At 69.2% G+C, this 52,439-nt stretch carries 44 protein-coding genes (1 of these 44 only partly in view); 26 read left to right on the top strand and 18 right to left on the bottom strand.

The window, feature by feature from the left end:
- On the top strand, positions 1-317 hold the 3' portion of the coding sequence (locus K228_RS0103765) for a cytochrome c oxidase subunit 4 (protein WP_025617210.1). It extends 109 nt beyond the left edge of the window; the window shows 317 of its 426 coding nt (coding positions 110-426); the start codon falls outside the window, past its left edge; its stop codon occupies positions 315-317.
- A 221-nt stretch (positions 318-538) separates the two neighbouring features.
- On the opposite strand, the gene trpD is transcribed toward K228_RS0103765, so the two are convergent.
- From trpD to K228_RS0103780, 3 genes are all read right to left on the bottom strand, one after another.
- On the bottom strand, positions 539-1,600 hold the full coding sequence (trpD, locus tag K228_RS0103770) for an anthranilate phosphoribosyltransferase (protein WP_025617211.1): 1,062 nt from the start codon (positions 1,598-1,600) through the stop codon (positions 539-541).
- Positions 1,601-1,678: 78 nt separating this feature from the next.
- Entirely contained in the window at positions 1,679-2,074 is a 396-nt protein-coding gene (locus K228_RS0103775; protein ID WP_018742902.1) for a response regulator, read from the bottom strand.
- Positions 2,075-2,165: 91 nt separating this feature from the next.
- On the bottom strand, positions 2,166-3,134 hold the full coding sequence (locus K228_RS0103780) for a cytochrome c oxidase assembly protein (RefSeq protein WP_025617212.1): 969 nt from the start codon (positions 3,132-3,134) through the stop codon (positions 2,166-2,168).
- 107 nt (positions 3,135-3,241) lie between these two features.
- On the opposite strand from K228_RS0103780, the gene ctaE reads away from it, so the two are divergent.
- The 5 genes from ctaE to K228_RS0103805 all read left to right on the top strand — a co-directional run bounded on the left by ctaE (position 3,242) and on the right by K228_RS0103805 (position 8,324).
- Positions 3,242-3,841 (top strand): aa3-type cytochrome oxidase subunit III, encoded by a 600-nt coding sequence (gene ctaE / locus K228_RS0103785; RefSeq protein WP_012014506.1) that lies wholly within the window; start codon positions 3,242-3,244, stop codon positions 3,839-3,841.
- Positions 3,842-3,914: 73 nt separating this feature from the next.
- On the top strand, positions 3,915-4,748 hold the full coding sequence (qcrC, locus tag K228_RS0103790) for a cytochrome bc1 complex diheme cytochrome c subunit (protein ID WP_025617213.1): 834 nt from the start codon (positions 3,915-3,917) through the stop codon (positions 4,746-4,748).
- Positions 4,749-4,815: 67 nt separating this feature from the next.
- On the top strand, positions 4,816-5,901 hold the full coding sequence (qcrA, locus tag K228_RS0103795; protein WP_025617214.1) for a cytochrome bc1 complex Rieske iron-sulfur subunit: 1,086 nt from the start codon (positions 4,816-4,818) through the stop codon (positions 5,899-5,901).
- Positions 5,898-7,505: a cytochrome bc1 complex cytochrome b subunit gene (gene qcrB / locus K228_RS0103800; RefSeq protein WP_025617215.1), complete on the top strand. Its 1,608-nt coding sequence runs from the start codon at positions 5,898-5,900 to the stop codon at positions 7,503-7,505. Before qcrA ends, qcrB begins: the two co-directional genes overlap by 4 nt.
- A gap of 144 nt (positions 7,506-7,649) precedes the next feature.
- Positions 7,650-8,324 carry a DUF4142 domain-containing protein gene (locus tag K228_RS0103805; RefSeq protein WP_025617216.1) on the top strand — a complete coding sequence of 225 codons (675 nt, stop codon included), beginning with the start codon at positions 7,650-7,652 and terminating at the stop codon, positions 8,322-8,324.
- An 84-nt stretch (positions 8,325-8,408) separates the two neighbouring features.
- Here K228_RS0103805 and K228_RS0103810 read toward each other — a convergent pair whose 3' ends face one another.
- The 5 genes from K228_RS0103810 to K228_RS0103830 form a co-directional block, all read right to left on the bottom strand.
- The gene (locus K228_RS0103810) at positions 8,409-8,696 is read right to left on the bottom strand and encodes an Lrp/AsnC family transcriptional regulator (RefSeq protein WP_018223191.1); all 288 of its coding nucleotides are present in this window, start codon (positions 8,694-8,696) and stop codon (positions 8,409-8,411) included.
- A 36-nt stretch (positions 8,697-8,732) separates the two neighbouring features.
- Complete coding sequence (locus K228_RS0103815; RefSeq protein WP_025617217.1) at positions 8,733-9,602, bottom strand: nucleotidyltransferase family protein; 870 nt, start codon at positions 9,600-9,602, stop codon at positions 8,733-8,735.
- The gene (locus tag K228_RS0103820; RefSeq protein WP_025617218.1) at positions 9,599-10,141 is read right to left on the bottom strand and encodes an NUDIX hydrolase; all 543 of its coding nucleotides are present in this window, start codon (positions 10,139-10,141) and stop codon (positions 9,599-9,601) included. Before K228_RS0103820 ends, K228_RS0103815 begins: the two co-directional genes overlap by 4 nt.
- 53 nt (positions 10,142-10,194) lie before the next feature.
- The gene (locus K228_RS0103825; protein WP_025617219.1) at positions 10,195-11,985 is read right to left on the bottom strand and encodes a RelA/SpoT family protein; all 1,791 of its coding nucleotides are present in this window, start codon (positions 11,983-11,985) and stop codon (positions 10,195-10,197) included.
- A 127-nt stretch (positions 11,986-12,112) separates the two neighbouring features.
- Positions 12,113-13,870 carry a DEDD exonuclease domain-containing protein gene (locus tag K228_RS0103830; protein ID WP_025617220.1) on the bottom strand — a complete coding sequence of 586 codons (1,758 nt, stop codon included), beginning with the start codon at positions 13,868-13,870 and terminating at the stop codon, positions 12,113-12,115.
- Between the two features lie 179 nt (positions 13,871-14,049).
- Here K228_RS0103830 and K228_RS0103835 point away from each other — a divergent pair, with 179 nt between their 5' ends.
- The 4 genes from K228_RS0103835 to K228_RS0103855 all read left to right on the top strand — a co-directional run bounded on the left by K228_RS0103835 (position 14,050) and on the right by K228_RS0103855 (position 18,688).
- The gene (locus K228_RS0103835) at positions 14,050-15,612 is read left to right on the top strand and encodes an NYN domain-containing protein (protein ID WP_025617221.1); all 1,563 of its coding nucleotides are present in this window, start codon (positions 14,050-14,052) and stop codon (positions 15,610-15,612) included.
- A 215-nt stretch (positions 15,613-15,827) separates the two neighbouring features.
- A complete protein-coding gene (locus tag K228_RS0103840; protein ID WP_025617222.1) occupies positions 15,828-16,034 on the top strand; it encodes a hypothetical protein in 207 nt (68 codons plus the stop codon).
- Positions 16,035-16,301: 267 nt separating this feature from the next.
- Positions 16,302-17,561 (top strand): M48 family metallopeptidase, encoded by a 1,260-nt coding sequence (locus K228_RS0103850; protein WP_025617223.1) that lies wholly within the window; start codon positions 16,302-16,304, stop codon positions 17,559-17,561.
- Positions 17,558-18,688, top strand: coding sequence for a glycosyltransferase family 4 protein (locus K228_RS0103855; RefSeq protein ID WP_025617224.1), 1,131 nt, complete (start codon positions 17,558-17,560; stop codon positions 18,686-18,688). The genes K228_RS0103850 and K228_RS0103855 overlap by 4 nt, the downstream gene beginning before the upstream one ends.
- A 49-nt stretch (positions 18,689-18,737) precedes the next feature.
- On the opposite strand, the gene K228_RS0103860 is transcribed toward K228_RS0103855, so the two are convergent.
- The 5 genes from K228_RS0103860 to K228_RS0103880 all read right to left on the bottom strand — a co-directional run bounded on the left by K228_RS0103860 (position 18,738) and on the right by K228_RS0103880 (position 25,608).
- Positions 18,738-20,390 (bottom strand): putative bifunctional diguanylate cyclase/phosphodiesterase, encoded by a 1,653-nt coding sequence (locus K228_RS0103860; protein ID WP_188116162.1) that lies wholly within the window; start codon positions 20,388-20,390, stop codon positions 18,738-18,740.
- 97 nt (positions 20,391-20,487) lie between these two features.
- On the bottom strand, positions 20,488-21,297 hold the full coding sequence (locus K228_RS0103865) for an SAM-dependent methyltransferase (RefSeq protein ID WP_025617226.1): 810 nt from the start codon (positions 21,295-21,297) through the stop codon (positions 20,488-20,490).
- A gap of 132 nt (positions 21,298-21,429) precedes the next feature.
- Entirely contained in the window at positions 21,430-22,095 is a 666-nt protein-coding gene (locus tag K228_RS0103870) for a response regulator transcription factor (protein ID WP_012014490.1), read from the bottom strand.
- Between the two features lie 7 nt (positions 22,096-22,102).
- Positions 22,103-23,794: a GAF domain-containing sensor histidine kinase gene (locus K228_RS0103875; RefSeq protein ID WP_025617227.1), complete on the bottom strand. Its 1,692-nt coding sequence runs from the start codon at positions 23,792-23,794 to the stop codon at positions 22,103-22,105.
- 14 nt (positions 23,795-23,808) lie between these two features.
- On the bottom strand, positions 23,809-25,608 hold the full coding sequence (locus tag K228_RS0103880) for an AMP-dependent synthetase/ligase (protein ID WP_033776492.1): 1,800 nt from the start codon (positions 25,606-25,608) through the stop codon (positions 23,809-23,811).
- 126 nt (positions 25,609-25,734) lie between these two features.
- Here K228_RS0103880 and K228_RS0103885 point away from each other — a divergent pair, with 126 nt between their 5' ends.
- From K228_RS0103885 to K228_RS0103910, 5 genes are all read left to right on the top strand, one after another.
- Positions 25,735-26,178, top strand: coding sequence for an SRPBCC family protein (locus K228_RS0103885; RefSeq protein WP_025617229.1), 444 nt, complete (start codon positions 25,735-25,737; stop codon positions 26,176-26,178).
- Between the two features lie 41 nt (positions 26,179-26,219).
- On the top strand, positions 26,220-26,843 hold the full coding sequence (locus tag K228_RS0103890; RefSeq protein ID WP_025617230.1) for a hypothetical protein: 624 nt from the start codon (positions 26,220-26,222) through the stop codon (positions 26,841-26,843).
- A gap of 60 nt (positions 26,844-26,903) precedes the next feature.
- The gene (locus K228_RS0103895; protein ID WP_188116160.1) at positions 26,904-27,860 is read left to right on the top strand and encodes an ROK family glucokinase; all 957 of its coding nucleotides are present in this window, start codon (positions 26,904-26,906) and stop codon (positions 27,858-27,860) included.
- A 327-nt stretch (positions 27,861-28,187) separates the two neighbouring features.
- Entirely contained in the window at positions 28,188-29,594 is a 1,407-nt protein-coding gene (locus K228_RS0103905) for a flavin-containing monooxygenase (RefSeq protein WP_025617232.1), read from the top strand.
- A gap of 52 nt (positions 29,595-29,646) precedes the next feature.
- Positions 29,647-30,462, top strand: coding sequence for an alpha/beta hydrolase (locus K228_RS0103910; protein WP_025617233.1), 816 nt, complete (start codon positions 29,647-29,649; stop codon positions 30,460-30,462).
- A gap of 15 nt (positions 30,463-30,477) precedes the next feature.
- Here K228_RS0103910 and K228_RS0103915 read toward each other — a convergent pair whose 3' ends face one another.
- The 3 genes from K228_RS0103915 to K228_RS0103925 form a co-directional block, all read right to left on the bottom strand.
- Positions 30,478-31,896 (bottom strand): alpha,alpha-trehalose-phosphate synthase (UDP-forming), encoded by a 1,419-nt coding sequence (locus tag K228_RS0103915; RefSeq protein ID WP_025617234.1) that lies wholly within the window; start codon positions 31,894-31,896, stop codon positions 30,478-30,480.
- A gap of 150 nt (positions 31,897-32,046) precedes the next feature.
- Positions 32,047-32,847: a hypothetical protein gene (locus tag K228_RS0103920; RefSeq protein ID WP_025617235.1), complete on the bottom strand. Its 801-nt coding sequence runs from the start codon at positions 32,845-32,847 to the stop codon at positions 32,047-32,049.
- 192 nt (positions 32,848-33,039) lie between these two features.
- Positions 33,040-33,732: a Crp/Fnr family transcriptional regulator gene (locus K228_RS0103925; RefSeq protein WP_012014480.1), complete on the bottom strand. Its 693-nt coding sequence runs from the start codon at positions 33,730-33,732 to the stop codon at positions 33,040-33,042.
- A 261-nt stretch (positions 33,733-33,993) separates the two neighbouring features.
- Here K228_RS0103925 and K228_RS0103930 point away from each other — a divergent pair, with 261 nt between their 5' ends.
- From K228_RS0103930 to proC, 3 genes are all read left to right on the top strand, one after another.
- Positions 33,994-34,515: a polyadenylate-specific 3'-exoribonuclease AS gene (locus K228_RS0103930; RefSeq protein WP_025617236.1), complete on the top strand. Its 522-nt coding sequence runs from the start codon at positions 33,994-33,996 to the stop codon at positions 34,513-34,515.
- A 187-nt stretch (positions 34,516-34,702) separates the two neighbouring features.
- Positions 34,703-35,731, top strand: coding sequence for a 6-phosphofructokinase (locus K228_RS0103935; RefSeq protein ID WP_012014478.1), 1,029 nt, complete (start codon positions 34,703-34,705; stop codon positions 35,729-35,731).
- A gap of 66 nt (positions 35,732-35,797) precedes the next feature.
- A complete protein-coding gene (gene proC, locus K228_RS0103940) occupies positions 35,798-36,616 on the top strand; it encodes a pyrroline-5-carboxylate reductase (protein ID WP_025617237.1) in 819 nt (272 codons plus the stop codon).
- A gap of 140 nt (positions 36,617-36,756) precedes the next feature.
- On the opposite strand, the gene K228_RS0103945 is transcribed toward proC, so the two are convergent.
- Positions 36,757-41,040 carry a GH92 family glycosyl hydrolase gene (locus K228_RS0103945; protein WP_025617238.1) on the bottom strand — a complete coding sequence of 1,428 codons (4,284 nt, stop codon included), beginning with the start codon at positions 41,038-41,040 and terminating at the stop codon, positions 36,757-36,759.
- Between the two features lie 305 nt (positions 41,041-41,345).
- Here K228_RS0103945 and K228_RS0103950 point away from each other — a divergent pair, with 305 nt between their 5' ends.
- The 5 genes from K228_RS0103950 to K228_RS0103970 all read left to right on the top strand — a co-directional run bounded on the left by K228_RS0103950 (position 41,346) and on the right by K228_RS0103970 (position 46,716).
- Complete coding sequence (locus tag K228_RS0103950; protein WP_025617239.1) at positions 41,346-42,587, top strand: ABC transporter substrate-binding protein; 1,242 nt, start codon at positions 41,346-41,348, stop codon at positions 42,585-42,587.
- A gap of 104 nt (positions 42,588-42,691) precedes the next feature.
- Positions 42,692-43,588, top strand: coding sequence for a carbohydrate ABC transporter permease (locus tag K228_RS0103955; protein WP_025617240.1), 897 nt, complete (start codon positions 42,692-42,694; stop codon positions 43,586-43,588).
- On the top strand, positions 43,585-44,478 hold the full coding sequence (locus K228_RS0103960) for a carbohydrate ABC transporter permease (RefSeq protein WP_025617241.1): 894 nt from the start codon (positions 43,585-43,587) through the stop codon (positions 44,476-44,478). The genes K228_RS0103955 and K228_RS0103960 overlap by 4 nt, the downstream gene beginning before the upstream one ends.
- Before the next feature lies 1 nt (position 44,479).
- The gene (locus K228_RS0103965; protein ID WP_025617242.1) at positions 44,480-45,757 is read left to right on the top strand and encodes an AGE family epimerase/isomerase; all 1,278 of its coding nucleotides are present in this window, start codon (positions 44,480-44,482) and stop codon (positions 45,755-45,757) included.
- Positions 45,754-46,716, top strand: a complete 963-nt coding sequence (locus tag K228_RS0103970; protein ID WP_025617243.1) for a carbohydrate kinase family protein — start codon at positions 45,754-45,756, stop codon at positions 46,714-46,716. The genes K228_RS0103965 and K228_RS0103970 overlap by 4 nt, the downstream gene beginning before the upstream one ends.
- A gap of 77 nt (positions 46,717-46,793) precedes the next feature.
- Here K228_RS0103970 and K228_RS0103975 read toward each other — a convergent pair whose 3' ends face one another.
- The gene (locus K228_RS0103975) at positions 46,794-47,810 is read right to left on the bottom strand and encodes a LacI family DNA-binding transcriptional regulator (RefSeq protein WP_025617244.1); all 1,017 of its coding nucleotides are present in this window, start codon (positions 47,808-47,810) and stop codon (positions 46,794-46,796) included.
- 755 nt (positions 47,811-48,565) lie between these two features.
- Between K228_RS0103975 and K228_RS0103980 the strand changes: the two genes are divergently transcribed.
- From K228_RS0103980 to K228_RS0103990, 3 genes are all read left to right on the top strand, one after another.
- Positions 48,566-50,188 (top strand): glycosyl hydrolase family 18 protein, encoded by a 1,623-nt coding sequence (locus K228_RS0103980; protein ID WP_025617245.1) that lies wholly within the window; start codon positions 48,566-48,568, stop codon positions 50,186-50,188.
- Between the two features lie 143 nt (positions 50,189-50,331).
- The gene (locus tag K228_RS0103985) at positions 50,332-50,820 is read left to right on the top strand and encodes a hypothetical protein (protein ID WP_025617246.1); all 489 of its coding nucleotides are present in this window, start codon (positions 50,332-50,334) and stop codon (positions 50,818-50,820) included.
- Positions 50,821-50,945: 125 nt separating this feature from the next.
- Complete coding sequence (locus tag K228_RS0103990) at positions 50,946-52,352, top strand: class II 3-deoxy-7-phosphoheptulonate synthase (RefSeq protein ID WP_025617247.1); 1,407 nt, start codon at positions 50,946-50,948, stop codon at positions 52,350-52,352.
- The last annotated feature ends 87 nt before the right edge of the window (positions 52,353-52,439 follow it).

Here is a 52,439-nt window from a genome sequence, read left to right on the forward strand (position 1 = left end):
GCACCATCGCCCTGCTGTTGAGCTTCGCGCTCTGCCTGATGTGCGGTGGCTTCTTCTGGTTCGTCGCCCGGCGGATCGATCTGCGGCCCGAGGACCGGCCCGACGCGGAGATCGCTGATGGCGCGGGTGAGGTTGGCTTCTTCAGCCCGGGCAGCTACTGGCCGTTCGGTATCGCACTGGCGGCCACGATCGCCGGTCTCGGCCTCGTGTTCTGGCAGCTCTGGCTGCTGGCTGTCGGCCTGGTAGCGGTCGTCTTCGCCGCCTGTGGCCTGCTCTTCGAGTACTACAGCGGTACCCGGCGGACCGCCGAGCACTGATCACGACCAGTTGAACGGCCCGCTCCCTGCCGGGAGCGGGCCGTTCGCCGTGTGGATGCTGATCGCGATGTGGGCAGGAGACCGCCGCGACGGTTGATCGTTGCGGCCTGTCCGACATGCTCCGGTGGCCAGCGGACCCTTCCCGGCGGTCCGGCGTTGGCTGAGCCGGTTCGCCGTTGGCCGAGCCGGTCTGGCGTTGGCTCAGACCGGCTGGCGTTGGCTCAGACGGTCGCCGGCCGCACGGTCTGGGCGACCTCGATCCAGCGGTCCAGAGTCCGGGCCGCGGCGCCGGAGTCGATCGAATCGGCGGCGCGGAGTAGGCCGGCCCGCAGCGCCTCGGTCAGGTCCGTGTCCAGGGGCCCCTGGGTGGCGAGCGCCGCGGCGGCGTTGACCAGTACCGCGTCTCGCACCGGCCCGGTCTCCCCGGCCAGCAGGCGGCGTACCACGTCGGCGTTGTAGGCGACGTCACCGCCGCGTAGGTCGGCGAGGGTGGCCCGGGGTATCCCAAGGTCGGTCGCGTCGAGCAGCGCCTCGGAGACCGTGCCGCCCTGCGCCGCCCAGACGCGGGTGGGGGCGGCGGTGGTGAACTCGTCGAGTCCGTCCTCGCCGCGCAGGACGAGCGCCGAGTCACCGCGGGCGGCGAAGACCGCGGCCATGACCGGCGCCATCCGAGCGTCGAAGCAGCCGACTGCGCCGGCGCGGGGACGAGCCGGGTTGGTGAGCGGGCCGAGGAAGTTGAAGGCGGTTGGTACGCCCAGCTCCCGACGGACCGGGCCAGCGTGGCGCATCCCGGGGTGGAACCGGGCGGCGAAGCAGAAGCCGATTCCCGCCTCGGCGACGCAGGTCGCCACCGCCTCGGGGTCGAGGTCCAGCGGCAGACCGAGGAACTCCAGCACGTCCGCGGTGCCGCAGGACGAGGAGGCGGCTCGGTTGCCGTGCTTGACCACCCGTACGCCGGCGCCGGCGACCACCAGGGAGGCCATGGTGGAGATGTTCACGGTGTGCGCGAGATCGCCACCGGTGCCCACCACATCCACGGCGGTTGCGCGCAGCTCCGCGGGCAGGTCGACCGGAACGGCGTGGGTGAGCATCGCCTCGACCAGGCCGGATAGCTCGGCGGGGGTCTCACCCTTGGCCCGCAGCGCGACGGCGAAGCCGGCGACCTGCGCCGGGCCCGCCGATCCGGACATGATCTCACCCATCGCCCAGGCAGTGTCGGCGGTGGATAGTTCGTCCCCGCGCAGCAGCGCGGCTAGCAGGTGCGGCCAGGTCCGTTCGCCCATGGGGGCCTCCCGAGCGGTCCAGGGGTTAGGATCCGGCGCCGGCGGATCCGGCGCCGAGGCGGTGCCGGAGTGGGGACGTCAGGTCGGTGCGTGGGTCCGCAGCACTTCGGCAACGGTCGTGCCGGTGGTTACCGGATCGAGCGGATGCACCAGGGTGGCGTCAACCTCGGCGTAGGCGGCGAGCCATCGGTCGGCGGCGCGAGCGAGCACCACGCAGGTGGGCGGGGCGTCGGCCCGGTCGTCCTTGATCTGCCGGGCGATGCCGAGGCCGCCGCCGGGGTGGGCCTCGCCGTCCAGGAGTAGGAGATCAATTTCGTAGTCGTCAACCAGCCGGATGCACTCGGCGTAGTCGGACGCGTCGACGAACTCAACCTTGAGGCCGGGTGCGGGTCGGGTGCCGACGGCGAGTCGCATCCGATCCCGGACCTGTGGGTCGTCACTGTAGAGCAGGACAGTGCACCGACGATCGCTCATTGCTTAACTGGCTCCCACCTCGTAGCTATCTGCCGATCGTACCGGTTGTACCCGGTAGGGCTTCCGCGGGCGGTGCTCCCCAGCCCGGCAGTCAGCCCACCGCCGAGCTGGCCCGCTGTTCGGCCTCCTGGCGGTCCAGCTCGCGGTCGATCCGGCGGGCCTCCCGTTCGGCCTGGCGCATCCATCGCGCGACCAGCACCGCCAGCATGGTGACGCTGACGAGCTCACCGCCGCCCCAGAGGATGCCACCGGCGATCACCTGGTCCTCCCACGGGTCGGCCCAGGTCAGACCCAGCGAGGAGTGCCAGTCGCCACCAAAGAGGGCGGTCGACTGCATGATGGTGAGCCCGAGCACGGTGTAGAACGGCACGGAGAGCAGCATCAGCAGCGCCCGGCCCGGGTAGGGCCAGCGGTGGGGCTGCGGGTCGAGCCCGAGCAGCGGCCAGAAGAAGACACACCCGACCAGGAGGACGTGTGCGTGGACCAACTCGTGTGCCCACGCGTGTTCGAGCGTGTAGCGGTAGAGGTCGGTGAAGTAGAGGGCGAACGGGGTGACCATGAAGACCGCGAAGGCGCCCAGGGGATAGCTGCCGAGCCGGACAACCCGGCTGTGTACGAGCGTCCGCAGCCGCTCGCCAGGGCGTTGTGGCAATGCCTGTAGCGCCAGCGTGATCGGGGCGCCCAGGGCCAGGAAGATCGGTGCCACCATGGAGAGCACCAGGTGCTGCGTCAGGTAGACCGACAGCAGCGTCGTGTCGTAGGCCGCCAGCCCGCTGAGGGTCACCATGGCGATGCCGCCGAGGCCGGGGCCGAGGAAGAGCAGCGTTCGGGCCGCCGGCCAACGGTCGCCGCGCACCCGGAGCCGGCGGACGCCGTAGAGGTAGAGTCCAGCTGCGAGCACCAAGCCGACGGCGATCCAGCTGACTGGCTGCACCTCGGTGAAGATCGACGTGAGGGTGAATGGCGGTGGGATAGCCGCGGGTGCCGCCGGTGCGGCGACCGAGGTCGCGGCCGGTGCGGCGACTTCGGTAGCAATGGAGACTGGATCGACGCGCTGCACGTTTTCACCCTAGGTGAGGCTAATCGGACCCCCCCGATCGGGCTGCCCGGAGCACCGGTTTGGGCCCCCGCTGATCGCCGGCCTCGCTTAACGGCAATAATGACCGCGTGACTGCGGCCCCAGCGATTGACAAGAGCCGGATCCACTCCCTGACGCGACCCAACATGGTCAGCGTCGGGACGATCGTGTGGCTCTCCAGTGAACTCATGTTCTTCGCGGCGCTGTTCGCGATGTACTTCTCGATCCGTGCTGCGGCGCCGGAGCAGTGGGCGGAGCACACTCCGCACCTGAATGTTCCGTACGCGACGACGTTCACGGTGATTTTGGTGCTCTCGTCGGTGACCTGCCAGATCGGCGTGTTCGCCGCGGAGAAGGGGGACGTGCACGCCCTGCGGCGCTGGTTCACGATCACCTTCGTGATGGGACTGATCTTCGTACTCGGCCAGCTGAACGAGTACCGGGAGCTGATCCACGAGGGCATCAAGATCAACGAAGACGGCTATGGGTCGATGTTCTACCTCACCACCGGCTTCCACGGCCTCCACGTGGCAGGCGGTCTGGTCGCCTTCGTCATCTTCATGATTCGTACCACCATGGGTCGGTTCACGCCGGCGCAGGCGACATCGGCGATCGTGGTTTCGTACTACTGGCACTTCGTCGATGTGGTGTGGATCGCGCTCTACGCCATGATCTACTGGCTTCAGTGATCTTGGCGCGGCCCCGAATCGCGCCGCTGCTTCGTCCCCTCAGGCAAGGTCCAACCGGTTAAGGACACAGGTCATGACTTCTGACAACGACCGCCGACGCGGTCTGCTCGCGCGGCTGCGCGGGCGGCCCGCGGCGCGCAGCAGGGGCCGCCGCCGGCTGGGTGCCGCGGTCCGGCTGCTGGCAGCGCTGATGCTGGCTGGCGGTGCCTACACGGCTTTCGCCCCCAGCGTGCAGGCGCAGGACACACCGATGTCCAGCGCCGCCACGGACGGCAAGGCGCTGTTCAACCAAAGCTGTGTGAGCTGCCACGGTCGCAACGCGCAGGGCGTCGAGGGGCGTGGCCCGAGCCTGGTCGGCGTTGGCTCCGCCTCGGTCGAGTTCCAGGTGGGCACCGGTCGCATGCCGATGGTCCGGCAGGAGGCCCAGGCGCCCCGCAAGCCTCCGGTCTTCAACGACGATGAGATCCGTCAGCTCGGGCAGTACATCCAGGAGCTTGGCGGCGGCCCGGAGGTGCCGGCCGGCGAGGATCTCCACAAGGACGGCAACCTCGCCGCCGGTGGTGAGCTGTTCCGGATCAACTGCTCGCAGTGCCACGCCTTCGGCGGTGGCGGTGGCGCCCTCTCCTCGGGTAAGTACGCGCCGACCCTGAAGCCCGCCACCGATCGGCAGATCTACGCCGCGATGCTCAGTGGTCCGCAGAACATGCCGGTGTTCGGGGACAACCAGATCACGCCCGAGCAGAAGGCGGACATCATCGCCTACATCCAGGAGACCCTGAACCACAACCAGGATCCGGGCGGCTTCAACCTCGGCCGCTACGGTCCCTCGACCGAGGGGCTGGCGATCTTCCTGGTCGGCATCGTCGCGCTGGTCTTTACCACCCTGTGGATTGCGGGTAAGTCGTGACCGGGCGGTTCCAGACCAACATTGCGCCGGTGTCGCGGGTCGGCACCGCCCACAGCGAGGTGACGGCATGACCACCACCCACCCTGGAAACGCGGGCGGCGACCAGCCGGTCGACCTGGACGATCCGGATCTCAGTCGGTTCGACATCGTCCGTGCGGGCGCCCGTGAGGACGACATCCAGATCGTCCACTACGAGCCGCAGGTCGTGCCGGGTAGCAAGGCCGAGCGACGCCTGAGCCGTACGGTCGCCCTGTTCTTCCTGCTGACCGGCGCCTCCGCGACCGCCTTCCTGGCGATCTACATCTGGTGGCCCTGGGAGTACGAGCTGGGCTACGGCGGCGACAAGTGGTACACGCCGCTGCTCGGTGTCACCCTGGGTATCTCCCTGCTCGGTATCGGCTTCGGCATTCTCACCTGGGGCAAGAAGCTGCTGCCCAAGGAGGTCTCGGTCCAGGACCGGCATGAGGGCGAGGTCAACGAGCGGGACCGCACCGTCACCGCGCAGACGATGCTCTACATGGCCGACGAGCTGGGCGTGAAGCGCCGGCCGTTGCTGGGCGTCTCGCTGCTGGCCGGTCTCGCGCCGGTCGGCGCGGTGGCCGCGGCGCCGCTGGTGGGAGGGCTGATCTCGCAGCCGCACAAGAACAACCAGATGTTCACCACGGGTTTCGCGCCCACCGAGGGCGGGCAGAAGGTCCGGCTGGTCCGTGAGGACGGCCGTCCGATCCGCCCGGCGGACATCAGCGCTGGTGGCCAGATCACCGTCTTCCCCGGCATCGACCACGGGGTGAGTAACAAGTACGCAGACTCGCCGGCGTTGTTGATCCACCTTCGGGACGCGGATGCGCAGGAGGCCCGCGAGGCCAACGTGCGGATCGGCCACGACGACTTCATGTGGGGCAACTTCGCCGCCTACTCGAAGATCTGCACGCACGCTGGCTGCCCGGCCAGCCTCTACGAACAGCAGACCAACCGGCTGCTCTGCCCGTGTCACCAGTCGCAGTTCCTGATCACCGACAACGCGAAGCCCATCTTCGGTCCCGCCAGCCGTCGGCTGCCGCAGTTGCCGATCGTCGTTGACGACGAGGGTTACTTCGTGGCCACGTCCGACTACACCGAGACCGTCGGGCCCGACTTCTGGGAGCGGCCGTGAAGCGGCGCAAGTTTGAGATGGCAGCCGTCCCGGGGAATGTGGCCCGGGGAGTAGACGACCGCTTTCAGGTGGCCACCCCGCTCCGTCGGCTGCTGAACAAGGTCTTCCCGGACCACTGGTCCTTCCTGCTGGGTGAGATCGCGCTCTTCTCGTTCATCGTCCTGCTGCTCACCGGGGTCTTCTTGACCTTCTTCTTCGAGCCGGCGATGACCGAGGTGATCTACAACGGCAGCTACGCCCCGCTGCGGGGCACGCCGATGTCCGCCGCGTACGCCTCCAGTCTGGACATTACGTTCGACGTCCGGGGCGGCCTGATCATGCGGCAGATGCACCACTGGGCGGCCCTGCTGTTTATGGCCGCGATCGTGGTGCACATGCTGCGGGTCTTCTTCACCGGCGCGTTCCGCAAGCCGCGCGAGGCCAACTGGATCATCGGCTCGCTGCTGTTCTGGGTCGGCTTCCTGGCCGGTTTCACCGGCTACTCCCTGCCGGACGACGGCCTCTCCGGCACCGGGCTCCGGATCGCCTCCGGCATCATGTTGTCGATTCCGGTGATCGGCTCCTGGCTCACGTCCTCGATCTTCGACGGCGAGTTCCCCGGAACGATCATCATCAGCCGGTTCTACATCGCGCACGTACTGCTCATCCCCGGCCTGCTGCTCGCCCTGATCGGCGCCCACCTGGGGCTGGTCTTCAAGCAGAAGCACACCCAGTGGCCCGGCCCCGGTCGGACCAACGACAACGTGGTCGGCGAGCGGATGTTCCCGCGGTACGCGTTGAAGCAGGGCGGCTTCTTCATGGTCGTCTTCGGTGTGATCGCGCTGATGGCCGGCCTGTTCCAGATCAACCCGATCTGGTTGTTCGGGCCGTACGAGGCGTGGGTGGTGTCGGCCGCCAGCCAGCCCGACTGGTACGTCATGTTCCTCGACGGCTCCACCCGGCTGATGCCCGCCTGGGAGATCTACATTCCGATCGGCGACGGGTACGTCATCCCGCCGCTGTTCTGGCCAACGGTCGTGTTGCCCGGGGTGCTGGTGGGTATGTCCGTGCTCTATCCGTTCATTGAGGCCCGGCGCCTCAAGGACTACCGCCACCACAACCTGCTCCAGCGGCCGCGGGACGTTCCGGCGCGTAGCGGGCTGGGCGCCATGGCCGTCACCTTCTACCTGGTGCTGGCGCTCTCCGGGGCGAACGACGTCATCGCCGACAAGTTCAACATCAGCCTGAACGCGATGACCTGGGGTGGTCGGATCGGTCTGCTGCTCCTTCCGCCGCTGGCGTACTTCGTCACCTACCGGATCTGTCTGGGTCTGCAGCAGCACGACCGGGAGGTTTTGGCGCACGGGGTCGAGACCGGCATCATCCGGCGGCTGCCGGACGGCCGGTTCGTCGAGGTGCACCAGCCGCTCCACCGTGAGGATGGCGAACTGGAGTACGTCGGCTGGGTGGTGCCGAAGAAGATGAACCGGCTCGGTGCGCTCGGCCCGGCGATCCGCGGCTTCTTCTACCCGATCGAGAAGCCCGCCGAGGCGCCGGTGTCGCCGGCACCCTCGGTCGATTCGGACACCGAGCGTTCGGAGATCGCCAGCGGCGAGCGCCGCTGACCTCACCCGCGACGTAACCGCACGTGGCGCCCGCCGGAGAACTCCGGCGGGCGCCACGCCTGTTGGGCATACCTGGCTGAGACAGAGGAATAACCCCGGCCAGCCGGGTATCCGTGCGGTCCAACGTCTCTAGGGGGAGGACGAATGTTGGGATTCAAACGCCTGGGCCTGCTGGCCGCGCTGGTACTGGTGGGTATCGCACCCGCCGCGGCCGCCCAGGCCGCGGTGCAGCCGTCACAGCAGGACACCCAGTACCTTCAGGCCATTCACCAGGTGAATCAGTTTGAGATCGGCAAGGGGGAGTTGGCCGGGCAGAAGGCCCAGGACCAGGGGGTCAAGGACCTGGGCCAACAGATCGCGACTGACCACACCCAACTGGACGAGACGGTCCAACAGGTCGCCAGTCAGCTCGGTGTCGAGCTGTCGAGTGAGCTGACGGCCGACCAGCAGGACGCCACCGACCAGATGAACAGCGCTAGTGGCGAGGAGTTCGACCAGCTCTGGGTGACCAGTAACCTGACCGCCCACGTCCAGGCCATCCAGGCCACCCAGACGGAGATCTCGCAGGGCTCTGACTCGTCGGTGATCGAGCTGGCGCAGACCGCGCTGCCGACCCTGCAGACCCACTATGACGAGTTGGTCGAGCTGGCCAACCAGCTGGGTGTCCCGGTCCCGCAGAGCACCGGCACCCCGAGCCCCGGCATGACCACTCCGGGCCCCGGCACCACCACCGAGAGCCCGGCTCCGGGTAGCACCACCGAGTCGCCGGCTCCGGGCGGCGGCACCGGCACCGAGACCCCGGCTCCGGGCGTTAGTTGACCCTGATGAGCCAGTTCGACGGCCGGTCCACCCCATCCGGGGTGGACCGGCCGTCGAACTGGCGGTGGCCGCGCCGGCCGCCCGTCAGTCGGCGGTGCCGAGGCCGATCGCGAAAGTCTGCTCGAGGTCGTGCTGCGAGTACGCGCGGAACGCGATGTGGGAGTCGGTGTTCAGCACCCCCGACACCTTGGAGATCCGCCCCGCGATCACCTCGGCGATCTGTTCGAACTCGCGGACCCGGACTATCGCAACCAGGTCAACCTGCCCGGCCACCGAGTAGACCTCGCTGACACCGGGCAGTGCGGCGAGTGCCTCGGCCACCTCGGGGATCGAGTCGGTGGCGCAGTCGATCAGCACAATCGCGGTGATCACGGGAGTTCGCTCCGTTCGTTGGCTTCGTCGCTCATGCTAGACGTTCCCGGCAGTGGTGGGTTCGCTGACTACGACGGTGAGATCGGTCCCCGCGCGGATCGCATTCCGCACGTGCTCCTCCGCCCCCACGGTAGCGCCCGGCCAGACCACGGCCCCGGTGACAGCACCGTGCACTCGCGCACCCGCTCCGATCACCGCCGACCGGCACGGGCCGGTCACCCGCGCCGTGGGGTCAATCAGGGTGTCGCCGCCTGCGGCGTGCAGGTTGGCGGTGAGGTAGTCGGCGGGTGTGCCGGTGTCGTAGAACGTGCCGGGATAGGGGACCACCGTCAGCTCGCCGACTGCCTCCGCCGGACGCCAGGCCGTTCGGACCAGATCGCCGAACTCCAGCGGCAGGTTCCGAACTCGCCGCCACGGCAGCAGGGAGAACCCGGTGAAGGCGTGGCCGTCGAAGGTGCCGGGTGCCGTGGGGTTCACGGCGGGCTGGCCCAGCAGCCGTACCGTCTCGCCGTCCCAGTCCTGCAGTAGTGCGGCGATGTCCGGCCCCGGCGGGCGGTCCGGGTCGGCGAGGTAGGCGTCGGCGTTCCCGACCAGGACGCCCCGCCCGTCGATCCAGTCGCGTAGCTTCGCCAGGCCGCCGGCGGTGCCGAGCGGGCCGTCGGGTTCCACCGATCGGTGAGCCCGGTCCCCGACGTGCGCAACCACCTGCTCGGCGAGGTAGCTGGCGTTGACCGCCACCCGGCTCGCCCCGGTCAGGCCGATCCCGGCGAGCCGCATGAGCACCCGGTCGAGCAGTGGGACGTTCCCGACCGGACAGAGCGCCTTTGGCACCCGCTCCGTCAGCGGACGTAGCCGGCTGCCCTCACCGGCGGCGAGGACCACCGCGCAGACCTCGGCGGCGGTCACTGCTGGGATTCGGGTAGCGCTGGTGGGAACTTCCCCGCCAACGGTCCGATGTCGAAGTAGCCGAGCAGGCGGGCCGTGGGCCAGGTCAGTTTGGGTAGGGCGTCCAGCGGGTGCCAGGCGGCCTCGAAGACCTCCGCACCGTCCACCCGCAGAGTGGTCGTTGACGCCGGCACCTCGGCGGTGAACACCACGTCCACCCAACCCTTGTCGTGAACGATCGCGTTCGGTACTGCCGGGGTCAGCTCGCGGGGGGAGAGCCGGATGCCCGTCTCCTCGTACAGTTCGCGGCACGCCCCGACCACCGGTGCCTCTCGCTTCTGCAGCAGCCCCGCTGGCAGCGTCCACCCCCGACCGGGCGGTTGGCGCAGCAGGAGCAGCCGGCCGGCCCCCTCGGCCTCGGTGTCGCGAACGAGGGTGACCGCACCGACGATGTACTTCGGCACGGTCAGCCGGACCAGGCGACGCCGCACGGGCAGCGGGAGCCGGTAGAAGACCTGGTATGCGATGGCACGTCCGGATATCCGCGAGCGGCAGATCATGGGTCCAGGCTAATGCCGTCGGGTGAATCCCGGCCGGCCTGGGGCCCGCCGGGTCACCGTCGCCGGTGGTCGACCAGGTCGATGAGCTGCTTTACCACCGTGTCCGGTTCGATTGCCCGGTCGAAGACCGCGACGAGCATCGTCTCCAGGTCGGGGTAGCCGAGTTCCTCGGAGAGTCGGAGCAGGGGCAGGTCGCTGGCGAGACCTCGGTTGTGCTTGCGTAGGGCCAGCCCGACGGCGGCCCGACCGAGGCGGACCTTGTCGGCGATGGAGATTCCGGGTTCGGTGTGGTCGGCAAACCAGCGGTTGATCTGCATCTGGGCTTGTGGGGACTTGACGAAGCCGAGCCACTCCCGGCGAGGACCGCGTGGGGCCGCGTCGAAGGCGCCGGGCGTCCGTTCCGTCTCGGTGAAGATCTCCACGACATCGCCGTCCTCGAGGCAGGAGGAGAGCGGGGCGAGTCGACCGTTGATCCGGGCCGCCAGGCAGTGGTCGCCGCGCTCGGTGCCGAGTTCGTACGCGAGGTCGACCGGGGTGGCTCCGGCGGGCAGTACCACCTGTCGCCCGTCGGCGAAGACCTGGATCTGCGCCTCGGCGAGGTCGCTGCGCAGCGACTCCAGGAACTGCGCCGGGTCGGCGGTCTCCTGTTCCCAGTTCAGTACGCGTCGCAGCCAGTCCAGCTGTTCGTCCCGGACGGACTGGTCCACGCGGGCGTGGGGGAAGCGGTAGCTGGCGGCGATGCCGTACTCCGCACAGCGGTGCATCTCCTCGGTGCGGATCAACACCTCCACAGTGCGATCCCTCAGCCCACGAACGCTGGTGTGGAGGGAGCGGTAGAGGTTGTTCTTCGGGGAGGCGATGTAGTCCTTGAACCGGCCGGGCACCGGGGGCCACGTGCCGTGGATGGCGCCCAGAGCCGCGTAGCAGTCGGTGGCCGGGCCGTTCACGACGATTACCACCCGGGGTAGGTCACACGGGGTGGAGTGGTCGCTGGCCAGGGTGTCCTTCCAGATTGAGTAGAGGTGGCGCGGACGGGGGGTCACTTCGGCGTTGACCCGGCTGCGGCGGAGCGCTGTCTTCGCCCGGGAGACGACCTCCGCCAGGTACGCGTCCCAGCCGGGCCGCTCGTGCAGGTGTTGGGAGATGCGGTCGTGCTCCTCCGGCTCCAGGTGCATCAGCACGATGTCATCCAGCTCTCGTTTGAGCTTCTGGATGCCCAGCCGGTCGCAGAGCGGGACGAGCACCTCCTGGGTCTTACGGGCGATGCGTTCCCGGGACGCGGCGGAGCGAACCCCGAGCGTGCGCATGTTGTGCAGCCGGTCCGCCAGTTTGATGATCAACACCCGGACGTCCTTGCCGGCCGCGATGATCATCTTCCGGATCGTCTCGGCCTCGGCGGCCTTACCGTAGAACGCCTTGTCGAACTTGGTCACTCCGTCAACCAGGTGGGCGACCTCGGGCCCGAAGTCGTCGGCGAGGGCTTGGAGGGTGTAGCGGGTGTCCTCGACGGTGTCGTGCAGCAGCGCCGCGACCAGGGTGGTCGCGTCCATGCCGAGCCCGGCGCAGATCTGGGCGACCGCGAGCGGGTGGGTGATGTAGGGCTCGCCGCTCTTCCGGAACTGCCCGCGGTGCATCGTCTCGGCGATCGTGTACGCCCGACGTAGCACCGACGGGTCCGTTCCGGAGTGGATGTTCCGGTGTGTGCGGACCAGCTCACCAACCGGTTCGGTCTCGGCGGTGGACCACGCCAACAGCGTCCGCAGCCGGCGGGTCAGCGGCAGCTCCGCCGGCTGGGGCGGATGCGCGCCCTCCAAGGCGGCGCCGTGTCCGGCGTCGACATCCACGAGGGATACCTCCTCACCCCGACCCCCAGGTCACCGTCTCCGGCGCCGGGAGCAGGCCCAGAAAAACGGGCAGGACTGCACTTGTTAACAGCTTATGCGAGTCAGTGTCATCCGATCAGCTGGTTGGTCATGGGCTTTCGGTCGAGAATTGGTGGGAAGCGGCCTTTGTCGCCTTCGTTAGCAGGGCTCGGAACCGGCCAGCACCGGCAGTCGGGGAGGCCCAGGCGGACGACATCTCCACCAACCGGGTCTCCGAACGCTCCAACCAGGACAGAATGCGTTCGGTCTCCTCGGCGCTGGTGGCCGGAGTAGGTCCGTGACCCGGGACGACGGTCTCCGCGGTTGCCCGGATCGTGGCGATCGTCGGTCGTGGGTGGATCCCGGGCGGCGACACGCCGGCACCGGCCAGCCGTCCGTGCCGCACCAGCGCCAACTCCCAGCCTCCGTTTGGTGCCGGCCGGGCAGCCACCACCTCGGCGATCCCGGTGAGCGCAGCGAGTCGCTGCATCCGGGTAATCGCGCGGAGTGCGGCGGTCAGCCGGGACCGCACCACCGCGGCCTCCTCGTAGCGTTGTCCCGCCGAGAGCGTCTCGATCCGGTCAAGCAGGGCATCCACCACGCCCTGCGGGTCGCCGCCACACGCCGTACGGAAGGGCGTTGTCGCGCGGTCCGCGTACTCCGTCGGGGTGATCCGGTGCTCGCAGGGCGCCGGGCACCGACCCAGCTCGGCCACGGCGCAGGCTGGTGTGACCTTCCGTAGCGACAGTCGGTGCGTGCACTGCCGCAGCGGCATCGCGTCGTGGAAGCCGGCCGCGGCGAGCTCGGCGGCGCGGCGGGAGGTGAAGGGGCCGAGGTAGGCCTCGTCCTCCGGGGTCAGGTTCCGCACCACCGACAACCGTGGGTACGCCTCGTCGGTCAGCTTCAGCCAGACGACCCGCTCGGGGAACTTCGACCGTCGGTTGTACGGCGGAGCGTGCGTCCCGATCAGGCGCAGTTCCCGCACCTCCGCCTCGAGCGAGTGGGCGCATTCCACCGCCTCCACCCGCTCGGCGGCGGCGAGCATCTCCGAGATGCGGGCCCGCTTCTCCCCGGCCGTGAAGTAGCTGCGGACCCGGTTGGCGATGTCGACCGAGGTGCCGACGTAGAGCGGTCGGTCGTCGGTGCCCCGGAACAGGTAGACCCCGGGTGAGTGGGGCAGGCCCTCGGCGAGGTGTCGCTTGCGACGCTGCGTCGGGGTGACCGCCCGGGCGAACTCGATCGCCTCGCCGATGGTGTGTACCCGGTGGCCACCGAGCCGCGCGATCAACCCGTGCAGCACGTCAACGGTGGCCAACGCGTCGTCCAACGCCCGGTGGGTGGGCCGGGTGGCGGTGCGGAAGTATGCCGCGAGGGTGCCGAGTCGACGGTTGGGCACCTCGTCGCGGGTCAACACCCGTCGGGCCAGCGCCACCGTGTCCAGCACCCGCGGGTTCGGCCAGCGATAGCCGTGCGCCGCGCAGGCCGCCTTGAGAAACCCCACGTCGTACGGGGCGTTGTGGGCGACCAGGACCGCGTCGGTGGAGAGGAACTCGAGGAAGCTCGGCAGGACCTCGGTGATCGGTGGGGCGGGCAGCAGCATCGCCTGGGTGATACCGGTGAGCACGGTGACGAAGGGCGGGACCGGTGTGCCGGGATTGACCAGGGTGGCGAGCGCGCCGAGCTGCTCACCGCCGCGGACCTTCACCGCGCCGATCTCGGTGATGCCGCCGCCGTCCGGTGCGCCGCCCGTGGTCTCGAGGTCGACCACGACGAAGGTGGTCGCGTGGAGGGGTAGCGCCGGGTCAACGCCGCCGACAGCGGGGTCGAGGCCGGCTAACAACTCCTGGACATATTTCTGCGGTGCCATCGGCGGGCACGCTAACGGCCCGGTCCGACACGGCATCCCCCGGGCTGGACAGCATTCGCCATCGCATCGCCCTGAAGCCGCCGATTCCAGCTGGCGGCGGAGCGTTGACAACAGTCCTGCGATGAGATATTGACTCACTCGCTCGGCGGTGGGCCGGGCGACAGTGGGAGACTTGCCACATGCCCCTCGCCGAGCCGTACGACGACGACCACCGCCCCGCGGAGGAGTCGGTCGCCGCTGCGCCGGAGCCGGGCATCGAGGGTACGGGGGGCACTCTCGATGATCCGGTTGCCGCTGGCGCCACCGCGTCTACCGCCAACCCGGCTGTCACTGGCACCGCCGGTGCGTCCGGTTCCGGGCCCCGCAGCGGGCCCGACCCCGTGTCGTCCGCCGACGGCCCCGTGTCGTCCGCCGACGACTCCGCCGCGGAGGGCGGTCCGGAACCGGTGCTGCCGGAGCCGGTCCGGCAGCGGATCGTGGTGCTGGCCGCAGCGGTGTTGCCCGGCCTGCCCGCGGACGAGGTGCCGGTTCCGCTGCGCCGAATAGCCAAGTTCGCGCCCAATCGGCGGGCGCGGCTCGGCGCGCCGATGATCGCGGCCCAGTTGACCGGGGACCCACTGTTTCGCCAGCGGGTGGCCACACGGGTGCTGGCCGACGCCGGTGACCTCGGCGCGGCGGTGGTCGGTGGCACCGCGCCGGCGGCCGCCGATCCGGTGGAGGTCGCGGCACTGGCGTACCTGGCGCGCCCGCGGGGGTGGCGGGATCTCATCGAGTCCAGCGGCGCGGCGGTCCGGGCCGAGGCGGACAGCGCAGTCGTCGCCGAGTTGGTCCGAGAGGCCGAGCAGCGGGCTACCCGGGCAGAACACGACCGTGCGGTGGCCCGGGTCGAGGCAGACAAGCTCCGCGATGAGCTGGCCCGGGTTCGCGATGAGCTCGGCCAGCTCCGGGAGGAGTCGCGGCAGCTTGGCCGGTCGTTGCGTGAGACGCAGGCCCGAGAGCGTCGGGCGAGCGAGCTGCTCGCCACTGAGCGGGGCCGGGCGGCGCGCGCGACGGCGGACGCCGAGGCGGAGCTGCGTCGGGTCCGGGCCCGGCTGGCCGAGGCGGAGGCGGCGGCCGTGGTAACCCGGGCCAGCGCCAAGGAGTCCAGGTCGGTCGACGACGCCCGGTTGTGGCTGCTGCTGGAGACGATCGGTCAGGCCGCGGTGGGCCTGCGGCGGGAGCTGGCGTTGGATCCGGCGGACCGGTTGCCGGCCGACTTCGTCGCCGATACCTTCGCCGACCAGTCCGGCGCTCCCGTGGCGGGTGTCGCCACCCGAGCCCGCAACTCCGACGATCCGGCCCGGTTGGACCAGCTGCTCGCGCTGCCCCGGGCGCATCTGGTGGTGGATGGCTACAACGTCACCAAACGGGGCTTCGGCGAGATGTCACTGGAGCAGCAGCGCAAGCGGTTGATCACCGGGCTGGGCGGGATCGCCGCGCAGACCGGCGACGAGGTGACCGTCGTCTTCGACGGCGCCGAGCGGATGCACGGCCTGCCACCGAGTCCACGCGGCGTCCGCGTGCTCTTCTCTCGTAAGGGCGAGACGGCCGACGAGCTGATCCGGCGTCTGGTCCGGGCCGAGCCGACAGGTCGGCCGGTGGTGGTGGTCTCGGCGGACCGGGAGGTGGCCGACGGCGTGCGCCGGCACGGCGCCTACCCGTTGGGCGCCGACGCGCTGCTGCGCCGGCTGGCCCGTTCCTGACCGGCCGGCGGTCCCAGCCTGGGCGGGACGCGACCGGTCGGCTTGTCCCGGGGGAGTCTCGGCGTGAGTTGATCGAGTTGTCCGGGTTTTGTCGTACGCTGTGTCTAGCGTCGATGTGACCGATGGTGCTGGGCAGACCTCGCAGCGGCGGGGCGGAGCGTGACCAGGGAGCGCGACCTGCTGGCCCGATCACCGTCGGTGCGGCGGGAGGCGTGATGTTGATCGACTGTGACGGATGCGCGGGTCGGGTAGACGGCTGTTCGGGTTGCCTGGTGACCGCTCTGCTCGAGGAGCCGGTGGCGTTCGGCGCCGCCGAGGCGAGGGCGATCGAGGTGTTCGCTCGGGCCGGGTTCGACGTGCAGGTGCTGCCGGAGCCCCGGCCTCCGGTGCGCCGGCCCGGCCGCCACCATCGGGTGGCCTGACCCGCCCGTGGGAGCGGGACGGGCCGCGTGGTGCCCGCAGGGCGGGAGCCGCGTGGTACCCGCGGAGCTCGACTCACCCGCCGCGGCCGGCGGCGGCTCCTCCCGCCGCGATCGTCCGTTGTCCGTCGATGGTGTGCACCCCGCCCGTCACGACCGGGCGGCCACTACGATGGGCGCGCACAGTGGGAGGAGTGGCATGACGCGGGAATGGCGCGCTGCGGGCGGGTCCGTCGTGACCGCCGGCATCGTGGGTCGGGAGACGCTCCGGTGAGCCCGCGCGGCTGGGCCCTGCTCACGCTGGTCGGGCTGGTCGCTGCGCTGGCCGTCACCGCCGCCGTGCTGATCCCGTGGCAGCGCCCGCCGGCCCCGCGGGCCGACCAACTCGCCGCCCTGGACGAACTGCCAGGAGAGCAGGTGCGTAGGGGGCGGGAGTTCCGGGCGGCACTGCGGCCCGGCGGCTGGGCGGGGCTCGGCGTCGGCCTGCTGGTGGCGCTCGCGCTTGGGCTCACCCCGCTGGGCAGCCGCCTGGTTGAGTTGGTCGGCCGCCCATTCGGTGGGCACTGGGCCGCGCAGGCGGTGCTCGGCGGGCTCACCGTGGTGCTCGTCGCCGACCTGATGACCCTGCCCTTCGCCGCCTGGCGACACACCGTGCTCACCCGCTACGGGCTGACCACCAACAGCTGGGGTGGCTGGACCGTTGACCTGCTCAGGTCGTACGCGGTCAGCGCGGTCATCGGGGCAGTGGCCCTGGGTGGCTTCTACACCGTGATCCGGCTGGCGCCGCGCTGGTGGTGGGCGCTCGGGGCGGCCGGGGCAGCCGGCCTGGTGATGCTCCTGTCGTTCGTCTTCCCGGTGCTGGTGGAGCCGGTGTTCAACCGGTTCACCCCGTTGGAGCCGAGCCCACTGCGGACAGAATTGATGGCGCTGGCGGCCCGTGACGGCGTCCCGGTCCGGGACGTGTTGGTGGCGGACGCCTCCCGTCGCACCCGTGCCGTCAACGCCTACGTCTCCGGGCTGGGGCCGACCCGCCGGATCGTCGTCTACGACACCCTGCTGCGCGAGGCCACGTCGGAGGAGGTGACCGCGGTGGTGGCCCACGAGTTGGGGCACGCCAAGGACCGGGACGTGGTGGTCGGCACGCTGACCGCCGCGCTGGGCGCGGCGGTGCTGGTGGTGGCGCTCTACCTGCTCGGGTTCGTTGCTCCGTTGCTGCGGATGGCCGGCGTCGACTCGATCGACCAACCGCGGGCCTTCCCATTGCTGTTGGCGTTGGTGACAGTGGCCGGCCTGGTTGCCACGCCGGCACAAGCGTTGATCTCCCGTCGGATCGAGGCGCGGGCCGACGCACACGCGCTGGCGCTGACCAAGGACCCGGCCGCCTTTGTGGCGATGCAGCGCCGACTCGCCGGCATCAACCTCGCCGACCCCGACCCACCCCGGCTGGGCTACCTCTACTCCGCCAGTCACCCGTCCACCGTGGAGCGGATCGCTGCCGCCCGCGCCTACGCCAGAAAGACCAGTCGATGAGCGAGAGCCGGACGCTGCTTGTCACGAACGACTTCCCGCCCCGGCCCGGGGGGATTCAGTCCTTCGTGCACGGCCTCGCGGTGCGCCAGCCCGCCGGCTCGGTGGTGGTCTACGCCTCGAGCTGGCGCGGTGCCGAGAAGTTCGACGCCGACCAGCCCTTCGAGGTGGTGCGGGAAGACACCAAGGTGCTGCTGCCCACCCCACCGGTGGCCCGGCGGGTAGCCCAGCTTGCCCGGGCACACGACTGCGACACGGTCTGGTTCGGTGCAGCGGCACCACTCGGGCTGCTCGCCGCCGGCCTGCGACGTCGGGCCGGAGTCCGGCGGGTGGTGGCGCAGACCCACGGGCATGAGGTTGGCTGGGCAGCGCTGCCCGGTGCCCGTTCGGCGCTACGCCGGATCGGCCGGGACGTTGACGTGACCACGTACCTGGGGGAGTACACCCGGCTCCGGCTGGACCGGACATTGCGTGGGGTGACCGAGCTGCGTCGACTCGCGCCCGGCGTTGACCTCGACACCTACCACCCGGCCGTCCGCGGCGATTCGGTGCGGGCGCGGCTGGGGTTGGTCGACCGACCGGTCGTGGTCTGTGTGTCCCGGCTAGTGCCGCGAAAGGGGCAGGACGCGCTGATCCGGGCGTTGCCGGAGATCCGCCGCCGGGTCCCGGACGCGGCACTGCTGATCGTCGGGGGCGGGCCGTACCGGAACGGGCTGGGGAAGCTGGCCCGACAGGTCGGCGTCGAGCGGGACGTGGTCTTCACCGGCACGGTGCCGGCGGCGGAGTTGCCCGCGCACTACGCGGCCGGTGACGTGTACGCGATGCCGTGCCGCACCCGGAACCGGGGCCTGGACGTGGAGGGGCTGGGCATCGTCTACCTGGAGGCCTCCGCGACCGGGCTGCCCGTGGTGGCCGGCGACTCGGGCGGTGCACCGGATGCGGTGCGCGACGGTGAGACGGGCTTCGTGGTGCGGGGGCGGGACGTGGCCCAGCTCGCCGACCGGGTGGCGACCCTACTCGCCGACCGGGACCTGGCCCGCCAGTTCGGTGCCGCCGGTCGGGCCTGGGTCGAACGCGAGTGGCGGTGGGAGACCCAGGCCGCCCGGATGACCGCTCTCCTGCAGCCCTGAGGGACGCGGTGGGCTGGCCGACCGGGTGCAGACCCGGGTCGGTGCTCGGTCAGCCCAGTCGGGCCAGGATCCGGTCAGCGGGTTCTGGACGGCCGAAGTGCCAGCCCTGGCCGGCATCGCAGCCGATTGCCCGCAACCGTTCGGCCTGCCCGGCTGTCTCCACTCCCTCGGCGGTGACCGTCAGGTCGAGCGCGTGGGCCAGCGAGACCAACGACGCGACGATTCGTTCGTCTGCCTGAGGCTCCTGGGCACGCAGCCCGGCCACGAACTCCCCAGCCACCTTCAACTCGGTTACCGGTAGGTCGCGTAGGTACGCCAGGTTGCTGTAGCCGGTGCCGAAGTCGTCGATGGCGATGCGGACACCGAGGTCGGCGAGGCGGCGCAGTGCCCGCACCGGCTCCTCGGCGGGGCTCATCATGGCGCTCTCGGTGATCTCCAGCTGGAGACGTTCCGGTGGCAGCCCGGTGTGCCGCAGTATGTTTCGCACCTCCTGCACCAGGCCCGGCCGGTGCACCTGCCGGACGGCCAGGTTGACGCTGACGAACGGTGTCCCGCCGGTCACCGACCAGCTGCCCGCCGCCCGGCAGGCTTCGGCGAGCACCCACCGACCGAGCGGGACGATCAATCCGGTCTCCTCGGCGAGGCCGATGAACCGGTCCGGACGTAGCACGCCCAGCTCCGGATGCCGCCAGCGCACCAATGCCTCCACGCCCAGCAGACGGCCGTCGCGGAGGGAGGCAAGTGGTTGGTAGTCGAGGTAGAATTCGCCCCGGTCCAGTCCGGCCGGGATCGCCGCGGTCAGCGCCTGGCGGGTCAGCTCTCGGCGGTCGCGCTCGGCATCGTAGAGCGTCCAGCGACCGCCACCGGCTGCCTTGGCCCAGTGCAGGGTGCAGTCGGCGGCCCGCATCAGCTCGTTCGCGGAGGCGCCCGCGACCTGCCGTTCCACGATGCCGATGCTGGTCTGCACCGTCACCTCGTGGCCCGCCACCGCGGCCGGTTCGTGTACGGCAGCCAGGGCCGCCTCCGCCGCCGCGATCACGTCCCGGGTACCACCGGTGCGTTCGATCAGGATGACGAACGCGTCGCCGCCGAGCCGGGCGACCAGATGCCCGGTGAGGGCCTGCCGAAGCCGGTTGGCCACTTCGGTGAGCACCCGGTCACCGGCCTGGTGCCCGTGCTGGTCGTTGACTCGCTTGAACTGGTCCAGGTCGAGGAAGCAGAGGCCGATCCGGTCCGTGTCCCGCTGTGGCGTCTCCAGCGCCGCGGTGAGCCGCTCGGTGAAGAGATTCCGGTTTGGCAGGTCAGTGAGGGCGTCGTGGGTGGCCTGGTGCCGAAAGCGGGCCTCACTGGCCCGGAGCGCCCGTTCGGCCTTCGTCCGCTGCGCCATCGCGGCCCGCCGGATCGACTCCTGCTCGTCCAGCGTGCGGTCGCGCATCGCCCGGGTGTACCCGGTGGTCACGGCGGCGAGCAGCCGGGCCAGCCGGTCCGTCACATCCTCGGCGACCAGGCCCAGGTCACGCACCAGGCGGAGCTGAACGACCTCAACCGTACGCCCCAGCGCCTCGGCGGAGGCGATGTGTGCGGCGACCAGCTCGGTGCCGACGCGCTGACCGGCTCGCAGGTCGAACGGCTCGGCGAGCAGGGCCGCCGCCAGCTGCCGGGCGAGGCGGTTGAGTAGCTGCCTGAGCTGCGCCTGGGTCATCGGCAGGTAGCTCGTCCCGGTGAGCGCGTTCGCCCATTCCTGAGTGAAGGCGGCTATGCCGGAGTTGGCGCCGCTGGGCTGAGCCGCGGTGGCTGAGCTAGTCACCGATCCGCCCCACGCCACCGAGGAACACCGATGCCTCGGCGTTCACGGTGCTCTCCGGTGTCTCCGGGCGCCACTGCGGAACCCACACCACCCCGGGCTCAACCAGCTCGAAACCGTCGAAGAGCGTGGTCAGTTCGGACCGGTCGCGGAACCACAGTGGACTACCGGTGCGTCGGTATACCGCCTCGGCATCGCTCCGCTCGGTCTCCGGCCGCCCCTCGTCGCTGGCCTGCGACAGCACGAGCCAGCTGCCGGGAGCGAGGGCGTCTCGCAGGGTCCCCAGCAACTCGGCGGGGCGGTCGTCGTCGGGGACGAAGTGCAGCACGGCGACGATGAGTACCGCGGTCGGCTCATTGAGGTTGAGCAGTCGACGAAGCTCGGGGTGGCCAAGGATACGGTCGGGGTGCCGCAGGTCCTCCTGGAGGACGGTTGTCTGCTCGTTGCCAGCGAGAATCTCCTGGCTGTGTGCCACCGCCACCGGGTCGGTGTCGACGTAGACGACCCGGGAGTCGGGCGCGACCTGCTGGACGATCTCGTGCACGTTGCCGACAGTGGGGATTCCGGAGCCGATGTCGAGGAACTGCCGGACCCCGGCATCGGCCAGGAAGTGCACCGCCCGGCGCAGGAAAGCGCGGTTCGCCTGGGCCATCAGCGGGGCCTCGGGAACGGCAGCGACCATGGCCTGCGCTGCTGCTCGGTCCGCCGCGAAGTTGTGGGAGCCGCCGAGGTAGTAGTCGTACATGCGGGCGACGCTGGGACGCTCGATGTCGATTTCGTCGGGTGCCCAGTCCGGCCGTCGCATGCCTCACCTCTTCGTGCGCACGGGGCACGCCCCTGCAGACCACCCCTCCGCCGGGGGAGACCTTAGCGCGACATCGCGCCGGCCGACACTGTCGTCGATGAGAAGTTGTCCGCTCGTTAGCTGAGCGGCAGATCAGAATTTGGGTGCGTCGGGTGCCTCGAGGAGACCGAGCCGGAGCGCGGTCATCAAAGCCTGGGCGCGGTTGGCGGCGCCAAGCTTCTCGTAGAGTTTGGAAATGTGGGTTTTGGCAGTGGACTCACTGACGAAGAGCTGCTTGGCGATGCCGGCCACGCTCATTCCGTCGGCGAGCAGGCGTAGCACCTGTCCCTCGCGTGGGGAGAGTTGCGGCCCGGACGGGGCCAGCCGGCGCTTCATCGCCTCGGCCAGGTCGGCGGCGGTGAACGCGCTGGGCGAGGAGGCGGCGTGCCGGGCGGCGGCAACCACCTCATCCGCCGGGGCGGTCTTCGGGACGAAGGCGCTCGCACCCGCCTCGAGCGCGCCGAAGAGCTGGTCGTCGCCCGCATACATGGTCAGCACGACGATGCCCATCGTGGCGCTGGACTTGCGCAGTGCGCGGGTGGCCTCAAGGCCACTGCCGTCGGGCAGCCGCAGGTCCATGATGACCACGTCTGGTTGGAGGGCACCGGCTTGGCGGACCCCCTCGGCTGCGGTGGCAGCCTCGCCGACCACCTCGAACTGCCGGTCGCGCTCGAAGGCGTGCCGCAGCCCCTTTCGAATCAGGTCGTGATCGTCCACAAGGAGGACCTTGGTGCGAGTGGCTGGTGTCGGTGTGGTCATCCTCGGGTTACTCCCCTTCTGCTGCGGTACTGCCACGCACGTTATCGCGCTGGGGTGACGAACCAACCACCACGGCCACCGTTGTGCCGCTCGGCTGCCGCGGCCGGATCTCCAGTCGACCTCGGATACGTTCCGCCCTCTCCGCCATGATTGCAAGGCCGTAATGCCCGTCCGTACGCTGGTCGGAGATTCCGTGACCGTCATCCGACACTTCGATCTGGGCGTACGGCGGGTCCACCGCACAGGTGACCCAGAGGTTCGAGGCGCCAGCGTGCTTGCGGGCGTTGGCCACCGCCTCCTGGGCGATCCGCAGGAGCTCGGCCTCGGTGGCAGCGGGCAGGCGGGCGGTCGACTCGTCCAGCGACAGGTGTACCCGCAGGCCGCCGGAGACCCCGACCGTGCGGGCGTACTCGGCGATGGCGGCGGCGAGGCCGCCGTGCCGGTCCACCTCGCTGCGCAGCTCGAAGAGGCTGAGCCGCAGCTCGGTGATGACCCGGGTGACCTCCTGCCGTAGCCCACGCAGCGACTCAGCGGTCTCCTCGGTGTCCTCGTGCACCGTGGCCAGGGCGTTGTCGATGCCGTAGCCGACCATCACCAGCTCCTGGGCCACCCCGTCGTGGATCTCCCGGGCGAGTCGTTGCCGCTCCTCGTTGGTGGCCAGGGAGTGCACCTCGTCGAAGAGCAGGGCCGCCTCCAGGCGCAGCGCGGCGGGGGAGGTCAGCCCGGTCGCCCGGGCCACGACCGTGGGCGGGTACGCGTTCGCGACGTCCGCCTCCAGCACCACCAACCCGACCGTACGCACCCCGGCGACCAGCGGAACGATCAGCGCGGAGACCTCCCCACCGACGGGTGAGCGGGCTTGCGAGTGCGCGGCGGTCTGTGGCTGTTGGCTGGCCCACGCGTCGGCGATCGCCGAGTCCGCGTCCAGTGTGGTCTCCCAGTCCACCCGGTCGGTTCCGCACTGGGCCAGGACCACCAGCCGTCCACCACCGCTGGCCGACAGGACGGCCGCCCGATCCGCCCGGGCCAGCGTCCGCAGCTCCTCCAACAGGTGTTCGGAGATGCCGCCCGGGTCCAGTGTGGCGCCAGGTAGCTGTCGAGCCACTGTGCGTAGCTGGGTAAGGAGGCGGGTCGCCTCCGCGTACGGCTGGGGCTTGCTGTCGCTGCGCGCCCGGATCACTCGGTGCAGGGTTCGCGCCGCATAGAGCCCGAGGCCGGAGAGGGTTAGCCACTGGGCGCTGACCGCCAGGTAGCCAACCTGGAAGAGCTGCCGCTGGCCGTCGACCTCGGTCAGCGCCCCGGCCAGCAGCAGGGTGAGACCGATGATCGCCAGCAGCCCCGAGCCCTCGCGGAAGCGTCGGCGCAGGGCTGTGACGGTGATCGGGACGGTCAGGTATGGCAGCACCGCGGAGGCGCCCAACCCGGCGTTCTGCATGCCGACCGTCGCCACCGAGGCGACGTGGCTGGTGGCGAGCCCCAGCACCACCACCTCGGCACCTCGGCTCAGCGGCCCGAGTCGGTCGTGTGTCGGTGCGAGTAGCGCCGGCAGGCCCGCCGCCGCCAGGAGCGCGATCCACCACAGTTGGGCGAGGTCATGCGTGGCGAGCAGGCTCAGTACCGCCACCAGGGCCAGCATCACTACGCGCGCGGCAGCGGCGAGGGGATGCGGTCGGGGCAGTCTCGGAGTGGAGGCGGGCACGTGACGGATGGTAGTCAGCTTCGGTAGATATCAGCGATTTCAGCAGCGTACGACTTGTGCACTATTTGTCGTTTTACTTTGAGGGACGGGGTCAGCTCGCCGGTCGTCTCGGTGAAGTCCCGGGGAAGGATCCGGAAGACTCTGATGGCCTCGGCCCGGGACACGGCGCGGTTGGCCGTGTCGATCGCGGACTGGATCTCGGACCGCAGCCCCTCATGTTCGCGTAGCTGCTCGACCGGGGTGTTCGCGGGCAGGCCCGCCTCCGCCAGCCATGCTGGCAGCGCCTCCTCATCCACGGTGACCAACGCCGCGACGAAGGGCTGCCGGTCGCCGACCACCACACACTGGCTGACCAGCGGGTGCGCCCGGACCTGATCCTCAAGGACCGCCGGAGCGACGTTCTTGCCGCCCGCGGTGACGATGATCTCCTTCTTCCGGCCGGTGATCCGCAGGTAGCCGTCGTTGTCGAGCTGGCCCAGATCGCCGGTGCGGAACCAGCCGTCGGTGGTGAGCACGTCCGCGCTGGCGGCCTCGTTACGCCAGTAGCCCTTGAAGATCAGATCTCCGGCGATGAGGACCTCGCCGTCGTCGTCGATCCGGATGGTCGCTCCGGGCAGCGGGCGGCCGACACTGCCGATCCGGATGGCGTCGGGCAGGTTGGCGGAGGCGGCGGGGGAGGTTTCGGTCAGCCCGTACCCCTCGTAGATGGTCACCCCCACGCCACGGAAGAAGTGTCCGAGCCGCGCGCCGAGTGGCGCACCACCGGAGATCGCGTCGCTGCACCGTCCGCCGAGCGCGCCCCGCAGCTTGCGGTAGGCCAGTCGGTCGAAGAGCGCGTGCTGCACCCGGAGCGCCAAACCGGGCCCGGTCGAGGTCTCCAGCGCCTCGCTGTAGGCGATGGCGACGGCCTCGGCGCGGGCGAAGATGCGGCCCTTGCCGGCCGCCTCTGCCTTCTGCTTGGCGCTGTTGTAGACCTTCTCGAAGACCCGGGGGACGGAGAGCACGAACGTGGGGCGAACCGTCTGCAACCGGGGGAGCAGGTCGTTGGTGTCCGGGCAGTGGGCCATCGTGGCGCGCGCCTGCACCACACCGACCTGGATCAGCCGGGCGAAGGCGTGTGCGAGCGGCAGGAACAGCAGGGTGGAGGCGCCCGGGCCGAACAGGTTGGGCAGCACCGGCACGGCGTTGGCCACGTCGGCGAACATGCTGCGGTGGGTCAGCATGCACCCCTTGGGGCGGCCGGTGGTGCCGCTGGTGTACACGATGGTGGCGAGGTCGTCGGCGCGTACGGCCGCGCGCCGCTGCTCGATCTCGGTCGGGTCAACCGACTCGCCGTCGGTGACCAACTCGTCTATCGCACCGAGGTCGATCTGCCACACGTTTGCCAGCTCGGGGACCCGGTCCCGGATGCCGGCGACCAGCTCGGCGTGCGCGTCCGTCTCCACCAGGATGGCGACCGCCCCCGAGTCGGACAGGATCCAGGCGGCCTGCTCGGCGCTGGAGGTTTCGTAGATCGGCACGGTGATCGCGCCGGCGGCCCAGATCGCGTAGTCGAACAGCGTCCACTCGTACCGGGTGCGGCTCATCAGCCCGACCCGGTCGCCGGGCTGTACCCCGGCTGCTACCAGGCCGCGTGCCACCGCGACCACCTCGTCGCGGAACTGCCGGCAGGTAACGTCGACCCAGGTGTCGTCGGCACCCGCACGGATGAACTGCACCACGTCTGGGGCCACCTCAGCGTTTTCCCAGACCGGATCGGTTAGATTGGCCGAGTCGCCGACGGTGACGATCGGTGGGACGGAGAACTCGCGCACCTGCACTCTCCTCGTGTTCACGCTGGCCGGGCAGGCCGCCCTCACGGTCGGCTCTGTCGCAACCTACCCGTCCAACGCGGCGGGTGGTGCAGACAGGTTCGTCACATGGCCAGGTAGCCTCCCCCCATGGCGGACTCCTCCATCCAGTCGATCACGATCGGTGCGGCACCGGAAAGGGTGGCGGCGGTCATCTGCGACTTGCCCCGCTACCCCGAATGGACCGACGCGTTGCGGCAGGTGGAGGTTCTCGAAGAGTACGCCGACGGCCACGCCCGCCAGGTGCGGTTCACCCTCGACGCCGGCGTTCTGGCGGACGAGTATGTGCTGGTCTACGAGTACGCAGACGACCTCAGCCGGATCGGGTGGCACCTGGCGGCGCCCTCCCGAATGCAGCGCACCCAGCGTGGTTCGTACGAACTGGTGGGCAACGCCGACGGCACGACCACGGTGACCTACACGCTGGAGGTCGAGCTGTCGGTCGGGATGCTTGGGATGTTCCGCCGCAAGGCTGAGAGAATGATCATGGAAGCCGCGTTGAAGCAGCTCAAGCGCCGGGTAGAAAGCACCTGACGTGCCGCAGTAACGCGGCCGTTTCGATAGAGGAGCCGACCATGGGGGCAACGGATCCGGGTTCGGCCCGGGAAGAGGCGGAACGACTGGTCGCGACTCTGTTGGCCGCGGCGCGGCTCTCCGCAGCTGGCGCGGAGGGTGGCACCTCATGGGATCCGCTCGGTGGGATTGTCTCGAGTGTTCTTGGTCACGCCGGGAGTTCGACCGGTGCCGGTCTGTCGACCGGTACGGCGGAATGCTGCATCTGCCCGCTCTGCCGGGCGATTGTCGCCTTACGGGACCCGAGTCCGGAATTCGCCGAGCGGCTCGCCACCGGAGCCGGTGATCTGGCTGCCGGAGTGGCGAGCTTGCTCCGGGCATTCGCCTCGGCGCAGTCGGCCCCCGCCTCGGCGGCGGACCCCACCGCGGAAACCGCGGCACCGGAGATGCCAACCCCGGTGTGGCAGGCAGCCACCCGGAGCAGGCATGATTCTCCGTCGGCGCCCGAGGGGGATGCCTGGTCCGCCGCGACTCGGGCGGAGGAGGCCCCCAGCCCGGCCGCCGCACCGCCCGTCAACGTCGCCGGGTCGGCCGCGACAGAGAAGGTACCGGCGACGGCTGACCGTCCCGTGGTGCCCGCCGCCCGGGCACCCGGCGACATGGGCGAGAGCGCCCGAGGGGCCTGACCCAGCACCCCCGACCCGACCGGGGTAAAGCCCGCGGGCCGGGCAGTACAGCAGAGGGGAGTGGCAGCGGTGACGCTGACCATCGGAGTGGACGTCGGCGGGACGAAGGTCGCAGCCGGCGTCGTGGACGACACGGGCACGGTGCTCGTGCAGACCCGACGGGACACTCCCGCGGATGATGTCGGCAAGACCTGTGACGTCATCGTCGAGGTGACTCGAGAGCTGGCCGAGGGCCGGGCGATCGAGGGGGTCGGCATCGGCGCGGCCGGCTGGATCGACGCCAGTCGTTCAACTGTGCTCTTCGCCCCGAACCTCGCCTGGCGGGACGAGCCGCTGCGCGAGTTCGTCAACGGAGCCACCAACCTGCCGGTGATCGTGGAGAACGACGCCAACGTGGCCGCCTGGGCGGAGTTCCGCTACGGCGCGGCCCGCGATGCCGAGGACTCGATGGTCATGTTCACCATCGGCACCGGGGTTGGCGGCGGCATCGTGCTCGGCGGCGAGTTGGTGCGGGGCGCGCATGGCATCGCTGCCGAGCTGGGACACATGCTCACCGTGCCGGACGGGCACCAGTGCGGCTGCGGCCGGCTGGGCTGCATCGAGCAGTACGCCAGCGGGAGCGCCCTGGTGCGCTTCGCCCGAGCCGCAGCCCGCCAGGAACCGCACCGCGCTGCCGCCCTGTTGACGTGTGCCGGTGGCGACGTTGACGCGATCACCGGCCGGATGATCACCACCGCGGCACAGGACGGCGACCTGGTCTCCACCGAGGCCTTCGCCCAGGTCGGCCACTGGCTCGGCAGCGGCCTCGCCGACCTGGCGCAGATCCTGGACCCGCAGGTGTTGGTGGTCGGCGGTGGCGTCGTCGAAGCCGGTGAACTGCTGCTGGGACCGGCCCGCTCCTCCTATACCGAGGCGCTCGCGCAGCGGGGCCGGCTGCCGGTGGCGCAGATTTGTCCCGCCAAGCTCGGCAACAACGCCGGTCTTATCGGCGCTGCCGATCTCGCCCGTCAGATCTAGGACGCAGGCCGACACCAGCGCCGGGCGACCCAGCGCCGCCGCAGGTCGGGGTTGTACAGCATCCACGGTCGGCGGGACGACCCGGCGGCGGTGATCCAGATCACGGCGCGACGGGTGACTCCCGGTCGGCGCGGGGCGGATCTGAACGAGGGGCCGGATGGGTCGGCGCGGGCGGTGGTGGCGGCCGGTGCACCCGCCTGGTCCTGGCCGACCTGCTACTGCCCGCGCCCGACTGACAGCCGGGCGGATGGGCTGGACATTGGGCATCCGATGTGGGCAGGATGCTGCGCGACCCGGCATCCGTGCCGCACCTAAGGAGATGCCTCGGTGACCACCTCCACCGATCACGGCCGGCCCGACCCGGAGTCGAGCACTCTTGACCTTAACCGTGACGGCCGCTCCGTCTCCGACCGTGGTGAGACTGTCTGCGTGATCGGGGCGGGCCCGAGCGGGCTGACCGCGATCAAGAATTTGACCGAGCACGGGTTCGGTGTCGACTGCTACGAGCGGGAGACCGGAGTCGGCGGGGTGTGGAATTGGCGGCACGACCGCAGCCCGGTCTACGCCAGCACGCACCTGATCTCGTCGCGTCCGTTAACCCAGTTCCCCGACTTCCCGATGCCCGACGACTGGCCGGACTACCCGCATCACAGTCAACTGCTCTCCTATCTCGAGCGGTACGCGGACCACTTCGATCTGCGCCGGCACGTCTGGTTCGGCACGGAGGTGGTGCGGGTCGAGCCGGTTGACGGCGACCGGTGGGACGTCACGACCCGCAGCACCGGTGGCTACGGCCCGGAGCGGACCTCCCGATACGCCGCGGTCGTGGTCGCCAACGGCCACAACTGGTCACCGAAGCTGCCCGACTACGAGGGCCTTGCCGAGTTCCGCGGTGATGTCATGCACGCCGCGGCCTACCAGGATCCGGCGCAGCTGCGGGGCAGACGCGTGCTCGTGGTCGGTGCCGGCAACACCGGCTGCGACATCGCTGCCGAGGCCGCCCAGCAGGCCGCTCACTGCTGGCACTCCACGCGCCGTGGCTACTGGTACGCGCCGAAGTATCTCCTCGGCCGTCCGGCCGACCAGCTCAACGATGTGCTGCTGGCGCTGCGGTTGCCCCGGCGGCTCCGCCAGTGGCTCTTTCACCGCCTCCTCCGGGCGAGTGTGGGGGACCTGACCCGTTTCGGTCTCCCGCGGCCCGACCACCGGATGCTGGAGACGCATCCGATCGTGAACAGTCAACTTGTCTACTACCTGAGCCATGGCCGGGTCACTCCGGTGCCGGACGCCGTCCGCTTCCACCCAGACTCCGTCGAGTTGGCGGACGGCCGACAGGTCGACCCGGAGCTAGTCGTGTTCGCCACCGGCTACCTGCCCCGGTTCGAGTTTCTCGACCCGAAGATTCTTGGCGACGATGGCATGACCGGGCGTCCGGCGCTGTGGCTCAACGCCTTTGTGCCGAATCATCCGACGCTCGCCGTGGCTGGCCTGGTACAGCCGGATTCCGGCGTCTTCCCGCTGTCCCACTGGCAGAGTGTGCTCTTCGCCCGGTTGCTGCGACTGCGGGAGACCCGGCCCAGCAAGGCGGCAGCCTTCGCCGCCACGGTGACCGCGCGGGCGGGGGAGCGCTACGCCGGGCCGGTCAAGGAGAGCAGCCGGCACTGGTTCGAGGTCGGTCACGCCGACTACCTGCGCGCCCTGCAGCGCGCCCTGCACAACCTGGAGGCCAAGTGAGTGCGAGGAGTGAGCTTGCGAGCCCCGCAGTCGCGAGCGGAGGGTTTATCCGGTGAGCCAGCAGGTACGGGTCATCCGGGGGCGGGAGTGGGCTCGCCCGGTCCGTCCGGTTCGGCGCGAGGTGCTCGAGGCCGTCCCCGGGCTAGATGAGGGCCGACCGCCGCTGTTGTTCGTCCCTGGCTTCGGTCACGGCGCGTGGGCGTTCGCCGAGCACTGGTTGGGGCATGCCGTCGAGCGCGGCTTTTCCGGGTACGCGTTGAGTCTGCGTGGGCAGTCTGGCAGCGGGCCGGCACCGGAGGCCACGCTGCGGGCGTACGCCCACGACGTGGTGCAGGCGGCCGCGGGGCTGCCCCGCCAGGCGGTGCTGGTCGGGCATGGTGCCGGGGCGCTGGTGGTTGCGCACGCCCTGGCCCGCTACCCGGCCCGCGCCGCTGTGTTGGTGGCCCCGGTCCTCGGTGGTTGGGCAACGGCGGTAGCGGCGCTGCGCCGTAACCCCCTGGGTACGCTGCCCGCGCTCGTTGGTGGCCGGCTGCGGTACAGCCGCGCCCAGTTGTTCGGTCCGGAACTGTCCCCGGATGAGGCGCGGCGGCACCTATCCCGGCTGGGCCGTCCCGCCCGACGTGCCCAGTGGCAGCTGCTGTTCGGGCGGGAGCCCGAGCCGGCTGTGGGCGACCCACCGGTGTTGGTGCTCGGCAGCCCGGAGGACCGGGTGGTGCCGCGTTCGGCGCTCACCCGGGCTGCCCGACGGTACGCCTCGGCGCCGCTGTTCTTTCCCGGCATGGGCCACGACCTGATGCTGGACGCCGGGTGGCGGGAACCGATCGACGCGATCCTCGACTGGCTGGAGAAGGAGCCGTCCGGCGGCTGAGCCCGGGTGGGTCGGTCAGCGGGTTGTGCCGAGTCGGCTGAGCAGGGCGCTGTCCTGGTCAAGAGCGGCCAGGTAGGAGCGAGCCCAGGCGTGGATGTCGTGCTGGTGTAGGTGCGTCCGCATCTCTCGCATCCGCGCGCGGACCTGATCCGGCTGGGCCCGGAGCGCCGCGAGCAGGCCCTGCTTGAGGCCTTCCAGGTCGTGCGGGTTTACCAGGTACGCCTGGGGTAGCTCGGCGGCGGCGCCGGCGAACTCACTGAGCAGCAGCGCGCCGGTGTCGTCTACCCGGGCGGCTACGTACTCTTTGGCGACCAGGTTCATGCCGTCCCGCAGCGGGGTCACCGCCATCACGTCCGCGATCCGGTAGAGCGCGGCCAACTCGGCGCGGTCGAAGGGCTGGGTCAGGTAGTGGATGGCCGGCTCGCCGACGCGGCCGAACTCGCCGTTGATTCGGCCGACCTCGCGCTCCACCCGTTTGCGCAGGATCTGGTACTGCCCCACCCGCTCGCGGCTGGGCACCGCCACCTGAACCAGGACAGTGTCCTGTACCTTGACGTGCCCGTCGGCGATCAGCTCGCTGTACGCCTTCAGGCGCTGCTCGATGCCCTTGGTGTAGTCCATCCGGTCGACGCTGAGGATCACGTGTTCCGGGCTGCCCAGGTCACGGCGAAGCCGGCTGGCGTGGTCGGCGACGTCGGGCCGATCGGCCAGGGCGGCCATCTCGGCGGTGTCGATGGAGACCGGGAACGAACCGATGCGCACGATCCGGCCGTCAACGGCGATTCGGTGGTCGGTGGCCGGCAGCCCGAGCACCCGGTCGGCGAGTTGGGCGAAGTTGTGTGCCGCCTGCGCCCGCTGGAAGCCGACGAGGTCGGCACCGAGCATTCCCCGCAGGAGCTCGGCTCGCCGGGGGAGCTGCATGAACAGCTCCGGCGGCGGGAACGCCACGTGGAGGAAGAAGCCGATTCGTAGGTCCGGACGGAGCGCCCGGAGCAGGCCGGGCACGAGTTGTAGGTGGTAGTCCTGCACCCAGACCACGGCACCGGGCTCGGCCACCTCGGCGGCGGCCGCCGCAAACCGTTGGTTGACGCGCTGGTAGGCCTCCCACCAGCGGCGGTGGTGCTCCGGCTGTTCGACGGCGTCGTGGTAGAGCGGCCAGAGCGTGGCGTTGGCGAAGCCCTCGTAGTGGTCACGCAGGTCGTCAGCGGTGAGCGGCACCGTGCGCATCCGGACACCGTCAACGTCGGGCAGCGCCGGTGCCGGCCCGGTGCCGCCCACCCACCCCACCCAGGTGGCGGGTGTCTGCCGTAGCGGGGAGTGTAGGGCGCTCACCAGACCGCCGGGGCGGCGGCGCCATTCGCAGGCACCGTCGGGCGCCGTACTGTCGTCGATGGGGAGGCGGTTGGCGACCACCACCAGGGAACTCTGTCGCACCTCGGACGTTTCCGATCTGCCGGAGACCGCCGCAACAGGGGGGTAGGGCCGGCAGCCGGCGGAGGGGGAATGACGGACAGCAGTATTCCTACTAACCGTAAGTTACACCAATGTTACGTACCAGCTTCGGGGTGGGTTCCCTGGATCAGCTCAGACGACGGCGCCGTCGTCCGGGTCGTGTTCGTCCCGGTCGCCGGGGCGGAGCCGGCAGACCAGGGTGACGAAGCCGGCCAGGATGCCGGTGAAGCCGAGCAGGGTGACAATCCCCGGGTCTACCGGAAGTAGCGGCGGGTAGAGGAAGAGCAGGAAGCCGACCAGGATGGCCAGGATGCCGAGCGCGGCGTACTTGGAGATGCGGGGCAACGGTGGGGGCGGGGGCGGCGTGTACCGCTCTGCGTCCTCGTCGTCGTCGGGCAGGTCCGCGCCGAAGGTGTCCAACCCGTCGAGGAGTGACGGCTCCTCCTCCCGCTCCTGGCTGACGGAGACGCCGGAGACGTCCGCTGCGTAGGGCAGTCGCCGGGTGTCGGTGGAGGTCCGGCCGGCCCGGTCGTCGTCCACGTCTTCTGCGGCGGGCCACCGGTTGTCACCACCGCTGGCGGAGGTGGTGTGGAACCCGGCGACTATCCGGGCCCATTCGGCCTCGATGTCGGGTTCGTTGTCCCGGGCTCGGTCGGTGGCGCCCTCGTCGGCGAGTTGGGTCAGATAGTCCCGGGCGGTTCGCAGGTGGGAGCGGTCCACGTACAGCCGGTCGATCGGCCGGGGTGGGACTGTGGTGGTGCGGGTGACCGGGTTGAGGTCGGCCGAGGGCTGTAGGTAGGCGGCGATGCCACCGGCGGCGAGCACGTCCAAAAGGTGCTCACCGACCCGGGGATCCACATCACCGGCGACCGCGTACTCGCTTGCGTCGATCCCGTTGTCCCGCCGTCCCCGGCGGGCCCCACCCGCTGACACCGGACAACCTCCTCATCGCGCGCCGGGGCGCGCTCCCGAAGCCTCTCGGCGTCTGTGCCCGCCGTGTCTTGAATCGTGACACGCCGGGGACCGGTTGCGGGAGTGCGTTCGGTCGCGTCTTGCGATCGGAGCGGTCGCCGGGCGAGCCCGACCGGGGCCGATCGCCCGCCCCGGACCCGATCGTACGTGCCGTCAGCGCTCGCTCATGCCGGCGCGGCGGCGTAGCGACGCCACGTCGGTCACCACGATCCGGCGCCCCTCGGTGCGCAGCCAGCCCCGACTGGCGAAGGAGCCGATCGCCTGGTTGACGCTTTGCCGGGAGCCGCCGGCCATCTCGGCGAGCTGGCTCTGGTTGAGCTCAATGGTGATCATGGGGGCCTGGCTCTCACCGGCCAGGCGGACCAGCGTCTTGGCCACCCTTCCGGGCAGATCGAGGAAGACATGGTCGGCGTTCTGCTCGGTCAGCCGGCGGATCAGGCTGCCCAGGGAGCGCATCACCGCGTCAAGGATGCGCGGGTTCGAGTGCACCAACTCCATGAAGGCGCCCCGGGACAGGGCGAGGGCCGCGCAGTCCTCGATTGCCTCGGCGGATGCCGACCGGGTGGAGGCGTCCAGCAGTGAGACCTCGCCCAGCACCTCTGGCGGCCGGATCACCGACAGCACTGCCCGCTCACCGGTGGGAGCCGTGCGGAAGACGGCCACCGCACCGCGGCGTAGCACGATCAGGGACTCGCCCGGGTCGTTCTCCACGAAGAGCAGCTGCCCCTTGCGGTAGGTGCGTGGCACCGCCGCCGCGATTACTCGTTGTCGGGCTTCTGGCTCGAGGCCGGCGAACATCTCGACGCCCGTGAGCGCGTCACCCGGCTCCGGTAGGCGCACCTCCACGGCCCAACCCCTCCCCCGGTCAAGGACCCCTGACTCGCTCACCGGGTGAACCTGACAGGGACTGCCAAGGTGCTCCGACGCCTCCGGTAGCGGTACACATCAGATCATGACGGCCTGGTCGCTTGCTGTACACCCCTCAATTCGTTTGCGTGACCTTCGAGACCTTTCCGATACCAGTTCTGACCTGCGAGGACGCGGAGCGCTCCGGCGGGCGGCACCCACCCTGGTCCGGTCCTGGCGGCGTACGCCAGGATGGCGGTGATGGTTTATCGCTACTTCTATGACTGCGAGTTCATCGAGGATGGCCGCACCATCGACCTGGTGTCGATCGGCGTCGTCGATGAGTACGGCCGTGACTTCTACGCTGTCTCCACCGAGTTCGACGACTCCCGGGCGGTGTCCTGGGTGCGTCGCAACGTGCTGAGTCAGTTGCCGTCGCCGGCGGATCGGGCCTGGCGGTCCCGCGCGCGGATCCGGGACGAACTGGAGGAGTTCCTGTTGGAGCCGGTCCGGGGCCGCCCCGGCGAGCAGCTGGAGCTGTGGGCGTGGTACGCGGCGTACGATCACGTGTCGCTGGCGCAGCTGTGGGGGGCGATGACGGCACTGCCTCGTCAGATCCCGCGCTTCACCAAGGACCTGCGCCAGCTCTGGGATGACCGGGGTCGTCCGCCGCTGCCGGACGCGGACGCGGCTCGGCACGACGCGCTGGTGGACGCGCGACACAACCTGGCTCGGTGGCAGGCCATGACCGGACCGGGTCGGACCGGATCGGGTCGACGTTGATCAGATACCGCTCCGGGGACTGGCTACCGCCTGGTAGCCGGGGTGCGGTGTCGGCGCATAGCGGACGGGACTACAGTTCGCAATGACGGCCCGCCCCGGGCCGGCAATGGCGCCGATGGTCTGTTTCGACACATATCCTGGGGCTTAACCGGGCTTTACCCAATGTTCCCAGGAGGATGAGCAGATCATGCGTATCGGCGTGCTCACCGGCGGCGGCGACTGCCCCGGTCTCAACGCGGTCATCCGGGCGGTGGTCCGCAAGGGCGTGGCCAACTACGGTCACGAGTTTGTGGGCTTCCGGGATGGCTGGAAGGGCCCGCTCGAGGGGCTCTCTCGCCCGCTGGGGATCGCAGAGGTGCGGGGAATCCTGCCGCGTGGCGGTACGATCCTGGGCTCCTCCCGGACCAACCCGTTCAAGATTGAGAACGGCGTTGAGCGGATCAAGGAGAACCTCGCCACGCAGGGTGTTGACGCGCTGATCGCGATCGGCGGCGAGGACACCCTCGGTGTCGCCACCAAGCTGCACGAACTCGGCGTCAACGTCATCGGCGTGCCGAAGACGATCGACAACGACCTCGGCGCCACCGACTACACCTTCGGCTTCGACACCGCGGTCAACATCGCGATGGAGGCTATCGACCGGCTGCACACCACCGCCGAGAGCCACCACCGCACCCTGGTGGTCGAGGTGATGGGTCGGCACGCTGGCTGGATTGCCCTGCACGCCGGTCTCGCCGGTGGCGCCAACGTGATCCTGCTGCCGGAGCGGCAGTTCGATGTGAACCAGGTCGCCGGCTACGTCGAGAAGCGCTTCCAGCACCAGTACGCCCCGATCGTCGTGGTCGCCGAGGGCGCCCACCCGCTCGAGGGGCAGATGGTCCTGCACAACCAGGAGCTGGACGCCTTCGGCCACGTCCGCCTCGGTGGCGTCGGCCAGTGGCTCGCCGAGCAGCTCGAAGCCAAGACCGGCAAGGAAGCCCGTACCGTCGTGCTCGGCCACATCCAGCGCGGGGGCACCCCGACCGCCTTCGACCGGGTGCTCGCCACCCGGCTGGGTCTCCAGGCGATCGACGCCGTGCACGAGGGGGACTGGGGCAAGATGGTGGCGATGCAGAGCACGGACATCGTTCGCGTGCCGCTGGCCGAGGCCACCCGCGAGCTCAAGACCGTGCCGCTGGAGCGGTACGCCGAGGCCGAGGTCTTCTTCGGTAGCTGACCGTTGCGCCGGTGCGCGGTGGGCCCGGCCCACCGCGCACCGGCCTACGCTGGAAGGGGTACGGCGATGGCGGATACCGTGCACCCGGTCGCGGTTATTGGGGCCGGCAAGATCGGCGAGCTGGTGCTCTCGGGCCTGCTGCGCTCGGGCTGGCCGGCGGAGCGGCTGCTGGCCACCACCCGGCGGCAGGCACGGGCCGAGGAACTGGCCCTTCGCTACGGCGTACGGATGGTCGACAACCACACTGCGGTGGCCGAGGCCGAGGTGCTCGCGATCGCGGTCAAGCCGCAGGACGCGGCCGCGTTGCTGGACGAGATCGGCCCGAAGATTCCGGCCGACAAGCTGGTCATCTCGCTCTGTGCTGGCCTGCCCACCAGCTTCTTCGGTCGGCGGTTGGCCGCCGGCACCCCGGTGGTGCGGGTGATGACCAACACTCCGGCTCTGGTTGACGAGGCGATGTCGGCGATCTCCGCCGGGGAGCACGCCACCGGCGCGCACCTGGCCCTGGCCGAGGAGATGTTCACCCCGCTCGGCGGGACCCTGCGGGTCCCCGAGTCGCAGCAGGACGCGGTGACCGCGTTGTCGGGTTCCGGGCCGGCGTACTTCTACCTGCTGGTTGAGGCGATGGTCGACGCGGGTATCCTGCTTGGCCTGCCCCGGCAGGTTGCCCACGAGTTGATCGTGCAGACCGCGATCGGGTCGGCGGTCATGCTGCGCGACTCCGGTGAGCACCCGGTAAAGCTGCGGGAGGCGGTGACCTCGCCCGCCGGCACCACCATCTCTGCCGTCCGCGAGTTGGAGAAGCACGGGGTGCGGGCGGCGCTGTTGGCCGCCTTGGAGGCGGCCCGGGACCGGGCCGGGGAGCTGGCCGCCCAGGCCGACTGAGCGGCAACGGACACCGGTCGGACGCGGCGCCGGGAGCAGACCGGCCGCGTTGACGGCCACCGGGACGAAGGTGGCCCCGAGGGGCACCCTCGGGGCCGGTAGCGGGGCCGGCCACTGTGCAGCGGCCGGCCCCGGAATCGTCACAGGTCCTTACACTGCCCGGAGGTCGGTCCCTGCACCGAGTTCGGCACGCCGTTGTCGGTGGGCGCAACGGTGTTCTGAGAGCACGACAGTGGTCCGCCGACCGACCCCGCCGCGATCACCGGCGCCTGGTTCTGCGTCAGGACCGTCGGCCCGGCGACGCTGGTGCGTTCGATGCTCACCTCGCCGGTCACGTGGGACACCGTCAGCGGCCCACCGATCTGGACCTCCTGGAGCACCACCGCCTCGGCCCCGTTGGCGGCCACCGGACCGGAGATGGTCGAGTCAACCGCGTAGAGCGCGGCACCGGAGCGCACCGTCACCGGCCCCTTGACGGTCGCCTCGGACAGGCACGTCACCCCGGAGTCGATCTTCAGAGGGCCCTTGACGTTGCCGCTCACCGTCTTCGTGCACTCCGGTGACGCCGTGGCGAGCAGCTCGACCTCGGCGAGGACGGGGACGGAGTCGCGGCTCTCGGGCGTGAGCCGGTAGTGCAGGTACCGCCCGGGCCGGTCTACGGCGAAGGACCGGGTCTGCAGTCGCCAGGTGAACTCCTCACCGGCGCGACTGTCGATGGTGGTCCAGGTGTCCCCGTCGTAGGAGCCCTGCAGGTGCCAACCCACCGGGTCGGTCCCGGTGTCCGGCCCCGACGTGAGGGTGTAGTGCAGGACCCGCTCCGGGGCGCCCACCACCGCCCACTGCACCGGCGCCGCCACCGGAGCCGAGGTGGTGGAGGTGTTGTCGGCCAGCGCCGCCGGACCACCGGTCACCGCGATGTCGGACATCGGTCGGGGTGTCTCACCGGAGGCGGTGAGCGACGGCGGGAGGTCCTCCTCGCCGCTGCCCCAGGAGGACGGTTGCGAGCCCATGTTGAAGTCCAGCACCGCGCCATCGGCCAGCACCTCGTGTGAGATCGAGGTCTGCTGGTACGGCTTCCCGTTGACCTTGAGGCCCTGCACGTAGACGTTGTCGGCGCTGTTGTTCGGCGCGTTGACAACGATCTTTTTGCCGTTGTCCAGGTGCACGGTGGCCTTCGTGAACAGCGGTGAGCCGATCACGTAGTTCTCGCTACCCACCTGGAGCGGGTAGAAGCCCAGTGCGCTGAACAGGTACCACGCCGAGGTCTCGCCGTTGTCCTCGTCCCCGGCGTACCCTTGGCCGATCTCGCTGCCGATGTACAGCCGGGACAGCACCTCTCGGACGATCTTCTGCGTCTTGGCCGGCTGGCCGGCGTAGTTGTACATCCAGGGAATGTGGTGCGACACCTGGTTGCTGAAGCCCCACATGCCCATCCGGACGTCCCGCGCCTCCCGCATCTCGTGGATGATCCGGCCGTACGAGCCGGGGAAGGTCCCCGTCTCCGGCGTGGCGAAGAACTCGTCCAGCTTCTCGGCCAGCGCCTCCCGTCCGCCGTACAGGTTGGCGAGGCCCTCGCCGTCGTGCGGAACGTGGAAGGCGAAGTTCCACCCGTTGGTCTCGGTGTAGTCGTGCTCGTGCCCCCACACGTGCGGCTCGTACGTCTCCGGCGTCGACTTCCACTGCCCGGACGCGTTACGTCCCTGGAAGAACTCGATCGCGGGGTCGAACGTGTGCACGTAGTTCAGCGCCCGGCTGCGGAAGTACTCCGCCTCCTCCCGGTAACGGGACCGGTCGGCCTCCGGGGTCTCCGGGTCCTCGGCCAGCTCGGCGGCCATGTTCGCGATGCCGAAGTCGTTGATGTAGCCCTCCAGCGCCCAGGAGACGCCTTCGGAGACCGCGGTCGAGGTGTACCCGTCGAAGATCGATTCCTGCAGGCCCTTCCGGCCAACGCTGCTGTTGTTGGCGTTCCCGGGCGGCACGACGGTGGCGTTGCGTACCGCCGCGTCGTACGCGTCCCGTACGTCGAAGTTGCGTACCCCCTTGACGTACGCGTCAGCGAACGAGACGTCCGAGCTGGTGCCGGTCATCAGGTTCCGGTAGCCGGGGGCCGACCACCGCGACACCCAACCACCGTCCCGGTACTGCTGGACGAAGCCGTCAACGAGTTCACCGGCGGTGGTGGGGTTGAACAGCGCGTACGCCGGCCAGGTGGTGCGGTAAGTGTCCCAGAAGCCGTTGTTGACGTACACCTTTCCGGCCACCACGTCCGCACCGGTCTCGGTCGGGGTGGTTCCCGGCGGAAGGGTGCTCGAGGTGGACGACTGCACCGCGTGCTTCCACACCGGAGCGTCCGCGGTTCCGACGTTCTCGTGCGCGGAGTTCGGGTAGAGGAAGAGTCGGTAGAGGTTGGAGTACAGGGTCACCAGCTGTTCGTCGGTAGCCCCCTCGACCTCGATGACCTTGAGCTTGTCGTCCCAGAGGTCCTGGGCGCGGTCGCGGACGGTGTCGAAGGTGTCGTTCTCAGCGATCTCCAGCGCCAGGTTCTTCCGAGCCTGGTCGAGGGAGATCAGCGAGGTTGCGATCCGCAGTGTTACGACCTTCGACGTCGAGGTGTCGAAGGCCAGGTAGCCGGTCACGTCGTCGCCGCCACCACCGGTCAACCCGCCGTGGGCGACGACGGGGCGGTCCACTGTGCCGTAGACGAACATCCGGGTGGCGCCGCTGCCCAGCCGGGCGTCGGAGAAGCCGGTCACGGTGCCGTCGGCGTTGAGGGTCAGACCACCCTGGTTGTTGAGGTTGTCGAAGATCAGATTCCCGCGGTCCCCGGTGAAGGTGAAGCGGAACATCGCGGCATGGTCGGTGGGAGCGATCTCCGTCTTGAGCCCGTTGTCGAAGGTCACGCCGTAGTAGTGGGGCTTGGCCGTCTCGTTGGCATGTTGGAAGGCCAGCGCCCGGGCCGTCCTGTTGGCGTTCGGCTTGTCGCTGGCCGCCGACGGCATGACCTGGAAGGTCTGCCGGTCACCGATCCACGGGCTGGGCTCGTGGCTGGCGGTGAACGCCTGGATCGTCGGCCGGTTGTCGGCGTTGTTGTCCCGTTGGTACTGGTAGACCCAGCTGTTCGAGCCGGCATTGGTCATCGGCGTCCAGAAGTTGAAGCCGTGCGGCACCGCGGTCGCCGGGAAGGTGTTTCCCCGGGAGAAGTCTCCGGTGGAGTTCGTACCGCGGGTGGTCAATGCGTAGTCGGAGAGCCGGTCGTAGGTGGGGCGCTCGGGGCTCCCGGTCACCCGGATGTCGTCCACCCAGCCGCGGAAGGCGCCGGGGCCGGTGCTGCTGTCGTACCCGATCAGAATCCGGTCGATCCGCTTGCCCGCGGCCACGTCACCGAGGGAGGCTCGTTTGATGTTCCACTGGTCGGCGTAGAGCGACTTGGTGGTCCCCTGCTTCGATGGATGGAGACCGAACCCGTACTGGTCAACCGCGTTCAGGTCGCTCAGGTAGGTGCCGTCGTCGAAGGCCAGGTCGACCGCGGCGTAGGTGCTCGGGTAGTCGAGATCGCCCTGGGTCAGCTCGGGGAAGATCAGGTATGACAGCTCGCTGGTCGGGGTGACGTCGATGTCAACGTCGAAGATCTTGTTGTAGGCGTAGCCGCGTCCGTCAACGGTCTGCCCGCCCGAGTAGCGCAGCGCGTGTTTGCCGGTCCAGCCGGCGTTGGCCTTGGCGGTGGGGCTTCCCGCGGGCCCGTTGTCGACGACGCTGTACATCGGTGTCGGCGGCTTGGGCGTGGTGTCGCCGTTGGAGAGCTGGAGATCTGCCAGCTGGACGATGTCTGTGCCGTGGTTGGCCGTGATGTCCAGGCGGTAGTGCGCGTACTCGGTGTCGTTGCTGAACCGGTACTCCTTGGTCTGGAACCGTTCGGGGAAGTCCTGCCCGGTCTGGGTGTCCAGGGTGACCCAGGTGTCGCCGTCGGTCGAGCCCTGTAGCTCCCAGTCCTGCGGGTCCCGCTCCGGTGCGTCGTTGGCGGAGGTGAGTGCGTAGTGCACCACGGTCGCTGGTGTCTCGAGCTCGGCCTGGATCCAGCCGGTGGGCTCGAAGACCAGCCACTTGGTGGACGCGTCACCGTCGATGACTCGCCGGACGGTTTCGTTGGGCGGGTTGTCGCCGTTGGCGGTTACATCGACAATCGTGTCATTGATGCTGCCGGGGATTCCGCCGGAATTTGGGTTTCCGGTTACCCCGGACATCTTGGGCTTTCCGGCCGCGTCGGTTTCCACGGTGTTGGTCCACGTCGGCTGCGAATCGTCGGAGTCGAACGAGGAAAAGAAGTTGGTGTCGAGCGGCGGTGCCGCCGCTGCTGGCAGTTGGGTGCCCGGTATCGCCAGGCCAACCGCGAGCACGGTGGCGATCGCCCTCCGGTGTCTGCCCACGTGATCCTCCAGGGGGTCGCCAGGCGTGAGGGGGGTCACGCCTGATGGTCGGAGAAAGCGTGTCGGCAGGAGACAACGTTGTCAATAGGTGATGAGGGTCTCTAGCGCCTATCCTGTGATGCGGTTCACGATCATCCGGTCAGGGTGGCGGCAATAGGAGAGTTAAGCGCCTTTTGGCGGATCATCTCGTGATGTCATCGTTACTTTTTCGTGGCTTGGTCGACGTTGACGAGAACTGGCCGCAACGAAAGTGTTGTGGCCCTAAGACAACGATGTCATCCCTAGCGGGAGGAACCATGGGCAAGATGCGTAGGGCGGCCGTCGCCGCGGTTGGGGCGCTCGCGTTGCTGTCGCCCGCCGCTTGCGGTGGTGCCGACAGCGGGGCCGACCAGGAGGTGGAGGTCTTCACCTGGTGGGCCGACGGGGGCGAGAAGGCCGGCCTCGACGGTCTGGTCGCCGCCTTCGACGAGCAGTGCGACTACTCGTTCGTGAACGGGGCGGTGGCGGGCGGCGCCGGTTCGAACGCCAAGCAGGTGCTGGCCTCCCGGCTCCAGCAGGGCGACGCGCCGGACACCTTCCAGGCCCACGCCGGTGCCGCGTTGTCGGACTACATCGCGGCTGGCCAGATCGAGGATCTCAGCGACCTGTACGAGGAGTGGGGCCTCACCGAGGCGCTGCCGCCGGGCCTGATCGACAACCTTAGCGTGGACGGCAAGGTCTACTCGGTGCCGGCGAACATCCACCGGTCGAACGTGCTCTGGACAAACAAGGCGGTCCTGGCCGACGCCGGGATCACGGCCGAGCCGACGACGCTGGCCGAGCTCTTCGCCGCGCTCGACACGCTCAAGAGCGCGGGCATCGGCGCGCCGCTCGCGATTGGCAAGGACTGGTCCCAGCTGATGCTGCTGGAGGCGGTCATGATCAGTGACCTCGGCCCGGAGGGCTTCACCGGCCTCTGGACCGGTGCGACCGATTGGAACAGCCCCGAGGTCACCCAGGGCCTGGAGAACTACAAGCGGCTGCTCAGCTACACCAACGGGGATCGGGACACCTACGACTGGACCGACGCCGGCAAGCTCCTCATGGACGGCAAGGCCGGTTTCTTCCTGATGGGGGACTGGGCGCCGGGCGACTTCGAGACCAAGGGCTTCACCGACTTCGGCTACATCGCGTTCCCGGGTAACGGGGACACCTTCCAGTGGCTCGCCGACTCCTTCGTGTTGCCGCAGGGGGTCGATAACCCCGAGGGCACCAAGTGCTGGCTGAAGACGGTCGGCAGCGCGGAGGGGCAGCAGGCGTTCAACATCAAGAAGGGCTCCATCCCCGCCCGTACCGATGTCACCGAGGCCGACTACCCCGCCTACCAGCAGTCGGCAATCCAGGCGTGGAAGACCGGCACGCAGGTTCCGTCCTGCGCCCACGGTGCGGCCTGCTCGCAGGGCGCCATGGAGGCGGCGAACTCCGCGATCGGCAAGTTCTCCAGCGACCAGGACCTGGCGGGTCTGCAGAAGGCGATGTCCGCCGCCGCCGCGCTCGGCAAGAACTAGCACGGCTCGCAGTTTCGGTAACCGCACGGCTGGCGCTCTCGCGCGGTCGTGCGGTTACCGGTCCCGGTTGACACTCGTCCGTCCGAACCCACCAGGAATCTGCCATGCTCACTCGCGTCCGGCGATGGGGACCCGGCCTTCTGCTGATCTCCCCCTCGTTACTCCTGCTTGGAGTGTTCGTCTACGGTCTCATTGGTTGGACGATAAAGGTCTCGATGTCGGATCGGCACAGCGCCGCCGAGTCGGACGGATTCGTCGGCCTGAGTAACTATGTCGATCTGTTCACCAACGACATCAACGGCCGGTTCCTGCACTCGCTGCGGAATCTGCTGATCTTTACCGTCGTCTTTCTGCTCGGCACGATGCTGCTGGGCCTGCTCTGGGCGTTCCTCCTGGAGCGCGGGGTCCGGGCGGAGGGGCTGTTCCGAACCGTCTACCTGTTCCCCATGGCGGTCTCGTTCGTTGCCTCCGGTGTGGTCTGGCGATGGCTGATGAACTCCGGGCAGGGCGACGACGCTGGTGGCCTGAACGCGATCTTCGGACAGCTGAATCTCGACTTCCTGCAAAACTCTTGGTGGACCGACCCAGAATGGGGCATGGTCGCCATGGCGGTCCCGGCGATCTGGCAGCTCTCCGGCTATGTCATGGCGCTGTTCCTGGCTGGGTTCCGCGGCATTCCGGCGGAGCTTCGCGAGGCGGCCGCGGTCGACGGCGCCAGCACTTTCCAGCTCTACCGGCGGGTCCTCTTTCCGCAGCTGACCCCGGTGGCGCTCTCTGCGTTGATCATCGTCGGGCACATGTCCATGAAGATGTTCGACCTGATCATGTCTGTCTCCGGTGCCCAGTGGCTGACCGAGGTGCCGGCCGTCTACGTCTGGCAGACCCTGTTGACCAGTGACTATGCCAAGGCCTCGGCGATCTCGGTGATCCTGTTGCTGCTGGTCGCGTTGGTCATCGTGCCCTACCTGGTGCAGACGATGAGAACGGAGCGACGCTCGTGACCACCACGACCACCCGGCGGACGCCCCCACCGGCCGTCGCGGCGCCGCCCCGAAAGCGTCGCGGCCCCACCGCTGGGGTAGTCGGACGCACCCTTCGGTACGGGCTGCTGCTGCTCTTCCTGCTCATCGTTCTGATGCCGGCGTACGTCCTCGTCGTGACCAGCTTCAAGTCGGGCTCCGACATCGGTGTGAACGGGCAGTGGAGTCTGCCCGAGCAGTGGACCACCGAATCGTGGGCCAAGGCGTGGACGGCCCTGGGCCCGTCGTTCGTCCGGACCTTCCAGCTCGCCATTCCGGTCGCGTTGATCTCCTCGCTGCTCGGTGCGGCGAATGGTTTCGTCCTGTCCCGGTGGCGCTTTCCCGGTGCGGACATCGTCTTCACCCTGATCCTGTTCGGGATGTTCATCCCCTACCAGGCGGTGATGGTTCCGTTGCGGGATGTGGTCAGCACCCTCGGTATCGCGCCCGGTATTCCTACGCTGATCTTCGTGCACTGCGTCTACGGCATCCCGATCTGCACGCTCATCTTCCGTAACTACTACGCCACCACGGTGCCGGTGGAGATGGTCGAGGCCGCGTGGGTCGACGGTGCGGGTCTCCTCCGCACCTTCCGGTCGATCATCCTGCCGGTGTCGATTCCGGGCTTCGTGGTCGCCGTGATCTGGCAGTTCACCTCGGCGTGGAACGACTACCTGTTTGCGATCTTCTTGTCCAACACCCGGAATGGGCCGATCACGATCGCGCTCAATGCGCTCGCGGGAGCTCAGTCCCCCGACTACGCGGCCTCAATGGCCGGAGCGTTGATCACCTCACTGCCCACTCTGGTTGTCTACGTATTCCTGGGCCGCTGGTTCATTGGTGGGCTCATGGCGGGATCGGTGAAGAGCTGACATGACCGAACGTCTCTCCAGCCGGCGGTCGACGCCAACCGGCCTGATTCCGGACACCGCCCATCAGCAACTCCTCGCCAACCAGCGTGCCGCGCTGCTGCGCGCCGCCCGCACCTCGGTTCGGCCCGAGGGAGGGTTCTGGTGGTTGGGCGAACGGGGCGAACCCGACCCACGCCAGCCGCTACACACCTGGATCGCCTGCCGGATGACCCACGTCTTCGCCCTGGCGCACCTGCAACAGACGCCCGACACCGCCGACGCGGTTGACCACGGCGTCACCACGCTGCGCAGTACCCTGCGGGACGCGCAGCACGGTGGTTGGTTCAGCGCCGTGCAGCTGGATGGGGAGCCGGTCACCGACCGGAAGTCCGCGTACGAGCACGCCTTTGTCCTACTGGCCGCGAGCAGCGCGACCCGGGCCGGCCGGCCCGGTGCCGACCAACTCCTGGCCGAGGCGATCGCGGTGGTTGGCGACCGGTTCTGGGACGAGACCGCCGGTCGCACCAGGGAGTCGTGGAGCCGGGACTTCTCCGAGCTGGAGTCCTACCGCGGTGCGAACAGCAGCATGCACATGGTCGAGGCGTTCCTGGCCGTCGGTGAGGTCACCGGGGACCGTCGCTGGGCGCAACGCGCGCTCGCGATCTGCGAGCACCTGGTGCACGATGTGGCCGCCCGACACGACTGGCGACTGCCCGAGCACTTCACCGCCGACTGGGAGGTGCAGCTGGACTACAACCTCCACCAGCCTGCGGACCCCTTCCGGCCGTACGGGTCCACCATCGGCCACTGGCTGGAGTGGGCGCGACTGTTGCTGCACCTCGAGACCGCGCTCGTCGCGCCGCCCCAATGGCTGCTCGATGACGCGCGTGCGCTCTTCGTCGCGGCGGTCACTCATGGCTGGTCGGTTGACGGGGCGGATGGATTTGTCTACACCCTCGACTGGTCGGACCGGCCGGTGGTTCGATCCCGCATGCACTGGGTGCTGGCCGAGGCGATCGGGGCGGCGGCGACGCTGTGGCGGCGCACCGGCGACAGCTACTACGAGCACTGGTACCAGACCTTCTGGGACTACGCGGTTCGCCACCTCATTGACGAGAAGACCGGAGAGTGGCACCACGAGCTGGACGAGCTGAACCAGCCGGCGAACCGGGTCTGGTCGGGCCGCCCCGACGTCTACCACGCGTACCAGGCCGTCCTGCTGTCCCAGTCACCGATCAAGCCGAGCCTCGCGGGTCTCTACACCCCTGTGGGGACGGATCAGGTGGAGGTGGGCCGGTGATCGCGGTTGTTGGCGAGGCGCTGGTCGACCTGGTCGCGGAGGACACGGCCGGTAGCTACCGCGCCGTGCCCGGCGGCTCACCCGCGAATGTCGCACTCACCCTGGCCCGGCTCGAGCAGCCGGTCCGACTGCTCGCCCGGCTCGGTGGTGACGGCTTCGGCCAGCAGATCCGGGACCACCTGCGCGCCAACGGTGTCGATCTGACCTGGGCGGTTTCTGCAGTCGAGTCAACCTCGCTGGTGGTCGCCACACTTGACGGCTCCGGTCAGGCCACCTACCAGTCCTACCTGGCCGGGACCGCCGACTGGCAGTGGACCCCGGCCGAGCTACCGAGCTTCGCCGACACCGGGCTTACCGCCCTGCACTCCGGCTCACTGGCACTTGCCCTGGCACCGGGCGCGGCGGTCGTGGAGGAGCTCTTCGTCCGGGAACGAGGCCGCGGAGCGCTCACCCTGTCGATCGATCTCAACCTGCGCCCCTCCATCGTCCCCGACCGCGTCGGGGAGCAGCGCCGGGTCGAGCGACAGGTGCGCTCCGCGCACATCGTCAAGGCGAGCGAGGAGGACCTTGACTGGCTCTACCCGGACCGCACCATCGAGCAGGTCATGGCCGAGTGGCGGGCCGCCGGGGTGGCCTGCGCAGTGGTGACGCGCGGCGCTGCCGGCAGTTGTCTGCTGGCACCGGACGGGGTGATGTACCGACAGTCAGCACGGCGGGGTGAGGTGGTCGATACCGTCGGTGCGGGCGATTCGTTCACCGGCGGCCTGCTCGCCGCTCTCGCAGACTTCGATGCGCTCGGCGACCAGCCCGGTGCCCGTCTCGCGGCCGTCACCCCGAGTCAGTGGCGCCAGGGGCTGCAGCAGGCCAGCACCATCGCCGCGCTCACCTGCGGCCGGCGGGGGGCCGATCCACCCACGCTCGCCGATGCCGTCGCGGTGTTCCCCTTGAGGCCAGAGTAGCGATCTGGGTCCGGCCGGCGGGAGCGTCGGCCGGGCCACCGGGTGGTGCTCGGCGGGGCCCGGGCGGGGGGCCGGCGTCAGTTCAGGCCCCGTCGGACCAGCTGCGTCGGCAGGACCGAGGTCGACGGCCACGACCGGTCCCCACCGATGCGTTCGAACAGCTGTTCCGTCGCGATCCGTGCCAGTTCACGTTGGTCGTAGGCGATAACGGTAAACGGTCGGGGCATCAGATGGGACAGTTCAAAATCGTCGAAACCGACCAACGCCGCGTCGCTGCCTCGGCCATGAAGCTCCTGGAGCGCCCCGAGGGTGAGGCGGTTGTTGGCACAGAAGAAGGCGGTCGGCTGGTCGGCGAGGCCGAACATGTCGGCCACCGCCCGGCTGGCCTGCTCGGGTCCCTCTATTCCACTCCGTACCAACGCCTCGTCGTACGGGATACCGGAACCCGACAACTCGGCCTGTACGCCGGCCAGACGCTCACGCATTGTGTATACGTTCAAGGAACCCAGCAATATGCCGATCCGTCGGTGCCCCGCGTCGAGTAGTGAGCGGATTCCGGTGCGACTTCCGCCTTGATTGTCCAGGAGGACCACATCGGCGAGGAGTTGCCCTGGTGGCCGGTCGAGAAACACCGCCGGAAGGCCCATTTCCACCTCCCGCCGAAGAAAGGAGTGGTCTGTTCCGGCCGGAACCACGAGTAGGCCGTCCACCCGGCGCTGAACCAGCTCCAGCAACAGTGTGCGTTCGCGGTCCGGATCCTCCTCCGAAGAGGCGGTGATCAGCAGTGTCTGATGTGCCGCCGCGATCTCCGCCGCGACACCCGCGACCGTCGCATAGAACGGGTTGGCGATTTCTTCGATGAGTAGGCCGATCGTCGCGCTGAGCTGCCGGGATCGGAGATTGCGGGCGATGCCGTTGCGCCGGAAGCCCAACTCGGCGATGGCGGTCATTACTCGTCCGGCAAGTTCGGGGCCGACGGCTGGCTCGTTGTTGACCACGCGGGAGACGGTCTTGAGACTCACGCCGGCACGTCGGGCGACATCCACCATCGTGGGCCGTCGAGGCGGGGGCAGTTTGGCCGGGTGATGCAGCATGCGCCGTCCTTGTCGGCCCGTGTCGCGGATCGGCGGGCTAGCCCGAAAGTGTTCCGCTGGGTCGAGCCGCGCATGGGCCGGAAACTGTGTTTCGGCCTTCCGGTGGGCCACGCGAGCAACCTGACCACCTGACCACCGCGACGACCGTGACCGTCATGAATAACCATCCAGATAACTGGACTTTACCAGTCACTCCACTGCGAACCAAACTGCAGCGTACCCGCGAAAGGGCTCCCTGTGGGTGTGGGAAGGCGGGTCCTGCGGGCCGTCACTGTTGGAATTTGGCCGGTGGCGGGGTACGTCCGGCTGCGCCGGGGGTGCCTTCGGGCCGCTCCGCAGGCACCCCCGAGATGCGCGACTGTCGGTAGCCCGAACTGCTCGTCGTTCCGGTGCGTCCAACATGGCCGTAGCCGATGAAGGTTGTCGGGTCCTGCTTTCCGGTCAGGCCGGTGAGCGCCACCAGTCTCGGTGTACGAGGTGTGGCGTGTCGGGCGGTCTACGGCATGTGTTTCCGGGGGAGCCTACTTCGGAGCGGGTGTATCTGGAGTAAAAGTGTTTTTCAGTCATATATCTTTATTTATGACAATATCTGTTCCGTGTTTGTGCCGGGATTATGATCAATAGGCGGATAGTCGGTTCGTCTGTGTTATCCAGAGTGTTCCGTTGCGATGTGTGAACTTCTTGACGAATTTGCGGCCTGTAAGTAACGTCTCTTCATCATTAAAAAAGTTTCCTAACTGTTTGAGGGGTGTTACATGAAGAGATCACTTCGCCGGGCCCTCTGGGCCAGTGTCGTAGTCGTGCTGGCGGTCGCGGCAGTCCCGATGGCCTCGGCGTACGGTGCCGGAAGCGTCACCGCCACGTTCGACCAGGTGCAGGACTGGGGGACTGGCCACGAGGCGAAGGTGACGGTCACCAATGGCTCGAATGATTCGCTGAGCACCTGGCAGATCGAGTTCGATCTTCCTGCCGGGGCCAGCATCGGCGTTTTCTGGGACGCCGACGTCACCCGCACCGGCAACCACTACGTCGCGACCAAGAAGAGTTGGGCCGGGCCACTCGTCCCAGGTGCCAGCTTCCGCTGGGGGTACAACGGGACCGGCCCCTATCAGGCGCCAATGAACTGCACTATCAACGGTGCTCCCTGCTCCGGCGGATCCGCTCCGCCGACCACGTCACCCCCGACCACGTCCCCTCCGACGACCGCGCCGCCGACCACGCCGCCCCCGACGACCGCCCCGCCGACTACCGCACCGCCCAGTGGTGACCACAAGGTCGTTGGCTACTTCGCGCAGTGGGGCGTCTACGCCCGCAACTATCACGTGAAGAACATTCACACCAGCGGCTCGGCGGCGAAGTTGACCCACATCATGTACGCCTTCGGCAAGACCGCCGGTGGGCGCTGCGGGATCGGCGACAGCTACGCCGACTACGAGAAGGCCTACACCGCAGCAGACAGCGTGGATGGCGTCGCCGACACCTGGGACCAGCCGTTGCGGGGCAGCTTCAACCAACTGCGCAAGCTCAAGGCAATGTACCCGCATCTCAAGGTGATCTGGTCGTTCGGCGGCTGGACCTGGTCCGGCGGGTTCACCCAGGCGGCGCAGAACCCGGCCGCGTTCGCCGAGAGCTGCTACAACCTGGTTGAGGATCCGCGCTGGGCGGATGTCTTCGACGGCATCGACATCGACTGGGAATACCCGAACGCCTGTGGTCTCACCTGCGACTCCAGCGGGCCAGCCGCGTTCAAGAACGTGGTGGACGCGCTGCGTTCCCGGTTTGGTCCGTCGGCTCTGGTCACCGCCGCGATCACCGGTGACGCCAGCAACGGTGGCCGGATCGATGCTGCCGACTACGCCGGCGCGGCGCCCAACCTTGACTGGATCATGGCGATGACCTACGACTACTTCGGCGCCTTCAGCCCGCAGGGTCCGACCGCCCCGCACTCGCCGCTCTACTCGTACTCCGGCATTCCGCAGCAGGGCTTCTGGTCCGATGCGACGATCCAGAAACTCAAGAGTAAGGGGGTTTCGGCCGACAAGCTGCTGCTCGGCATCGGCTTCTACGGTCGAGGGTGGACCGGTGTCACCCAGGCCGCCCCGGGTGGTAGCGCCACCGGAGCCGCTCCCGGCACCTACGAGCCGGGCTTCGATGACTACAAGGTCCTGAAGAACACCTGTCCGGTAACCGGGACGGTCGGCGGCACGGCGTACGCCAAGTGCGGCAACAACTGGTGGAGCTATGACACCCCGGCCACCATCGGCGGCAAGATGATCTACGCGAAGAACGAGGGCCTCGGTGGCGCGTTCTTCTGGGAGCTCTCCGGCGACACGACCGACGGGGAGTTGATCAGCGCCATCGAGAGCGGTCTCGGCTAGCGCCCCGACCAACGCGCGATCGACACGGGCGGGGGAGGGGTCACGGATCGCCCCTTCCCCGCCCGTGTCGGGTGGACCGGCACTCCGGCCGGTGTGACAGACTCGCCGGTCGACGGTCGGAATCCATGGCGTTCGGAGGTGGCATGCGTACGGCGTACCGGAGGCTGGGGCTCGGCGTGCTTGGCGGGAGTTTGCTGGTGACCCTCCTCGGTTGCGGCGCGGACGAGCCGGCGGAGTCCGCCGAGCAGGCGCCCGCGGTCGAGAGCGCGACCAAGGCGCGGGAGCGGGTGCAGGCGTACCTTGATGCGGTAGCGGCCAAGGACGTGGCTGCCGGGCGCAGCCAGTTCTGCGCCGTGATGCATCCGGCGTTCGACGCCGTCGCCACCGGACCGAGCGGCGACTTCGCTGACCACTTTGAGGTGTCGCAGGCGCAGATCACCGAGGTCGGGCCCGGTCCGCGGGGCGAGGAGGTCAGCGCGACGGTGTCGGTGACCACCGACGCGGAGGAACTGGTCCGCCCGCTGCTGTTCACGGTCACCCGGGACGGGGCCGACTGGTGTATCGCCAGTGAGACACCCGGCAGTACGGCGCCCGCCGCGACCGCTACTCCCGAGCCGACCGAAGCCCCCTGATCCGACTGTCCCGCGGCCGGCACTCTGCGCCCGATTCAGTTCGACGTCAGTGACGGATCTCTCACCTGCCGGAACGGCCCCCCTCGCGGGTTTGGTGCCGGATCCGTCGCCGTAGGCTTTCTGCCATGCGCCATGAGTGGCATCAGCTGAGCCATCCCGCTGTCGGTAGTCCGGTGCTGCAGACCAGCCGGCCGACCATCGATTCCGCCGAGGACGCTGCCCTCGGCCTGGACCGTTGGCGGGACCTGCCGCGTGCCCAGACTCCGCCTTGGCCAGACGGTGCCCAGGTCGCCGAGGTTTGCAAGGTGTTGGAGAACGTCCCGTCGGTCGTGGCCCCGTACGAGGTCGACCAGTTGCAGCGCCAACTCGCACTGGTCTGCGAGGGCAAGGCGTTCCTGCTCCAGGGCGGGGACTGTGCGGAGACCTTCGCCGACAACACCGAGAGCCACCTGCTCGCCAACGCCCGTACCTTGCTGCAGATGGCGATCGTGCTCACCTACGGTGCCTCGTTGCCGGTGGTCAAGGTCGCCCGGGTGGCCGGTCAGTACACCAAGCCCCGGTCGCTGCCGACCGACGCGCGTGGCCTACCGGCCTACCGAGGCGACATGATCAACTCCTTGGACGCGACGCCGGAGGCGCGGGTTGCCGACCCGCAACGGATGATCCGGGCGTACGCGAACTCCGCCGCCGCGATGAATATGCTCCGTGCCTACCTTGCTGGGGGGCTGGCGGACCTGCACGCGGTGCACGACTGGAACAAGGGCTTCGTGCGGAACTCGCCGGCCGGTGAGCGGTACGAGGCGATCGCCCGGGAGATTGACCGGGCGCTGGCCTTCATCCAGGCCTGCGGGATGACCGAGGACGAGGCGTTACGGACCGTCACCCTCTACTGTTCCCACGAGGCGCTGGCCTTGGAGTATGACCGGGCGTTGACCCGTGTTTCCGACAGCCGAGCGTACGGGCTCTCTGGGCACCTGCTCTGGGTGGGCGAGCGTACCCGGCAGCTCGACGGGGCGCATATTGACTTCATCTCCCGGATCGCGAACCCGATTGGAGTGAAGCTCGGCCCGACCACGAAGCCGGACGACGTCATCGAGCTGTGCGAGAAGCTCAACCCGAATAATGTTCCAGGACGGTTGACCCTGGTCAGCCGGATGGGCAACCATCGGGTCCGCGATGTCCTGCCGTCGCTCGTCGCCAAGGTCTCCGCCGCCGGCGCCAAGGTGGTGTGGCAGTGTGACCCGATGCACGGCAACACCCACGAGTCGTCCAACGGCTACAAGACCCGGCACTTCGACCGGATCGTAGACGAGGTGCTGGGCTACTTCGAGGTGCACCGTGGCCTGGAAACCCACCCCGGCGGGCTACACGTCGAGCTGACTGGTGAAGATGTCACCGAGTGCCTCGGCGGTGCCCAGGGCATCGGCGATGTCGATCTGCCCGACCGGTACGAGACTGCCTGCGACCCGCGACTGAACACCCAACAGTCGCTGGAGTTGGCGTTCCTGGTAGCCGAGATGCTCCGTGGCTGACGCGAGGAGTGAGCTTGCGAGCCCCGCAGTCGGCGGCCGGTGGGGATGATTGTGGCTGACGCGAGGAGTGAGCTTGCGAGCCCCGCA

Origin of the sequence: Salinispora cortesiana, from assembly GCF_000484695.1 — a bacterium.
In the GTDB taxonomy this organism is placed as follows: Bacteria; Actinomycetota; Actinomycetes; order Mycobacteriales; family Micromonosporaceae; genus Micromonospora; species Micromonospora cortesiana.

Excerpts from the sequence above, each read along its gene's own strand:
- trpD (WP_025617211.1), bottom strand. The coding sequence starts at position 1,600 with ATGGGCGAACGGACCTGGCCGCACCTGCTAGCCGCGCTGCTGCGCGGG.
- K228_RS0103775 (WP_018742902.1), bottom strand. The coding sequence starts at position 2,074 with ATGAGCGATCGTCGGTGCACTGTCCTGCTCTACAGTGACGACCCACAG.
- qcrC (WP_025617213.1), top strand. The coding sequence starts at position 3,915 with ATGACTTCTGACAACGACCGCCGACGCGGTCTGCTCGCGCGGCTGCGC.
- qcrA (WP_025617214.1), top strand. The coding sequence starts at position 4,816 with ATGACCACCACCCACCCTGGAAACGCGGGCGGCGACCAGCCGGTCGAC.
- K228_RS0103805 (WP_025617216.1), top strand. The coding sequence starts at position 7,650 with ATGTTGGGATTCAAACGCCTGGGCCTGCTGGCCGCGCTGGTACTGGTG.
- K228_RS0103820 (WP_025617218.1), bottom strand. The coding sequence starts at position 10,141 with ATGATCTGCCGCTCGCGGATATCCGGACGTGCCATCGCATACCAGGTC.
- K228_RS0103830 (WP_025617220.1), bottom strand. The coding sequence starts at position 13,870 with ATGGCACCGCAGAAATATGTCCAGGAGTTGTTAGCCGGCCTCGACCCC.
- K228_RS0103835 (WP_025617221.1), top strand. The coding sequence starts at position 14,050 with ATGCCCCTCGCCGAGCCGTACGACGACGACCACCGCCCCGCGGAGGAG.
- K228_RS0103840 (WP_025617222.1), top strand. The coding sequence starts at position 15,828 with ATGTTGATCGACTGTGACGGATGCGCGGGTCGGGTAGACGGCTGTTCG.
- K228_RS0103855 (WP_025617224.1), top strand. The coding sequence starts at position 17,558 with ATGAGCGAGAGCCGGACGCTGCTTGTCACGAACGACTTCCCGCCCCGG.
- K228_RS0103860 (WP_188116162.1), bottom strand. The coding sequence starts at position 20,390 with ATGACCCAGGCGCAGCTCAGGCAGCTACTCAACCGCCTCGCCCGGCAG.
- K228_RS0103865 (WP_025617226.1), bottom strand. The coding sequence starts at position 21,297 with ATGCGACGGCCGGACTGGGCACCCGACGAAATCGACATCGAGCGTCCC.
- K228_RS0103870 (WP_012014490.1), bottom strand. The coding sequence starts at position 22,095 with ATGACCACACCGACACCAGCCACTCGCACCAAGGTCCTCCTTGTGGAC.
- K228_RS0103885 (WP_025617229.1), top strand. The coding sequence starts at position 25,735 with ATGGCGGACTCCTCCATCCAGTCGATCACGATCGGTGCGGCACCGGAA.
- K228_RS0103890 (WP_025617230.1), top strand. The coding sequence starts at position 26,220 with ATGGGGGCAACGGATCCGGGTTCGGCCCGGGAAGAGGCGGAACGACTG.
- K228_RS0103930 (WP_025617236.1), top strand. The coding sequence starts at position 33,994 with ATGGTTTATCGCTACTTCTATGACTGCGAGTTCATCGAGGATGGCCGC.
- K228_RS0103935 (WP_012014478.1), top strand. The coding sequence starts at position 34,703 with ATGCGTATCGGCGTGCTCACCGGCGGCGGCGACTGCCCCGGTCTCAAC.
- proC (WP_025617237.1), top strand. The coding sequence starts at position 35,798 with ATGGCGGATACCGTGCACCCGGTCGCGGTTATTGGGGCCGGCAAGATC.
- K228_RS0103950 (WP_025617239.1), top strand. The coding sequence starts at position 41,346 with ATGCGTAGGGCGGCCGTCGCCGCGGTTGGGGCGCTCGCGTTGCTGTCG.
- K228_RS0103955 (WP_025617240.1), top strand. The coding sequence starts at position 42,692 with ATGCTCACTCGCGTCCGGCGATGGGGACCCGGCCTTCTGCTGATCTCC.
- K228_RS0103965 (WP_025617242.1), top strand. The coding sequence starts at position 44,480 with ATGACCGAACGTCTCTCCAGCCGGCGGTCGACGCCAACCGGCCTGATT.
- K228_RS0103975 (WP_025617244.1), bottom strand. The coding sequence starts at position 47,810 with ATGCTGCATCACCCGGCCAAACTGCCCCCGCCTCGACGGCCCACGATG.
- K228_RS0103980 (WP_025617245.1), top strand. The coding sequence starts at position 48,566 with ATGAAGAGATCACTTCGCCGGGCCCTCTGGGCCAGTGTCGTAGTCGTG.
- K228_RS0103985 (WP_025617246.1), top strand. The coding sequence starts at position 50,332 with ATGCGTACGGCGTACCGGAGGCTGGGGCTCGGCGTGCTTGGCGGGAGT.
- K228_RS0103990 (WP_025617247.1), top strand. The coding sequence starts at position 50,946 with ATGCGCCATGAGTGGCATCAGCTGAGCCATCCCGCTGTCGGTAGTCCG.